Annotated in this window: 53 protein-coding genes and 1 pseudogene (2 of these 54 cut by a window edge); 19 read left to right on the top strand and 35 right to left on the bottom strand. The window is 71.7% G+C overall.

Annotated elements, in window-relative coordinates; all coding sequences use genetic code 11:
* The 10 genes from EV567_RS05445 to EV567_RS05400 all read right to left on the bottom strand — a co-directional run.
* A protein-coding gene (locus EV567_RS05445; protein WP_130437415.1) for a Gfo/Idh/MocA family protein crosses the window boundary here: on the bottom strand, positions 1-654 show its 5' portion. 519 nt of this gene lie to the left of the window's left edge; only the first 654 of its 1,173 coding nucleotides appear in the window; its start codon is at positions 652-654; its stop codon lies beyond the left edge, outside the window.
* Positions 655-763: 109 nt separating this feature from the next.
* Positions 764-1,663, bottom strand: a complete 900-nt coding sequence (locus EV567_RS05440; RefSeq protein WP_130437414.1) for a carbohydrate ABC transporter permease — start codon at positions 1,661-1,663, stop codon at positions 764-766.
* Complete coding sequence (locus EV567_RS05435; protein ID WP_130437413.1) at positions 1,660-2,595, bottom strand: carbohydrate ABC transporter permease; 936 nt, start codon at positions 2,593-2,595, stop codon at positions 1,660-1,662. The genes EV567_RS05440 and EV567_RS05435 overlap by 4 nt, the downstream gene beginning before the upstream one ends.
* 135 nt (positions 2,596-2,730) lie before the next feature.
* Entirely contained in the window at positions 2,731-4,467 is a 1,737-nt protein-coding gene (araD, locus tag EV567_RS05430; RefSeq protein WP_130437412.1) for an L-arabinonate dehydratase, read from the bottom strand.
* Entirely contained in the window at positions 4,464-5,375 is a 912-nt protein-coding gene (locus EV567_RS05425; RefSeq protein WP_130437411.1) for a dihydrodipicolinate synthase family protein, read from the bottom strand. The genes araD and EV567_RS05425 overlap by 4 nt, the downstream gene beginning before the upstream one ends.
* Positions 5,372-6,037: a GntR family transcriptional regulator gene (locus tag EV567_RS05420; RefSeq protein ID WP_130437410.1), complete on the bottom strand. Its 666-nt coding sequence runs from the start codon at positions 6,035-6,037 to the stop codon at positions 5,372-5,374. Before EV567_RS05420 ends, EV567_RS05425 begins: the two co-directional genes overlap by 4 nt.
* A gap of 202 nt (positions 6,038-6,239) precedes the next feature.
* Positions 6,240-6,992, bottom strand: coding sequence for an MBL fold metallo-hydrolase (locus EV567_RS05415; RefSeq protein WP_130437409.1), 753 nt, complete (start codon positions 6,990-6,992; stop codon positions 6,240-6,242).
* Between the two features lie 110 nt (positions 6,993-7,102).
* Positions 7,103-7,699 carry a TIGR03086 family metal-binding protein gene (locus tag EV567_RS05410; protein WP_130437408.1) on the bottom strand — a complete coding sequence of 199 codons (597 nt, stop codon included), beginning with the start codon at positions 7,697-7,699 and terminating at the stop codon, positions 7,103-7,105.
* 77 nt (positions 7,700-7,776) lie between these two features.
* Entirely contained in the window at positions 7,777-8,949 is a 1,173-nt protein-coding gene (locus EV567_RS05405; protein ID WP_130437407.1) for a hypothetical protein, read from the bottom strand.
* Positions 8,946-9,920 (bottom strand): 5-dehydro-4-deoxyglucarate dehydratase, encoded by a 975-nt coding sequence (locus EV567_RS05400; RefSeq protein ID WP_130437589.1) that lies wholly within the window; start codon positions 9,918-9,920, stop codon positions 8,946-8,948. The genes EV567_RS05405 and EV567_RS05400 overlap by 4 nt, the downstream gene beginning before the upstream one ends.
* Positions 9,921-10,121: 201 nt before the next feature.
* Between EV567_RS05400 and EV567_RS05395 the strand changes: the two genes are divergently transcribed.
* The 3 genes from EV567_RS05395 to EV567_RS05385 are packed head-to-tail and all read left to right on the top strand — an operon-like array spanning position 10,122 to position 12,761.
* Entirely contained in the window at positions 10,122-10,946 is an 825-nt protein-coding gene (locus EV567_RS05395; RefSeq protein WP_130437406.1) for an NAD(P)-dependent oxidoreductase, read from the top strand.
* 31 nt (positions 10,947-10,977) lie between these two features.
* The gene (locus EV567_RS05390) at positions 10,978-11,523 is read left to right on the top strand and encodes a GNAT family N-acetyltransferase (protein WP_130437405.1); all 546 of its coding nucleotides are present in this window, start codon (positions 10,978-10,980) and stop codon (positions 11,521-11,523) included.
* 44 nt (positions 11,524-11,567) lie between these two features.
* Positions 11,568-12,761: a TerD family protein gene (locus EV567_RS05385; protein WP_130437588.1), complete on the top strand. Its 1,194-nt coding sequence runs from the start codon at positions 11,568-11,570 to the stop codon at positions 12,759-12,761.
* A 74-nt stretch (positions 12,762-12,835) separates the two neighbouring features.
* Here EV567_RS05385 and EV567_RS05380 read toward each other — a convergent pair whose 3' ends face one another.
* Positions 12,836-13,408, bottom strand: coding sequence for a TetR/AcrR family transcriptional regulator (locus EV567_RS05380; protein WP_130437404.1), 573 nt, complete (start codon positions 13,406-13,408; stop codon positions 12,836-12,838).
* A gap of 26 nt (positions 13,409-13,434) precedes the next feature.
* Entirely contained in the window at positions 13,435-14,919 is a 1,485-nt protein-coding gene (locus EV567_RS05375) for a hypothetical protein (protein ID WP_130437403.1), read from the bottom strand.
* A 255-nt stretch (positions 14,920-15,174) separates the two neighbouring features.
* Here EV567_RS05375 and EV567_RS05370 point away from each other — a divergent pair, with 255 nt between their 5' ends.
* Together EV567_RS05370 and EV567_RS05365 are read left to right on the top strand one after the other, a co-directional pair.
* Positions 15,175-16,998 (top strand): endonuclease/exonuclease/phosphatase family protein, encoded by a 1,824-nt coding sequence (locus EV567_RS05370; protein ID WP_130437402.1) that lies wholly within the window; start codon positions 15,175-15,177, stop codon positions 16,996-16,998.
* 122 nt (positions 16,999-17,120) lie between these two features.
* On the top strand, positions 17,121-18,155 hold the full coding sequence (locus tag EV567_RS05365; RefSeq protein ID WP_130437401.1) for a YihY/virulence factor BrkB family protein: 1,035 nt from the start codon (positions 17,121-17,123) through the stop codon (positions 18,153-18,155).
* 98 nt (positions 18,156-18,253) lie between these two features.
* On the opposite strand, the gene EV567_RS05360 is transcribed toward EV567_RS05365, so the two are convergent.
* The gene (locus EV567_RS05360) at positions 18,254-18,817 is read right to left on the bottom strand and encodes a DUF3618 domain-containing protein (RefSeq protein WP_130437400.1); all 564 of its coding nucleotides are present in this window, start codon (positions 18,815-18,817) and stop codon (positions 18,254-18,256) included.
* A complete protein-coding gene (locus EV567_RS05355; protein WP_130437399.1) occupies positions 18,814-19,233 on the bottom strand; it encodes a phage holin family protein in 420 nt (139 codons plus the stop codon). Before EV567_RS05355 ends, EV567_RS05360 begins: the two co-directional genes overlap by 4 nt.
* A gap of 158 nt (positions 19,234-19,391) precedes the next feature.
* Between EV567_RS05355 and dapA the strand changes: the two genes are divergently transcribed.
* Complete coding sequence (gene dapA, locus EV567_RS05350) at positions 19,392-20,306, top strand: 4-hydroxy-tetrahydrodipicolinate synthase (RefSeq protein WP_130437398.1); 915 nt, start codon at positions 19,392-19,394, stop codon at positions 20,304-20,306.
* A gap of 56 nt (positions 20,307-20,362) precedes the next feature.
* Positions 20,363-20,881: pseudogene (locus tag EV567_RS05345) on the top strand (zinc-binding dehydrogenase); the annotation flags it as partial.
* A gap of 149 nt (positions 20,882-21,030) precedes the next feature.
* Here the strand turns inward: EV567_RS05345 and dapD are convergent.
* A complete protein-coding gene (gene dapD, locus EV567_RS05340) occupies positions 21,031-22,020 on the bottom strand; it encodes a 2,3,4,5-tetrahydropyridine-2,6-dicarboxylate N-succinyltransferase (protein WP_130437397.1) in 990 nt (329 codons plus the stop codon).
* A gap of 471 nt (positions 22,021-22,491) precedes the next feature.
* Positions 22,492-22,716 carry a hypothetical protein gene (locus tag EV567_RS28460; RefSeq protein ID WP_347400484.1) on the bottom strand — a complete coding sequence of 75 codons (225 nt, stop codon included), beginning with the start codon at positions 22,714-22,716 and terminating at the stop codon, positions 22,492-22,494.
* A 4-nt stretch (positions 22,717-22,720) separates the two neighbouring features.
* On the opposite strand from EV567_RS28460, the gene EV567_RS28455 reads away from it, so the two are divergent.
* Positions 22,721-23,161, top strand: a complete 441-nt coding sequence (locus EV567_RS28455; protein WP_347400483.1) for an AbfB domain-containing protein — start codon at positions 22,721-22,723, stop codon at positions 23,159-23,161.
* A gap of 72 nt (positions 23,162-23,233) precedes the next feature.
* Here EV567_RS28455 and EV567_RS05330 read toward each other — a convergent pair whose 3' ends face one another.
* Genes EV567_RS05330 through EV567_RS05295 form a run of 8 tightly spaced genes read right to left on the bottom strand, consistent with a single transcriptional unit; the run spans position 23,234 to position 29,821 of the window.
* Positions 23,234-23,566: a metal-sulfur cluster assembly factor gene (locus EV567_RS05330; RefSeq protein ID WP_020130530.1), complete on the bottom strand. Its 333-nt coding sequence runs from the start codon at positions 23,564-23,566 to the stop codon at positions 23,234-23,236.
* Positions 23,563-24,027, bottom strand: a complete 465-nt coding sequence (sufU, locus tag EV567_RS05325; RefSeq protein WP_130437395.1) for a Fe-S cluster assembly sulfur transfer protein SufU — start codon at positions 24,025-24,027, stop codon at positions 23,563-23,565. Before sufU ends, EV567_RS05330 begins: the two co-directional genes overlap by 4 nt.
* Before the next feature lie 19 nt (positions 24,028-24,046).
* Positions 24,047-25,303 (bottom strand): cysteine desulfurase, encoded by a 1,257-nt coding sequence (locus tag EV567_RS05320; protein ID WP_130437394.1) that lies wholly within the window; start codon positions 25,301-25,303, stop codon positions 24,047-24,049.
* The gene (gene sufC / locus EV567_RS05315; protein ID WP_130437393.1) at positions 25,300-26,064 is read right to left on the bottom strand and encodes a Fe-S cluster assembly ATPase SufC; all 765 of its coding nucleotides are present in this window, start codon (positions 26,062-26,064) and stop codon (positions 25,300-25,302) included. Before sufC ends, EV567_RS05320 begins: the two co-directional genes overlap by 4 nt.
* Before the next feature lie 7 nt (positions 26,065-26,071).
* Positions 26,072-26,404: a non-heme iron oxygenase ferredoxin subunit gene (locus EV567_RS05310; RefSeq protein WP_130437392.1), complete on the bottom strand. Its 333-nt coding sequence runs from the start codon at positions 26,402-26,404 to the stop codon at positions 26,072-26,074.
* Entirely contained in the window at positions 26,401-27,585 is a 1,185-nt protein-coding gene (gene sufD / locus EV567_RS05305) for a Fe-S cluster assembly protein SufD (protein WP_130437391.1), read from the bottom strand. Before sufD ends, EV567_RS05310 begins: the two co-directional genes overlap by 4 nt.
* A 56-nt stretch (positions 27,586-27,641) precedes the next feature.
* The gene (sufB, locus tag EV567_RS05300; protein ID WP_130437390.1) at positions 27,642-29,063 is read right to left on the bottom strand and encodes a Fe-S cluster assembly protein SufB; all 1,422 of its coding nucleotides are present in this window, start codon (positions 29,061-29,063) and stop codon (positions 27,642-27,644) included.
* Positions 29,060-29,821: a metalloregulator ArsR/SmtB family transcription factor gene (locus tag EV567_RS05295; RefSeq protein WP_130437389.1), complete on the bottom strand. Its 762-nt coding sequence runs from the start codon at positions 29,819-29,821 to the stop codon at positions 29,060-29,062. The genes sufB and EV567_RS05295 overlap by 4 nt, the downstream gene beginning before the upstream one ends.
* 228 nt (positions 29,822-30,049) lie before the next feature.
* Between EV567_RS05295 and EV567_RS05290 the strand changes: the two genes are divergently transcribed.
* From EV567_RS05290 to EV567_RS05280, 3 genes are read left to right on the top strand one after another with little or no spacing between them, the layout of a single operon-like run.
* Positions 30,050-30,973: an ABC transporter ATP-binding protein gene (locus EV567_RS05290; protein WP_130437388.1), complete on the top strand. Its 924-nt coding sequence runs from the start codon at positions 30,050-30,052 to the stop codon at positions 30,971-30,973.
* A complete protein-coding gene (locus EV567_RS05285; RefSeq protein ID WP_130437387.1) occupies positions 30,970-31,740 on the top strand; it encodes an ABC transporter permease in 771 nt (256 codons plus the stop codon). Before EV567_RS05290 ends, EV567_RS05285 begins: the two co-directional genes overlap by 4 nt.
* 55 nt (positions 31,741-31,795) lie before the next feature.
* A complete protein-coding gene (locus EV567_RS05280; protein WP_130437386.1) occupies positions 31,796-32,824 on the top strand; it encodes a heme A synthase in 1,029 nt (342 codons plus the stop codon).
* On the opposite strand, the gene EV567_RS05275 is transcribed toward EV567_RS05280, so the two are convergent.
* From EV567_RS05275 to EV567_RS05260, 4 genes are all read right to left on the bottom strand, one after another.
* Positions 32,779-33,546: a nucleotidyltransferase gene (locus tag EV567_RS05275; RefSeq protein WP_130437385.1), complete on the bottom strand. Its 768-nt coding sequence runs from the start codon at positions 33,544-33,546 to the stop codon at positions 32,779-32,781. The genes EV567_RS05280 and EV567_RS05275 overlap by 46 nt on opposite strands.
* A gap of 19 nt (positions 33,547-33,565) precedes the next feature.
* Complete coding sequence (locus EV567_RS05270; protein WP_130437384.1) at positions 33,566-34,675, bottom strand: amidohydrolase; 1,110 nt, start codon at positions 34,673-34,675, stop codon at positions 33,566-33,568.
* Positions 34,676-34,783: 108 nt separating this feature from the next.
* Positions 34,784-35,116 (bottom strand): hypothetical protein, encoded by a 333-nt coding sequence (locus EV567_RS05265; protein ID WP_165430304.1) that lies wholly within the window; start codon positions 35,114-35,116, stop codon positions 34,784-34,786.
* Positions 35,117-35,212: 96 nt separating this feature from the next.
* The gene (locus EV567_RS05260) at positions 35,213-36,130 is read right to left on the bottom strand and encodes a heme o synthase (RefSeq protein WP_207228674.1); all 918 of its coding nucleotides are present in this window, start codon (positions 36,128-36,130) and stop codon (positions 35,213-35,215) included.
* A 448-nt stretch (positions 36,131-36,578) separates the two neighbouring features.
* On the opposite strand from EV567_RS05260, the gene tkt reads away from it, so the two are divergent.
* The 5 genes from tkt to pgl are packed head-to-tail and all read left to right on the top strand — an operon-like array spanning position 36,579 to position 43,288.
* Positions 36,579-38,666 (top strand): transketolase, encoded by a 2,088-nt coding sequence (tkt, locus tag EV567_RS05255; protein WP_130437381.1) that lies wholly within the window; start codon positions 36,579-36,581, stop codon positions 38,664-38,666.
* Between the two features lie 33 nt (positions 38,667-38,699).
* Entirely contained in the window at positions 38,700-39,818 is a 1,119-nt protein-coding gene (tal, locus tag EV567_RS05250; RefSeq protein ID WP_130437380.1) for a transaldolase, read from the top strand.
* 13 nt (positions 39,819-39,831) lie between these two features.
* The gene (gene zwf, locus EV567_RS05245) at positions 39,832-41,361 is read left to right on the top strand and encodes a glucose-6-phosphate dehydrogenase (protein WP_130437587.1); all 1,530 of its coding nucleotides are present in this window, start codon (positions 39,832-39,834) and stop codon (positions 41,359-41,361) included.
* A complete protein-coding gene (gene opcA, locus EV567_RS05240; protein ID WP_130437379.1) occupies positions 41,358-42,509 on the top strand; it encodes a glucose-6-phosphate dehydrogenase assembly protein OpcA in 1,152 nt (383 codons plus the stop codon). Before zwf ends, opcA begins: the two co-directional genes overlap by 4 nt.
* The gene (gene pgl, locus EV567_RS05235) at positions 42,506-43,288 is read left to right on the top strand and encodes a 6-phosphogluconolactonase (RefSeq protein WP_130437378.1); all 783 of its coding nucleotides are present in this window, start codon (positions 42,506-42,508) and stop codon (positions 43,286-43,288) included. The genes opcA and pgl overlap by 4 nt, the downstream gene beginning before the upstream one ends.
* Positions 43,289-43,375: 87 nt before the next feature.
* Here pgl and EV567_RS05230 read toward each other — a convergent pair whose 3' ends face one another.
* From EV567_RS05230 to EV567_RS05210, 5 genes are all read right to left on the bottom strand, one after another.
* Entirely contained in the window at positions 43,376-44,215 is an 840-nt protein-coding gene (locus EV567_RS05230) for a carbohydrate ABC transporter permease (protein ID WP_130437377.1), read from the bottom strand.
* Positions 44,212-45,570, bottom strand: coding sequence for a carbohydrate ABC transporter permease (locus tag EV567_RS05225; RefSeq protein WP_130437376.1), 1,359 nt, complete (start codon positions 45,568-45,570; stop codon positions 44,212-44,214). The genes EV567_RS05230 and EV567_RS05225 overlap by 4 nt, the downstream gene beginning before the upstream one ends.
* 6 nt (positions 45,571-45,576) lie before the next feature.
* A complete protein-coding gene (locus EV567_RS05220) occupies positions 45,577-46,905 on the bottom strand; it encodes an ABC transporter substrate-binding protein (protein ID WP_130437375.1) in 1,329 nt (442 codons plus the stop codon).
* A 37-nt stretch (positions 46,906-46,942) separates the two neighbouring features.
* Positions 46,943-48,568, bottom strand: coding sequence for an alpha-amylase family glycosyl hydrolase (locus EV567_RS05215; protein ID WP_207228673.1), 1,626 nt, complete (start codon positions 48,566-48,568; stop codon positions 46,943-46,945).
* A gap of 138 nt (positions 48,569-48,706) precedes the next feature.
* Positions 48,707-49,975, bottom strand: a complete 1,269-nt coding sequence (locus EV567_RS05210; RefSeq protein ID WP_130437374.1) for an ABC transporter substrate-binding protein — start codon at positions 49,973-49,975, stop codon at positions 48,707-48,709.
* Between the two features lie 132 nt (positions 49,976-50,107).
* On the opposite strand from EV567_RS05210, the gene EV567_RS05205 reads away from it, so the two are divergent.
* From EV567_RS05205 to EV567_RS05195, 3 genes are read left to right on the top strand one after another with little or no spacing between them, the layout of a single operon-like run.
* Positions 50,108-50,650, top strand: a complete 543-nt coding sequence (locus EV567_RS05205) for a PadR family transcriptional regulator (RefSeq protein ID WP_130437373.1) — start codon at positions 50,108-50,110, stop codon at positions 50,648-50,650.
* The gene (locus EV567_RS05200) at positions 50,647-51,396 is read left to right on the top strand and encodes an ABC transporter ATP-binding protein (RefSeq protein WP_130437372.1); all 750 of its coding nucleotides are present in this window, start codon (positions 50,647-50,649) and stop codon (positions 51,394-51,396) included. Before EV567_RS05205 ends, EV567_RS05200 begins: the two co-directional genes overlap by 4 nt.
* Before the next feature lie 38 nt (positions 51,397-51,434).
* Positions 51,435-53,723 (top strand): FtsX-like permease family protein, encoded by a 2,289-nt coding sequence (locus tag EV567_RS05195; protein ID WP_130437371.1) that lies wholly within the window; start codon positions 51,435-51,437, stop codon positions 53,721-53,723.
* A 9-nt stretch (positions 53,724-53,732) separates the two neighbouring features.
* On the opposite strand, the gene pgi is transcribed toward EV567_RS05195, so the two are convergent.
* Complete coding sequence (pgi, locus tag EV567_RS05190) at positions 53,733-55,415, bottom strand: glucose-6-phosphate isomerase (RefSeq protein WP_130437370.1); 1,683 nt, start codon at positions 55,413-55,415, stop codon at positions 53,733-53,735.
* A gap of 240 nt (positions 55,416-55,655) precedes the next feature.
* On the bottom strand, positions 55,656-55,718 hold the 3' end of the coding sequence (locus EV567_RS05185; protein ID WP_078637775.1) for an RNA polymerase-binding protein RbpA. The gene runs 273 nt beyond the window's last position; 63 of the gene's 336 nt are visible here — the last part of the coding sequence; its start codon lies off the right edge, out of view; it ends in the stop codon at positions 55,656-55,658.

Below are 55,718 nucleotides of genomic sequence, written 5' to 3'. Positions count from 1 at the left end.
CGCCAGCTCGGTCTCGATGCGGGCGACGTCCTCGGCACGGGTGGCGCCGGCCAGGGCGAGGGCGGTGGCGACGGCGTGCGCGAGCGGGTTGGTGAGGGCGCCGTCGATGACGTCGACGCCGTTCAGCCGCCGCTTGCCGGCCCAGGGCGCGCGCCGGAAGTAGGCCTCCGCGCGGGCCCAGGCGCCGGCCCCGCCGACCCCGACGACCTCGCCGATCGCCCCCTCGCCGAGGAGCCGCCGGATCGCGGGCACGGCGTGCGAGCCGAGCGACTGGAAGCCGATCTGGCAGGCGACGCCCGCCGCGGCGACCCCGTCCGCCATCCGGCGGAACTCGGCGTACGACGGGGCCGGGGGCTTCTCCAGCAGCAGGTGCACGCCCTTGGCCGCCGCGGTCAGGGCCAGGTCGGTGTGGGTGGGGATCGGGGTGCAGATCACGGCGATCCGCGCGCCGGTGGAGTCGAGCAGCGCGCCGAAGTCGGCGGACTGCTCGGGCGTGCCGAGGCCTTCGGGGATCTCGTCGGGGGTGAGCGGGGTCAGCTCGCACACACCCGCGAGGCGGACGACGCCCTTGTCCTGGAGCCGGCGGATGTTGTCCAGGTGCCAGCGGCCGTGGCCGCGCGCGCCCGCGAGGACGATGGGGACTGCGGTGTTCATGGGATCCTCCCTGCGCCCGCGCCGGGCGCCGCCTCACGGGCGGCCGCCGCGGCGCCGTCGATCTTTCGGTGCAGGGTAGGCGTCCGGCCGGGGTGTGCCGTGGAAGCGCTCATCCCTTGACCGCCCCCGCGCTGAAGCCCGTGATCAGCCACTTCTGGATGAAGGCGAAGACGATCACCACGGGGACGGCGGCGATGATGCCGCCGGCGGCGAGCGCGCCCAGGTCGACGCTGTCCGCGCTCATCAAGGTGTTGAGGCCGACCGGGATGGTCTGCTTGTCCTGGTTGTTGAGGAACATCAGGGCGAACAGGAAGTGGTTCCAGGAGTGCACGAAGGCGAAGGAGCCGACGGCGATCAGACCGGGCCGCAGCAGCGGCAGCACGACGATCCGGAACGCCGTCAGACGGTTGCAGCCGTCGACCCAGGCCGCCTCCTCCAGCGAGTACGGCACGTTCTTGATGAAGTTGCTGATCAGGATGATCGACAGCGGCAGCTGGAAGACGGTCTCGGCGAGGATGACGCTGCCCAGCGAGTTGATCATCTTCAGTTCGGCGAAGATCTCGAACAGCGGGACCAGCAGCAGCGCGCCCGGCACGAACTGGGAGCAGAGCAGGGCCAGCATGAAGCCCTGCTTGATCTTGAAGTCGAAGCGGGCGAGGGCGTAGCCGCCGGCCAGCGCGACCACCGTCGTCATCACCAGGGTGGCGACGCCGACGAGCAGGCTGTTCTGGAAGTAGGTGCCGAAGCTGCGCTCCGTCCAGACCTTGTCGAAGTGGTCGAACGTCATCGGCCAGGGCACGAGCGAGGTCGAGCCGGCCGGGCGGAGCGCGAAGAGCAGGATCCAGTAGAAGGGGATCAGGGTGAAGACGAGGTAGACCGACAGGGGCAGGTAGATCTGCCAGCGCGGGACCTCGTCCCATGAGCGGTTGCTGCCGCGCGGCCGCTGCTCGGGCGCGGCGGGCGCGCTCACGGGCGTGGGCGCCGGCACGGTGGCCTCCTTGGTGATCACTTGGCCTCCCTTCCGAACTTGCTCAGCCGCAGGTAGACCATGGAGCAGAAGAGCAGGATGACGAACGCGACCGTCGTCAGCGCGGACGCGTAACCGAAGTTGTGGGCGTCGACGCTGGTGTCGGCGATGTAGAGCGGGAGGGTGGTGGTCTCGCCCGCGGGGCCGCCGCCGGTCAGGGTGTAGAGCAGGTCGACGTTGTTGAACTCCCACACCGCGCGCAGCAGCGTGGACAGGACGATGGCGTCCTTCAGGTGGGGCAGCGTGATGTGCCAGAACTGCTGGAGCCGGGACGCCCCGTCGACCTCGGCGGCCTCGTACAGGTCCTTGGAGACGGACTGGAGGTCGGCGAGGATGAGGATCGCGAAGAAGGGCACGCCGCGCCACAGGTCGGCGACGATCGCCGCCGGGAAGACGGTGGAGGTGTCCGACAGCCAGCTGGTCCCGTAGGAGCCGATGCCGACGTCGGCGAGGTAACGGGTGATGCCCGTCTGGGAGTTGTAGAGCAGCACCCAGATCGCGGAGGTCAGCACGCCGGAGACGGCCCAGGGGGAGAACACCAGTGCGCGGCCCAGGGCGCGGCCCACGAAGGTCTGGTTGACGATGAGGGCCAGGGCGAGGCCGAACATCAGCTGGAGTCCGACCTCGACGACGACCCACTTGGCGCTGAAGGTCAGCGTGTCCCAGAAGACGGGGTCCTCGGTGAAGGCGTGGACGAAGTTGTCGAAGCCCGCGTAGCCGTTGCGCCACGGTTTGGTGGGGTTGTAGTTCTGCAGGCTGTAGTAGAAGACGCTGATGACCGGGTAGGCGATGAAGCCCAGCATGAGCAGGGCCGCCGGTGCGATCAGCAGGTACGGCAGTCTGCGGGGCGTGGCGGAGGCCCGGCGCCGCCTCGGTGGCGCGGGCGGCTTCGCCACGGCTGCGGCTTGGGCCATGACTGTTCTCCGTTCTGGTACGTGGTGCGTGCGCGTGCGCGGTGCGTCCGCGTGTGGTGCGTGGGTCACGCGTGACGCGGGAAGCGCTTTCTTCCTGCACATGGGTGTGCCGAGTCGTGCGTGCGGTGCGGCGGTTCAGCCCGCGTACGGGTCCTGCACCTTGCCCGGGCGGGCCAGGAACTCGAAGTCGCAGCCGGTGTCGGCCTGGGTGATCTGCTCGTTGTAGAGCGCGCCGTAACCGCGCTCGTAGCGCACGGGCGGCGGCGTCCACCGCGCCCGGCGGCGCTCCAGTTCCTCGTCGTCGACGTCGAGTCGCAGTGAGCGCGCCTCGACGTCCAGGGTGATCGAGTCCCCGGTGCGCACGAGGGCGAGGGGCCCGCCGACGTACGACTCGGGCGCCACGTGCAGGACGCAGGCGCCGTAACTGGTGCCGCTCATACGGGCGTCGGAGATGCGGACCATGTCCCGCACGCCCTGCTTGAGCAGGTGGTCGGGGATGGGGAGCATGCCGTACTCGGGCATGCCCGGGCCGCCCTTGGGGCCGGCGTTGCGCAGGACGAGCACGCTGTCGGCGGTGATCTCCAGCGCGGGGTCGTTGATGGTGCGCTGCATCGTCCGGTAGTCGTCGAAGACGACCGCGGGGCCGGTGTGCTTGAGCAGGTGCGGCTCGGCGGCGATGTGCTTGATGACGGCGCCGTCCGGGCAGAGGTTGCCGCGCAGGACGGCGACCCCGCCCTCGCTCGCGACCGGGTTGTCCCGGGTGCGGATCACGTCGTCGTCGTGCACCAGGGCGCCGGCGATCTGCTCGCGCAGGGTGTCGTGGGCGACGGTCGGACGGTCCAGGTGGAGCAGGTCCGGGATCCGGGAGAGGAAGCCGGGCAGGCCGCCCGCGAAGTGGAAGTCCTCCATCAGGTACTTCCGGCCGCCGGGGCGCACGTCGGCGAGGACGGGCACCGTGCGGGCGATGCGGTCGAAGTCGTCGAGGGTGAGCGCGACGCCGGCCCGGCCCGCCATGGCGATGAGGTGGATCACCGCGTTGGTGGAGCCGCCGAGACCGAGGACGGTGGTGACGGCGTCGGTGAAGGCGTCCTGGGTGAGGATGTCGTTCAACGTCCGGCCCTTGTGGACCAGTTCGACGATGCGCAGGCCCGCCGCGGCGGCCATCCGGTCGTGTCCGGAGTCCACGGCGGGGATGCTCGACGCGCCCGGGACCGTCACCCCGAGCACCTCGGCGGCGGCGGTCAGCGTGGACGCCGTGCCCATCGTCATGCAGTGGCCGGGCGAGCGGGCGAGGCCGTTCTCCAGCTCGGCCATCTCGCAGTCGCCGATGAGGCCGGCCCGTTTGTCGTCCCAGTACTTCCACATGTCGGTCCCGGAGCCGAGGACCTCGCTGCGCCAGTGGCCCGGCAGCATCGGCCCGGCGGGCACGAACACGGTCGGCAGGTCGACGCTCGCCGCCCCCATCAGCAGGGCCGGGGTCGTCTTGTCGCAGCCGCCCATCAGCACCGCCCCGTCGACCGGGTAGGAGCGCAGCAGCTCCTCGGTCTCCATGGCGAGGAGGTTGCGGTAGAGCATGGGGGTCGGCTTCTGGAAGGTCTCGGACAGGGTCGAGACAGGGAACTCCAGCGGGAACCCGCCCGCCTGCCACACGCCCCGCTTGACCGCCTGCGCCCGGTCACGGAGGTGCACATGACAGGGGTTGATGTCCGACCAGGTGTTGAGGATCGCGATGACCGGCTTGCCGAGGTGCTCCTCGGGGAGGTAGCCGAGCTGGCGGGTGCGGGCGCGGTGGCTGAAGGAACGCAGTCCGTCGGTGCCGTACCACTGGTGGCTGCGCAGCTCCTCGGGGCGCTTCCTGACGTCGTCGCTCATATGGACCACCCGGCGGCGATGGCGGCGACCTCGGCGCGCTCGCCCTCGGGCAGCGGCCGGCTCGGTGGGCGGACCTCGCGGCGGCACAGCCCGAGGGAGGCGAGGGCCTCCTTGACGACGGTGACGTTGTTGGCGGAGCCGTCGGCGGCGCGCAGCTCCTCGAAACGGCGGATCTGCTCCCAGACCTTCATGGCGGCCGGGTAGTCGCCGGAGCGCAGCGCCTCGATCATGTTGAGCGAGACGGCCGGGGCCACGTTCACCAGGCCCGAGGTGAAACCGGTGGCGCCTGCGGAGAAGTAGGAGGGGGCGTAGGGCTCGGCCAGGCCGGCGACCCATACGAACCGCTCAAGACCGGCGTCCCGCGCGAAGGCGGCGAAGCGGGCGGCGTCCGGCACGGCGTACTTCACGCCGATCACGTTCGGGCAGGCGTCGGCGAGTTCGGCGAGCCGAAGGCCCGCGAGCTGCGCGTTGCGGATGTACGGCACGACGCCCAGCTCGGGCACCGCCTCGGCGATGGCGCGGTGGTAGTCGACCCAGCCGCTCTGCGACACATAGGGGTGGACGGGCTGGTGGACCATCACCATGCGCGCGCCCAGCTCGCGGGCGTGGCGGGCGGAGGCGACGGCGGTGGGCACGTCATGGCCGACGCCGGCCAGGACGACGGCCCGGTCGCCGGCCTCCTCGACGGTCAGCTCGGTGACCAGGCGGCGCTCCTCGGGGGTGAGGGCGTAGAACTCGCCGGTGTTGCCGTTGGGGGTGAGGGTGGTGATCCCGCCGTCGAGCAGCCTGCGCAGCAGGGCCCGGTGGGTGTCCCGGTCGACGGAGCCGTCCTCGGCGAAGGGTGTCACCGGGATCGCCACCACGTCGGCCAGGGCCGCCCGCTGGGTCTCGAACGCCACGCTGCTCATCGCTGACCTTCCTGTCCCTGGGCTTCCCCGGCCTCGGGGAACGCCCGCCGTACGAACGACGCGATGTGCGCGTGCAGAGCGCTCGCCGCGCCGTCGGCGTCGCCCGCCAGCGCGAGCCGCAGGATCTCGCGGTGCTCGCCGGCCTCCCGTTCCCAGGAGGGGGAGGCGGCCCAGGCGACGGCGGAGACCAGGGCGGCCTGGTCGCGGACCTCGTCGAGCATCCGGCCGAGCAGCGGGTTGCCGCAGGGCAGGTACAGGGCGCGGTGGAACTCCCGGTTGGCCAGGGAGCGTTCGGCGGTGTCGGCGGCCTCGTCGGCACGGGTCAGCGCCGAGCGGGCGGCGTCCAGGGACGCCCCGCGCCGCACGGACCGCTTCAGCGCCTCGGGTTCGAGGAGGAGCCGTACGTCGTAGACCTCGCGCGCCATGTCCGCGTCCACCATGCGCACCGTGACGCCCTTGTACTGGCTCATGACGACCAGTCCGGTGCCGGCGAGCGTCTTGAGCGCCTCCCGCACCGGGGTCTTGGAGACCCCGAACTGAGCGGCGAGCTCGGTCTCGACCAGCGCCTGACCAGGCGTCAACTGCCCGGTGAGGATGCGGCGTTTGATCTCCTCCAGCACGTACTGCGTGCGGGAGGGGATCGGCGTGGGCACAGAGGTCATGCGCGCCTCTCGGTGTCTGACGAGCTGTCTGACGTGCTGCGTGGCTGACGTGCGGTCCGGCTGACACGCCGCGTCGGATCTCGTGTATCGCGTCTCATATATGACGTACGAAGTACGACGCGTTGAAGGTAGGAGCGGGCCGGGGTTTCGTCAATGCCTCCGGCAAAGGAAGTTGCTGAAGGGGCTCCCGCGCCGGGTGGGGTCAGAGGGGGACGGTGTCGCCCTCGTGCGCGGAGCGGGTGGGGCCGCCGAACGCGGCGGCGGCCCGCGCGGCCGCTTTCTCACGGGTCAGCGTGGGCCCGACGTGGGTCACGACGAGTTCGCGCACACCGGCCTGCCGGGCGGTGTCCCCCGCGTCCTCCGGGGTCAGATGGACCTGTTCGCCCTCGCGATGCCGGTCGATGTCCGCCTCGCACAGGAACAGGTCGGCGCCGGAGGCGAGTTCGAAGAGCGCGGGGCACGGCCCGCTGTCCCCCGAGTACGCGAGGACGCTCCCCTGGCACTCGGCGCGCAGCCCGTACGCCTCGGTGTCGTGGGCCACCGCCCGGGAGGTGAGCTTGAGGTTCCAGTGCCGTACCGAGTGGCCGTCGTGCAGGGCCCTGAAGTCGAGGATGCCGGTCAGGAACCGGGCGTCCGGCTGCCCGAAGAAGGCGGCCAGCCGCCGCGCGCAGTCCCTCGGCGCGTACACCGGGACCGGCGCCGGCGGGGTGAGGCCGCCGAACGCGAACGCGTAGACGGCCGGGAGGAGGTCGGCGCAGTGGTCGGCGTGCAGATGGGAGATCCAGATCGCGGTGAGCCGCCGCGGGTCCGTGTGCCGCTGCAACTCGGCGAACGTTCCCGTGCCCGCGTCCACCCACACCTCGGCGCCCCCGCCGCGCAGGAGATAGCCGGAGCAGGGGTGGCCCGGTCCCGGATGCGGAGAGGCGGTGCCGAGGACGGTGAGGCTGAGGGGCATGGTGGGGAGCGTACGTTTCACCACGGCGCGAAGCGCCGCGATCACCTCCGTCTACGCCGTGCTCATGGGTGCGTCTACGCGATGCGTCTACGCGTACGCAGCCGGAACGCTCATGGCGTCCAGCCCGGGTCGCGGCCGCTCAGGCCGACGGCACGGGCGAGCAGCGGGGCGTCCGGCGGGACGGGGACGACGGGGCCGAAGATCCCGCTGCCGCCCTCGCCGGCCTCCTCGGCCGCGGCCCGCAGGAACGCGTGGGAGGCGCGCAGCGCCGCGGGGTCGGGCGCGTAGCGCTGTCCGGTGGCCCGGGCGAGGTCCCAGCCGTGGACGACGAGTTCGTCGGCGGCGACGGCGCCGGCGACCTCGCCGGGCAGGTCGACGCCGCCCGCGCGGGTCATGCCGGTCCAGGCGGCGGGGTCCCGCCAGGCCTCGGCGAGCGCGTCGAGCGCCGCCGGCAGCTCCTCACGCCAGCCGGGCGGGAGGTCCGGCAGGGTCGTACCGGGGTCCGTGTCGGTCGTGGCGCCCAGGTCCTTGCGCGCGGCGTCCCGGAAGGCGACGGCGAGGTGCCCGAGATGGCCGAGCAGGTTCCGCACGGCGTACCGCGGGCAGGGCGTGGGCCCGTCGAGCTGCTCGTCCCGGACGTCCGCGGCGAGCCGCGCGACGATGCGGGCCTGAGGTGCGAGGTCGAGTGTGGTGGCGATGTCGGTCATATGGGGTGGACCGCGCGGAGGGGGGAAACTCATCGCTCCGCGCGGACGTCCGTGCCCCCAGTCGTGCGGGGGGGGCTTCAGAGCGCGCCGAGGGCCTTCCGGGTCGCCTCCAGGTCGGCGTCGGACGCCAGGCCCGCGTGGTAGAGGCGGAGCTCGGTGGCTCCGAGATCGCGCGCGCGGGCCGCGCCGGCCGCGAGGCCGCCGGGGTCGCCGCCCATGCCGGAGACGATCGGGAAGTTGGCGGCGAGCACCGCCCCGTCGCGGCCCTGCTCGGCGAAGGGCGCGATCAGGCCGGGCCCGTCCGCGCAGGGGACGACCACGCCGTCCGCGACGGCCAGGATGTGCGCGGGGTCCACGCCCGGGTTGGCGCCGACGTGGTACGTCACCGGGTCGGCGTGCAGCAGCACCTGGAAGCCCTCTGGGGCCTCGGCGCGGACGGCGGCCACCGCCGCCTCCTGGAGCGTGCGGGCGGTCTCGTCGCGCCACGCGCGCGTGGCCCTCGCCGTCTCCTGCCCGAGGAGCTTCTCGACGCCCGCCCAGCCGGCGTCGTCGGGCGCACCCTGCCACAGCGGCTCCAGCGCGGTGCGCACGGAGTCCGCCAGCAAGTCGGGGTCCAGGCCCCGGCCGGCGTAGCCCTCCCGGCAGGACGGGCAGAAGCAGAGCGCCATCAGGTACATGCCGGCGTCCCCGAGGGCGACGCCGGACGTCTTGTCGTGGGCGTGCAGGTGCTGGAGGCCGTACCAGCCGAGGGACTCCAGCTCGGTGCCCGCCGCGCCGGGCCGTACGGCGGCCTCGGCGGCCAGGTCGACGAGGTACGCGCGTGTGGCGGGCTGCGCGATGCACGGGGCCCACGGGTAGCGGTCGCCGTAGGCGTTGACGACCGAGGTGCCGGGGTGCTCGGCGCCGAGGCGGGAGTTGTGCGCGAGGACCACCCAGGTGTGCACCTCCAGGCCGGCCCGCTCCAGCGCGGCGGCGGCCTCGCCGTAGGCGTCGCCCGGGGCCCAGTCGCCGGCCGGGTGGGGCCGCAGGGCGCTGTTCGCCCAGCGCGGGCCCGCCGGGTCCGTCGGGTACAGCACGGCGGCGTGCTCGGCGGTGACGATGCGGTGGCGGGGGTGGCGCGGGGTGAGGGCGCGGGTGGAGTGGTAGGCGGCGGCGAGCGTCGCCTGCCGTACGCCGAGCGCGGCGATCCGCTCGGGCGCCTCCGGGTCCCCGTTGACGTCCCAGGGGTAGACGAAAGTCGACGCCTTCACCGGTCCTCCTCCAGCAGCGCGTGTCCGCGCTCGATCACTGCGGCGAGCTGTTTCACATGGTCCTCGTTCGGTTCGTGCAGCGGCGGGCGCACCTCGCCGACGTCGAGGCCGCGCAACCGCACACCCGCCTTGACCAGGGAGACGGCGTAGCCGCGGCCGAGGGCGCGCAGCTCGACGAGGGGGCGGTAGAAGCCGTCCAGCAGGCGGTGGACGACGGCCAGGTCGCCCGCGGTGAGCGCCCGGTGGAAGGCGAGGGCGATCTCGGGGGCGAAGCAGAACACGGCCGAGGAGTAGAGGGTGACGCCGATGCCGTGGTAGGCGAGCTGCGTCTGTTCCGCGGTGGGCAGGCCGTTGAAGTAGAGGAAGTCGCCGGGGACCTCGCTGCGGACGGCGCTGACGACGCGCTGCATGAGGTCGAGGTCGCCGACGCCGTCCTTGAGGCCGATGATCCCCTCGGTGCGGGCGAGTTCGACGGCGGTCCCGGGAGTGAGGACGGCGTTGTCGCGCTGGTAGACGATGACGGGGAGTTCGGTGGCGGCGGCGAGTTCGCGGTAGTGGCGCAGCAGCCCTTCCTGCGCGGCGACGACGAGGTAGGGCGGCATCGCGAGCAGTCCGTCGGCGCCGGCGTCCCGCGCGAGCCGTGCGTAGCGGACGGCGAGCGCCGTCCCGTACCCGGCGCCCGCGACGACGGGCACCCGCCCGCCCGTCTCCTCCACGGCGGCCCTGACGCACGTCTGGAACTCCTCGGGGGTGAGCGCGTGGAACTCACCGGTGCCGCAACAGGCGAAGACGGCCGCCGCGCCGGCCTCCACGCCGCGGCGCACGTGCTTCCGGTAGGCGTCGAGGGCGACGGAGCCGTCGGGGCCGAAGGCGGTGACGGGGAAGAACAGCGGTCCGCTGGGGACGCGAAGGCGTGCGGCGAGCGGAGCTGACGCTGACGTCACGGACTCTCCCTGAGGCGACGCGTGCATTGTTATGACCGGCATCCACATTTCTGAACGCAGTTCACCCTAGGGAGCCGATCAGGCCCGGTCAAGCGCACAGACGGCGACGCGGGAGGCGATTTATCGACTCAGTGCGCCCCTTGACGGAGGGTGGGCGAGATCCCTAGCGTGTCCACGCATGTGAATGACGTCCACAGACTCGGCCGTGAGATCCAAGGAGACCCGAGGATGCCCGCTGCGCGCACCGTCCTGCTCACCGGCGCCGCCGGTGGCCTCGGCACCCTCATGCGGGAGCTGCTCCCCGCCTACGGCTACGAGCTGCGCCTTCTCGACGTGCGGCCCGTCGAGGGCGCGCCGGACGCGATCACCGCGGACCTCGCCGACCTGGACGCGCTGCGAGAGGCGGTGCGGGGCGTCGACGCGATCATCCACCTCGCGGGCATCTCCCTGGAAGCCCCCTTCGAGAAGATCCTCAAGGCGAACATCGAGGGGACGTACCACCTGTACGAGGCCGCCCGCCAGGAGGGCGTCGGGCGCGTGGTGTTCGCCTCCTCCAACCACGCGGTCGGCTTCACCCCCCGGCCCGAGGGCGACGCCCCCCTCCCGCCGGAGTCGCTGATCCCGGTCCACACCCCGCGCCGCCCGGACACCTTCTACGGCCTGTCCAAGTCCTTCGGCGAGGACCTCGCCCAGTTCTACTGGGACAAGCACGGGCTGGAGACGGTGTCGGTGCGGATCGGCTCCTGCTTCGCCGAGCCGACCAGCGTGCGCATGCTGTCGGTGTGGATGAGCCCGGCCGACGGCGCCCGCCTCTTCCACGCCGCGCTCACCGCCCAGGGCGTGGGCCACACGGTGGTCTACGGCTCCTCCGCCAACACGCGCCTGTGGTGGGACCTCACCAGCGCGCGGGCCCTCGGCTACGAGCCGCAGGACGACTCCGAGCCGTACGCCGAGAAGCTGATCGCCGAACAGGGCGAACTTGACCCGTCCGACCCCGCCCACAACCACCTGGGCGGCCCCTTCGTGACCGACCCCCCGATCTGGCCGTACTGACAGCGGATCCGGCCACGGGGAGGATGCGGCCATGGAGATCATCACGGGCGGGGCGGACGATGCCGGCGCCATAGCCGAGCTGCACACGACCAGCTGGCGAAGGGCCTACGCGAGCCTGTTCCCCGCGCAGTACCTGAACGGTCCGCTGCTCGCCGAACGCCGAGAGGTGTGGCGGGCCCGGCTGGACGATCCCGTCCCGGGCGCCGCACTGTTCCTGGCCGTGGAGGCCGGCCGGCTGCTCGGCTTCGTCTATCTGGAACCGAAGCCGGACGGCCGGATCCTGCTGGACAACCTGCACGTCCGGCCCGGCGACACCGGTCGCGGACTGGGTCGGCTGCTGCTCGGGCGTGCCCTGGCCTGGGCCGCCACCGCGCACCCCGGCCGGGACGTCTACCTGGAAGTCCTCCAGGACAACACCCGCGCCGTCGCCTTCTATGAACGCCACGGAGGCCGCCGCACCGCGTCCCGCGTCTGCCGGTTCGACCAGGGTTTCGCGCTCCCCGAGTTCGAGTACACCTGGCCCGCCGTCGCGACCGACCCCCTCGACGACGGCCTCCCCGCTGAACGGGGACAGTAAGGGAACGGTAAAACGGCCTCGCTCGTTCTCCTGGCATGACAGCTATGACCCCCGGCTCGAACATCCCCCTCACCGCCCCCCGCGTGGCGGTCGACGTCACCGCACCCGTGCGCCTCGACGTCTCGGGCCTGCTGCTCACCGCCGACGGCAAGGTGCGCTCCGACGACGACTTCATCTTCTACAACCAGCCGAGCGGCCCCGGCGTGAGCTACCGTTCCGGCGGCGGCGCGGCCCCCGACGCCATCACGGTCGACACCTCCGCGATCCCGCCGGGCATCGAGAAGATCGTCGTCACGGCGAGCCCCGACGCCGCCGGACAGACGTTCCGGGGCATCGAACCGACGGCCACCATCCGCAACGCCGACGACCACAGCGTCCTGGCGACGTTCACGCCGCCGCACCTGGGCGACGAGACGGCGCTGCTGGTCGTGGAGATCTACCTGCGCAACGGCGCGTGGAAGGCCCGCGCGGTGGGCCAGGGGTACGCCGACGGTCTGGCCGGCATCGCCACCGACTTCGGCGTCACGGTGGAGGAGCCGGCCACGCCGCCCCAGCCGGCGGCGCCCACCGTCCCCGCAGCGCCCGCAGCCCCCGCCGTCACCGCGCCGCCGATGCCGCAGGCGCCGCCTCCCGTACCCCCCGCGCCGGCCGCCGGCACCGGCAAGATCAACCTCGACAAGGGCCGCGTCAGCCTCCAGAAGAACCAGACCGTCTCCCTCATGAAGGGCGGCCTGCCCCTGCTGTCGCAGGTCAGGATGGGCCTCGGCTGGGAGCCGGCGTACCGGGGCCGGGACATCGACCTGGACGCCTCGGTCATCGCCTACGGCCCGCAGCGCAACCACATCGACAGCTGCTACTTCGGCAAGCTGAGCATCGTCAACGGCGCGATCAAGCACTCCGGCGACAACCTCACCGGCGAGGGCGGCGGGGACGACGAGGTGATCGCCGTCGACCTGGGCCGGCTCCCGCAGGAGGTGACGGGTCTGGTCTTCACCGTCAACTCGTTCTCCGGGCAGAAGTTCACCGAGGTGGCCAAGGCCTACTGCCGTCTGCTGGACGCCACGACCGGCGAGGAGCTGGTCCGCTTCGACCTCACCGGCGCGGAGCCGCAGACGGGCGTGATGATGGCGAAGCTGATCCGCCAGTTCTCCGGTGAGTGGGAGATGACCGCGATGGGCGAGTTCGTGAAGGCCCGGACGGTACGGAACATGGTGAAGCCGGCCGCCCAGGCACTCTGACCGCGGACCCCGTCCGATCACACCCCGCACGGCAGCCGCGGGCGCGCTCCCCGAAGGCGCGCCCGCCGCCCGCCTCAGCGCCCCGGCCGCAGTCCCTCGGTCAGCAGCGTGACGTACCGCCGGATGCTGTCACCGCCGCCGTCGGTCAGTTCCGCCGCCGTCGCCAGGCCGTGCGCCAGCCGCAGCAGTTCCATCGGGGTGACGTCGGTCCGCAGGGCCCCCTCCCGCTGCGCCGCTTCCACCAGCCGGGACGCCGCCTCCGTCACGCTCGTCGCGCACGCCGGGACCGCACGGCCGCCGCCGTCCATGACGGCCGAGCCCAGCAGCGCCTTCAAGCCGCGGACCTGGAGCGTGCCGGCGCACAGGTCGGTCAGCCACGCCACCAGCGCCTCCCCCGGCGGGAGCCGCGCGCCGAGTTCGTCCGCGCGGACCGCGAACGCCTCGATCCGATCGACGTAGGCAGCCTCCAGCAGCGCCTGACGCGTCGGGAAGTGCCGGTACAGCGTGCCCGAGCCGACGCCCGCCCGCTTGGCGATGTCGTCGAGCGACGCGCCCTCCCCGTGTTCGGCGAAGGCCTGGGCGGCCGCCTCCAGCAACCGCTCGTAGTTGCGGCGGGCGTCCGCGCGCATGGGTCTGGCCGGCGTCATACCGCGCCTCCTCCTCAGGACCGGCGTCAGCCGCCCTGCTGGGAGCGGGCCTTGAAAGCGGCCTTGCGGGCCTCCTTGGCGACGCGCTTGTCGGGGTGGAGGCGGCCCATCGCCTCCAGCACGTCCGCAGTGGCCGGGTGCTCGACCCGCCAGGCCGCGGCGAAGAACCCGCTGTGCTGCTGGGCCAGCCCCTCGACCAGCGCCTGGAGTTCCTCGGAGTTGCCCTCGGCGGCGAGCTGGGCGGCCAGGGTGTCGATGGTGAGCCAGAAGATCATCGCCTCCGACGGCGGCGGAACGTCGGTCGCGCCCAGCTCGGTCAGCCAGACCCGGGCCAGACCGCCGAGTTCGGCGTCGTCCAGGACCTCCCGCACGGCCGGTTCGGCCTGGTCCCCGACCAGGGACAGGGCCTGCTGGCAGCGCAGCCGGCGCAGCGGCGCGCCCGCGTCGGAGCCCCGGGCCGCGGCGAGCAACTCGCGCGCGGCGGCGACGGGTTCGCGGCGGGCGAGCCAGTGCTCGGTCTCGGCACGGGCGGCCTGCGGACCGTACCCGGCGCTGCCGTCGAGGAGGGCGTCGGCGCCCTTGTCGGCGAGGTCGCCGACGGCGGGCGCGGTGAAGCCGGCCTCCAGCAGCCGCGCCCGCAGCCCGTACAGGCCGAGCGGGGTGAGGCGGACCATGCCGTAGCGGGCGACCTCGGTGTCGTCGGCCGAGGCGGCGGCCCCCTCCCCCGAGCCACCGGCCCCGCCGGAAACCTCAGCCCCCGCGGTCCCGCCGCTCTCGTCGGCGTCCCGCATGAGGGCCTCGTCGACGGGCCGGTAGGAGACGAGGCCGATCGGCTCCAGCAGGCGGAACTGGTCGTCGAGGCGCATCATCGCGTCGGAGATCTGCTCCAGCATGTCGTTGCTGGGCTCGGCCGCGTCACCGGGGACGATCATGGAGGCGGCGAGTGCGGGCAGCGGGACGGCCGCGTCGCCGGGGCCGTCCTCGCCGACGGTCAGCAGGTAGAGGTTGCCGAGCACGCCGTCGAGGAAGGCGGCCTCCCGCTCGGGGTCGAAGTCCAGCTGGGAGAAGTCGACATGACCGCCGTCGGCGTCCATGGCGTCGATCAGGTCGTCGAGGTCGGGCACGCTCGCGTCGGCGAGGACCGTCTCCAGCGCGGCGAGCCAGACGGCGAGCACCTCGTGCGGGGAACCGCCGGTCAGCAGGGCGAGTTCCTCGCCGGGGGCGACTGCGCCGTTCTCCTCGTCGGTGATCTCGACAAGACCGGTGTCCACCGCGACCCGCCACGCCTCGCTCGCGCAGGCGGCGGCGTCGTCGCCGGTGAGGCCGAGGAGTTCGGCGGCGGCCGGCAGCTGTTCGTCGACGAGTCCGCCCCCGGCGTCGACGAGGGTGTCGGGCCCGGCCCAGCGGGCGAGGCGGGCGGCCCGGGCGAGCAACGGGGTCGACAGCGCGTCGCGTGCCAGCTCCGCTTCGGAGATCAGCCGTACGGGCGGCAGGGGCGAGCTGTCTGACATCGGCTGGTTCTCCTCGAAACGCGTGGTGCCACTCAGCGGCTCAGCCTAGACGGATATCCACCCATGCCGCCCGGTTCATCTGCCGGACGGCATCCGTACATGGCCGAAACCTTGACAACTGGCCGGAGCAGGCAGGAGATTGACGCGCGTAGAAGTTGGGGGGACAGGTGTTCACTGACCTTTCTCCGCGCGTCCGTCCGCGCCCACGCCTCACCCTCGTCCCGGCGCTCATGCACGTCCCCCGGAGGGAACCCGTTGCCTAGCAGGTCTTCCGCGCGTCTCGCCGCGCTCACCGTCGCCGCCGTCTGCTCCGCGGCGTCCGCCGTCGTCATCGCCTCGCCCGCGCACGCCGACGCCGTGCGCATCCACGACATCCAGGGAACCACCCGGATATCCCCGTACGCCGGTCAGCAGGTCACCGACGTCACCGGAATCGTCACCGGGGTGCGCTCCTACGGCTCCTCCAGGGGCTTCTGGATCCAGGACCCGTCACCGGACGCCGACCCCGCCACCAGCGAGGGCGTCTTCGTCTTCACCAGCTCCGCGCCCAAGGTCGCCGTGGGCGACGCCGTCACCGTGAACGGCACGGTCTCGGAGTTCGTCCCCGGCGGCGCCTCGACCGGCAACCAGTCGGTGACCGAGATCGTGCGGCCCACGGTCACCGTCGTCTCCAGCGGCAACCCGGTCCCGGCCGCCGTGGTCGTGGACGCCGGGTCGGTCCCGAACAAGTACGCCCCGGAGGGCGACCCGGCCGCGAACGGCTCGGTCAACGGCCTGACGCTGAAGCCGCGGAAGTACGCCCTGGACTACTACGAGTCCCTCGAGGGCCAGAACATCCGGGTCAAGGACACCCGCGTGGTCGGCGCGACCGACCCGTACACCGAGCTGTGGGTCACGGTGAAGCCGCAGGAGAACGCCAACCCCAGCGGCGGCACGGTCTACGGCTCGTACAAGCAGCAGAACACGGGCCGGCTCCAGATCCAGTCGCTCGGCGCGGTGGCCGCCTTCCCGAAGGCGAACGTCGGCGACGTGCTCGCGGGCGTGACCGAAGGCCCCCTGGACTACAACCAGTTCGGCGGGTACACCCTGGTCGGCAACCGGATCGGCACCCTGGAGAGCGCCGGCCTGGAGCGTGAGACCACGCGCAAGCAGGGCGAGCGCGAGCTGGCCGTGGCGACGTACAACGTCGAGAACCTCGACCCGGGCGACACGACCTTCGCCGCGCACGCCGCCGCGATCGTGCAGCACCTGCAGTCGCCCGACATCGTGTCCCTGGAGGAGATCCAGGACGACAACGGCGCGAAGAACGACGGTACGGTGACCGCAGGGCAGACGGTGCGCAAGCTGATCGACGCGATCGTCGCCGCGGGCGGTCCGCGCTACGACTGGCGCTCCGTCGACCCGGTGAACAACGCCGACGGCGGCGAGCCGGGCGGCAACATCCGCCAGGTGTTCCTGTTCAACACGGAGCGGGTCTCCTTCACCGACCGCGCGGGCGGCGACGCCACGACCGCGGCCGGCGTCACCGGGGTCCGCGGCAAGGCGGCCCTGACGGTCTCCCCCGGCCGCATCGACCCGGCGAACACCGCCTTCAACTCCAGCCGCAAGCCGCTGGTCGGCGAGTTCGTCTTCCAGGGCCGCACGGTCTTCGTGATCGCCAACCACTTCAACTCCAAGGGCGGCGACCAGGGTCTGACCTCGCAGTACCAGCCGGCGGCGCGCAGCTCGGAGGTGCAGCGCCACCAGCAGGCGGCCCTGGTCAACGGGTTCGTGAAGGACATCCTGGACACCGAGCGCAAGGCGAACGTCATCGCGCTCGGCGACATCAACGACTTCGAGTTCTCCGGCACCGCGGACGTCCTCGAAGGCGACGGCGAGCTGTGGTCCGCGATCAAGTCGCTGCCGAGGGAGGAGCGTTACTCCTACGTCTACCAGGGCAACAGCCAGGTCCTCGACCAGATCCTGGTCAGCCCGGCGATCCGGCGCGGGGTCTTCGAGTACGACAGCGTGCACGTGAACTCGGAGTTCCACGACCAGATCAGCGACCACGACCCGCAGGTGCTGCGCTTCCAGCCGTAGGCGGCGACCGGCACAGGCCGGCGGGGCCGGCCGGACACACGGTTCGGCCGGCCCCGGGTTCCCGGCCGGGCGAACCCGGCCTGCGCGCGGTTCGCGGCCCCGTTTCGGGAGACACGCAGGTCATGGACGAGGATTCGCAGGAGGCGGGGCGTGCTCCCGGCCGGTTGCCCGCCCGTTCGTGGTGGGCGGTGACACGGCGCACGGCGAAAGAACTGCTCGACGACGAACTCTCCGACCGGGCGGCCGCGTTGACGTACTACGGCGTGCTGTCACTGTTCCCGGCGCTGCTGGTGATGGTGTCCACGCTGGGCGTGGTCGGCCGGCGCGCCACCGACGCCATCCTCGACAACATAGGGGAACTGACCCCCGGCCCGGCCCGGGACATCCTGCGCGACTCGGTGGTCCAGCTCGGCGACAGCGGCGGCGCGAGCGGGGTGCTGGCGATCGCCGGTCTGTTCGCCGCGCTGTGGTCGGCGTCCGGCTACGTGGCCGCGTTCATCCGGGCGTCGAACGCGGTGTACGACCTCCCGGAGGGCCGGCCGGTGTGGAAGCTGACGCCGCTGCGCCTCGCGCTGACCGTGACGCTGATGCTGATGCTGGCGGCGAGCGCGCTGATCGTCGTCTTCACCGGGCCGCTGGCCGAGCGGGCGGGCAGGCTGGTGGGGGCCGGCGACGCGGCGATCGCGGTGTGGGGCGTGGCCAAGTGGCCGGTGCTGCTGCTCCTCGTCGTGCTGATGATCGCCCTGCTGTACTGGGCCGCCCCCAACGTCCGTGGCCGCGGCTTCCGTTGGGTCTCCCCCGGCAGTTTCGTCGCCACCCTCATCTGGCTCGTCGCCTCGGGCGGGTTCGCGCTCTACGCGGCCAACTTCTCGCTCTACAACCGGACCTACGGCACTCTCGCGGGGGCCGTCGTCTTCCTGGTGTGGCTGTGGCTGAGCAACCTGGCGATCCTGCTGGGGCTGGAGTTCGACGCGGAGCTGGCGCGGGAGCGGGCGATCGTGTGCGACGGGCGGGAACGGGAGGAGACCGAGGCCCCGTACACCGAGCCGTACGTGGAGCCGCGGGACACCCGGAAGTGGCCGGCATGGCTGCGCACGACGTGGGCGGCGGCCCGGCGCGGCCGCTCGGCCCCGCCGCCCTCGGCGCCGTCGGCCTGAGGGCGCGGGACGCGCGACCAGCCCGGCACACACGGAAGGGCCCGGCACCCACACGGGGGTGCCGGGCCCTTGCGTCCTGCCGCCGTCACAGGCCGCCGTCAGCGGCGGGCCGCCGCCCTGCGCCGCCCCATGACACCCGCCGCGAGGAGCACCGCGCCCGCCGCCGCTGCGACGATCATCGGACGCGGGTGCTGCCGGGCGAACCGCGCCGGGGCGCGCATCACCTCGGGCATGCCGCGGCCCGCGCGGGACGTCGTCTCCTGCAGGCCGTGCCGTGCGTGCACGGCCTTGTCCTGGGCGGTGAGGGCCGCTTCCCTGGCCTTGCTCTGGACGGCGTGGCCCGCCAGCCCCGCCTTCTCCTGGACCGTGTGACCGGCCCGCCCTGCGCCGTCCTGCACCGCGTGCGTCGCACGCCCGGCCCTGCTCTGCACGGTGTGGGTCGCGCGGCCGGCCTTCTCCTGCACGGTGTGACCCGCCTGGGCCGCCGTGCTGCGGAGCTGGACCGTCATCGCGCCCGCGCGGTCCCGAAGGTCCGCCGCCCGCGCGCGGGCCCGTCCGCGAAGGTCCGTCTTCGCCGCCAGCTCCTCGACCGTGTGGCCGAGTTGGCTGCGCGTCTCGGCGATCTGCCGGCGCAGCTCCGCCGCCGTGGTCCTGTCCGTCATCGATGCGCCCTTTCCCTGATCTCCTCGACGTCGGCCTTGACACTGCCGATGGTCACCTCGGGGGTGGGGGGCGTGGCCCGGCGCAGCTGGCTGCGGCCGGTCACGGCCAGCACGGCGGCGATCGCGAACAGCACCGCCGTGACGATGAGCGCCGCCGCCCAGAGAGGCAGCACCAGCGAGAGTGCGGCGACGCCCGTCCCGGCGAGCCCGAGCAGACCCGCGTAGGCGAACGCGCCCGCCCCGCCGAGCATTCCGCCGCCGCGCCCCGCACGACGGCCCTTCTCGGTCAGCTCCTCCTTGGCGAGGGCCAGTTCCTGCCGCACGAGCTGGGAGAGCTGTTCGCCGGCCTGGTTCACGAGTTCGCCGACCGTGTGGTGCCCGTCGTGGACGGGCCGGGTGTCCGTGGTCCCGGTCACGGTGTTCCGCCTCCTCTCGGTTCCGGACCACCCGGGTACCCGCACCCGCCGGGCGCTACCCCTGCCCACCGATGCGACTCATCATGCAGCACCGCTGATGTTTATCCCGTAGCAGATTTAAGTGGAGCTTCACCCCCGGCCTGGCCGAAGCTACCCGTATGACAACCGGACTCCCGCACACCCCCGCCCCTCCCTTCGGCCGCGCCCTCTGCGCGATGATCACGCCTTTCACGGAGTCGGGGGCGCTCGATCTCGACGGCGCGCAGCGGCTCGCCGACCGGCTGGTCACGCACGGCTGCGACGGGCTCGTGCTGTCGGGGACGACGGGCGAGTCCCCGACCACGTCGGACACGGAGAAGGCGGAGCTGGTCCGGGCGGTACGCGAGGCCGTCGGCGACGGGGTGCCGCTGCTGGCGGGCGTGACCACCGCCGACACCCGGCACACCGTCGATCTCGCCCTGTCCGCAGGGAAGGCCGGCGCGGACGGCGTCCTCGTCGCCGCCCCCTACTACAGCAGACCCCCGCAGGACGCCCTGGAGGCCCATTTCCGCGAGGTCGCGGACGCCTGCGAGCTGCCGGTGATGCTGTACGACGTGCCCGGCCGCACCGGCGTGCGCATCACGCCGGAGACGATGATCCGGCTCGCGGAGCACCCGGGGATCGTGGCGGTGAAGGACTGCTCCAACGACCTCCTGGGCGTCCAGAAGATCCTGGCCCGCACCCGACTGGCGTACTACGCGGGCTGCGACGAGCAGATCCTCGCCCTGTACGCGGTGGGCGCGGCCGGCTACGTCAGCACGGTCGCAGGCGTCGCCCCGCGCCGGCTCCGCTCGATCCTGGACGCGTTCGACCGGGGCGACACCCGCGAGGCCGCCCGGCTCCAGCTGCGCGCGCTGGACCTCATCGAGGCGATGATGGCCACGGACCTGCCCGGCACGGTCACCGCCAAGGCCCTCCTGACTTCCCTCGCCCTCCCCTCCGGCCCGCTCCGCCCCCCGCTGCTCCCCGCCACCCCGGAAACGACCGGCGCCCTCCGAGCGGCCTACGACCACCTCATGACGAGCCCGGAGTAGTCGGCACGACGTCGACCACGGCGAAGGCCGAGCTTGCGAAGCGTGCCGGGGCCGCTGAGGTGATCCTTTCCTCCGCAGTCGACGATCTCGCAGCCGAGGTGAGGCGGCTCAACGGCGGTCAGGGACTGCCGGTTGTCTTCGACGGCGTCGGCGCGCACACCTTCGATGCGAGCCTCGCCAGCCTGCGAACCCGCGGCCATCTCGTGCTCTTCGGCGCGGCAAGTGGTGCCGTGCCTCCGTTTGATCCGATTCGGCTCGCCCACGGCGGTTCGCTGACCCTGATCCGGCCCAGCCTCGGGGACTTCATCGCCGACCGGTCCGAACTGCTCCGACGGGCCGCCGATGTGTTCGAGTGGGTGCGCTCCAAGGCGCTTGAAGTCACCGTAACGGGCCGCTACGCATTGTCCGAGGCCGCCCAGGCCCACAGCGATCTGGAGGCTCGACGCACCACCGGCAAGCTGCTCGTCGTACCCGATACGGCCGCGGCAGCGGACGCCGGCGACAACGGGCAGCCGCGTGCGGCACCAGTGCCTGAGGCGGGCTCCCGCCGGACCGGGTGGAGAACGAACTTGTAGTGCGAGGCTCACGCACGAGCGCCCTCCCGGGCCGTCCTCGGGCCGTGGAAGGGCGCTCAATGGTGACCAACGTCGACAGGTGGCCGACAGCTCGGCAGCAGGTCAGAGCGGTGATCGATTAGGCGGCCGCAGGTCACGGCCGCCGGTGATCAGTTGTGGCTGTGCAGGATCTCGTTCAGGCCGCCCCAGACCGCGTTGTTCGGGCGGGCCTCGACCGCGCCGGTGACCGAGTTGCGGCGGAAGAGGATGTTCGAGGCGCCGGAGAGGTCGCGGGCCTTGACGATCTGGCCGTCGGGCATGGTCACCCGGGTGCCCGCCGTGACGTAGAGGCCCGCCTCGACGACGCACTCGTCGCCCAGCGCGATGCCGACGCCCGCCTCCGCGCCGACCAGGCAGCGCTCGCCGATGGAGATGATCACGTTGCCGCCGCCGGACAGCGTGCCCATCGTGGACGCGCCGCCGCCGATGTCGGAGCCGTCGCCCACGACCACGCCCGCGGAGATGCGGCCCTCGACCATGGACGTGCCGAGCGTGCCGGCGTTGAAGTTCACGAAGCCCTCGTGCATGACCGTGGTGCCCTCGGCGAGGTGCGCGCCCAGGCGGACGCGGTCCGCGTCGGCGATGCGGACGCCCTTGGGTGCCACGTAGTCCGTCATGCGCGGGAACTTGTCGATCGAGGTCACCTGGAGGTGCAGGCCCTCGGCGCGCGCGTTCAGACGGACCTTCTCGACGTCGTCCACGGCGACCGGGCCGAGGGACGTCCACGCGACGTTGGCCAGGTGGCCGAACATGCCGTCCAGGCTCTGGCCGTGCGGCTTGACCAGGCGGTGCGAGAGCAGGTGGAGCCGCAGGTAGACGTCGTGCGCGTCGAGCGGCTTGTCGTCGAGGGAGGCGATGACCGTGCGGACCGCGACGACCTCGACGCCCCGGCGGGCGTCCGGGCCGACGGCCTTGGCCGCGCCCTCGCCGAGCAGCTCCACGGCCTTCTCGGGAGAGAGGCGCTCGGTGCCGGCCGGACCGGGCTCGGCGGTGAGCTCGGGCGTGGGGAACCAGGTGTCGAGAACGGTGCCGTCGGCGGCGAGCGTGGCGAGCCCGGCGGCCGCGGCGCCGGTGGTGCGAGGAGCAGTCGTTTCGGTCATGAGCGCAACCTAACCGGCGAGCCCCACCCGAGGCCAACCTGCCGCCCGGCGTCTCAGGTGGCGGTCGGGGCGGGCGCGGGTCCGCTTCGGCGACGCCGTGCGCGTCCGTCCGCCGCCGGGCGGGCCGGCCCGCCCACAAGTGCCCCTGTATGAGAAACCGTTATGGAAACCGCTCGCTGAAACGGCTGCTCACCAGCCACACGTTCCACTACTGTTTCACCGTTCACATACCGGGCCTTCGCAGCCGCGGCCGCCGACACGAGCGCCGCTGGAGGAACAGCGCATGCCAGACAACAAGTCCCGGCCTTCCCCGGAGCAACCCTGGGGGAACGGTTGGGCCCCGGAAACCTCCCGGGCTCCCGGAACGCGACGGCTGTGGCTGGCCGGCGCTCTCGCCGTGGCCACCGTGGTGGCCTGCGTGACGGCGATATCCGTGACCGAAAAGGCCAATGACAAGCAGTCAGCCGCCCGTCAGGGCCGGACGACGTCCGACAAGGAGACGACCTCGGGGCTGATCTCTTTCGCCACACCCTCGGCGAGCGGATCCCCTTCGGCGTCCGCGTCGGCCGGGAGCCCCTCGCCGTCCGCGTCCGCTTCGGCGTCGGCCTCGCCGTCCGCCTCGGCTTCGCCCCGGCCGCAGGGGAGTTCGTCGCCCCGCCCGTCCACCGCCCCCGCCCCGCAGGCGCCGCCGGTCAAGGACGTGCCCGCGCCGCGGCCGGTGAGCAACCGCAAGTCGGTGCAGTCGGTCAACTACCCCGACCGCTACTGGCGCGCGAGCGGCGGCCTGGTGCGGCTCGAACGGAGCGGCGGCTCGGAGTTCCGCGAGGACGCCTCCTTCGACGTCGTGGCGGGCCTGGCCAAGAGCTCCTGTTACTCGTTCAGGACGGCCGACGGCACGTATCTGCGCCATCGCAACTTCGTGCTGCGCGCGGAACGCAACGACGGCTCGAACCTGTTCTCCCAGGACGCCACCTTCTGCCCCAACTGGTCGCCCTACTCGGGCTCCATGACGCTGCGTTCGGTGAACTACCCCGACCGCGCGCTGCGGCACCAGAACATGGAGATGCGTCTGGACCAGTACGGCTACAACACCCGGGGCGGCGAGGACTTCGCGTTCCGCCTCGTCGGCGGTCTCGCCTGAGCGGACCGCCACCCGCACACACGTGTGGCCCCCGGCGAGACTCGCCGGGGGCCACACGTGTCACCACAGTCCTCAGACGTTGAAGCCGAGCGCCCGAAGCTGCTCACGGCCGTCGTCGGTGATCTTGTCCGGGCCCCACGGCGGCATCCAGACCCAGTTGATGCGCAGCTCGTTGACGAGGCCGTCCGTGGCGGACTTCGCCTGGTCCTCGATGACGTCCGTCAGCGGACAGGCCGCGGAGGTCAGGGTCATGTCGATCGTCGCGATGTTCGCGTCGTCGATGTGAATGCCGTAGATCAGGCCGAGGTTGACGACGTCGATGCCCAACTCGGGGTCGACGACGTCGTACAGCGCCTCGCGGACCTCCTCCTCCGAGGCCGGCTTCATCTCCAGGGTCTCGCTCATGCCGTCTTCCTTTCGGCGTCGGCGCCCAGCGCCTGGGCCGTCGCGTCCTTCCACGCCATCCAGCTGAGGAGGGCGCACTTGACCCGGGCCGGGTACTTGGAGACGCCGGCGAACGCGACCGCGTCCTCCAGCACCTCCTCCATCGCGTCGTCCGGCTCGATCCTGCCCTTGGACTGCATCAGCTCCAGGAAGGTCTCCTGGATCCGGTGCGCCTCGGACAGCTCCTTGCCGACGAGCAGTTCGTTCAGCACGGACGCGCTCGCCTGGCTGATGGAGCAGCCCTGGCCCTCGTACGAGACGTCCTCGATCTTCGTGCCGGCGTACTTCACCCGCAGGGTGATCTCGTCGCCGCAGGTCGGGTTCACGTGGTGCACCTCGGCGTCGCCGTCGCGCAGACCACGCCCGTGCGGGTGCTTGTAGTGGTCCAGGATGACTTCCTGGTACATGGAGTCCAGCTTCATGCGCTCGCTCGCCAACCCCTCAGCCGAAGAAGTTCCGTACGTGCTCCAGGCCGTCCACCAGAGCGTCGATCTCGGCGGGCGTGGAGTACAGATAGAACGACGCTCGCGTCGTCGCGGGAATTCCGTAGCGCAGGCAGACGGGTCGCGCGCAGTGGTGGCCGACGCGGACCGCGATGCCCTGCTCGTCGAGGACCTGGCCCACGTCGTGCGGGTGGATGTCGCCGAGCGTGAAGGAGATCGCCGCGCCGCGGTCCTCGGCCGTGGTCGGGCCGATGATCCGCAGGTCGGGGACCTCGGCGAGCCGCTTCACCGCGTACTCGGTGAGCGCGTGCTCGTGGGCGAGGATCTTGTCCATGCCGATCGAGGACAGGTAGTCGATGGCCGCGCCGAGACCGACCGCCTGGGCGACCGGGGGCGTGCCCGCCTCGAACTTGTGCGGGGCGGGGGCGTAGGTCGAGGAGTGCATGGACACCGTCTCGATCATCTCGCCGCCGCCGAGGAACGGAGGCAGGTCCTCCAGCAGCTCCTGGCGGCCCCACAGCACGCCGATGCCGGTCGGGCCGCACATCTTGTGGCCGGTGAAGGCCACGAAGTCGGCCTGGAGGGCCTGCACGTCCAGCGGCATGTGGGGAGCGGCCTGCGAGGCGTCGATGCAGACCAGCGCACCGACCTCCTGCGCCCGGCGGACTATCGCCTCGACCGGGTTGACCGTGCCGAGGATGTTCGACACCAGCACGAAGGAGACGATCTTCGTCTTCTCCGTGATGATCTCGTCGATGTTCGACAGGTCGAGGCGGCCGTCGTCGGTGAGGCCGAACCACTTCAGCTTCGCGCCCGTGCGCTGCGAGAGCAGCTGCCACGGCACGATGTTGGAATGGTGCTCCATCTCCGTGATGACGATCTCGGTCTCGGAGTCCACGCGGTAGGGCTCGTCGGCCCAGCCCAGCATGTTCGCCACGAGGTTGAGCGACTCCGAGGCGTTCTTGGTGAAGATCACCTCGTCGCGCGAGGGCGCGTTGATGAAGGACGCGACCTTGTCACGCGCTCCCTCGTACAGCGCCGTGGCCTCCTCGGCGAGCACATGCACACCGCGGTGGACGTTGGCGTTGTAGCGCTCGTAGTACTCGCTCAGGGCGTCCAGCACCTGGCGCGGCTTCTGCGAGGTCGCCGCGTTGTCCAGGTAGACGAGCTTCCGGTCGTCGTGGACCAGACGGTCCAGGATCGGGAAGTCCTTGCGGATCGCCTCTGTGTCGAGGAGGCCCGGCAGCTGTGTCACGCGGATACGCCACCCTTCGTGTATGCCTCGTACCCTTCGTTCTCCAGCTTGTCGGCGAGCTCGGCGCCGCCGGACTCGACGATGCGGCCGCCGGAGAAGACGTGGACGAAGTCGGGCTTGATGTAGCGCAGGATGCGCGTGTAGTGCGTGATCAGCAGGGTGCCGACCTCGCCGGTCTCGCGGACGCGGTTGACGCCCTCGGAGACGATGCGGAGCGCGTCGACGTCCAGACCGGAGTCGGTCTCGTCGAGGATCGCGACCTTCGGCTTGAGCAGTTCGAGCTGGAGGATCTCGTGGCGCTTCTTCTCACCGCCGGAGAAGCCCTCGTTGACGTTGCGCTCGGCGAAGGAGGGGTCCATGTTGAGGCGCTGCATGGCCTCCTTGACCTCCTTCACCCAGGTGCGCAGCTTGGGGGCCTCGCCGCGGACGGCGGTGGCGGAGGTGCGCAGGAAGTTCGACACGGACACACCGGGGACCTCGACCGGGTACTGCATGGCGAGGAACAGGCCGGCGCGGGCGCGCTCGTCGACGGACATCTCCAGGACGTCCTCGCCGTCGAGGGTGACGGTGCCGCCGGTGATCGTGTACTTCGGGTGACCCGCGAGGGAGTAGGCGAGCGTCGACTTGCCGGAGCCGTTGGGGCCCATGATGGCGTGCGTCTCGCCCTGCTTCACGGTGAGGTCGACGCCCTTGAGGATCTCCTTCGTGGCGTTGTCGGCCTCGACGGTGACGTGCAGGTCTCGGATTTCAAGCGTTGCCATGGATGCCTCAGGACTCCTGGGTGAGGGGGGCGCGTACGTCGACGAAGACGCTGCCCCCTTCGATCTTTACGGGGTATACGGGGACGGGGCGCGTCGCGGGAAGGCCGGACGGCTTGCCGGTGCGCAGGTCGAAGGCGGAGCCGTGCAGCCAGCACTCGATCTGGCAGTCCTCCACCTCGCCCTCGGAGAGCGAGACGTTCGCGTGCGAGCAGATGTCGTGGATCGCGAACACCTCCCCCTCGGTCCGCACCACGGAGACCGGCGTGCCGTCGAGTTCCACCCGCTTCGGAGTGTCCTCCTCCAGCTCGCCCAGTCCGCAGGCGCGTACGTAGGTCGTCATGCGACCGAGGCCTCCAGCTCCTCTTCGATCTTCGCGAGCAGACGCTCCTCGATGTCGTCGACACCGATGTGCTGGACCAGCTCGGCGAAGAAGCCGCGGACGACGAGGCGGCGGGCCTCGTGCTCGGGGATGCCGCGGGCCATCAGGTAGAAGAGCTGCTCGTCGTCGAAGCGGCCGGTGGCGGAGGCGTGGCCGGCGCCGACGATCTCGCCGGTCTCGATCTCCAGGTTCGGCACCGAGTCGACGCGCGCGCCGTCCGTGAGGACGAGGTTGCGGTTCATCTCGTAGGTGTCGGTGCCCTCGGCCTTGGCCTCGATGAGGACGTCGCCGATCCACACGGCGTGCGCGTCCTCGCCCTGGAGCGCGCCCTTGTAGGCGACGTTCGACTTGCAGTGCGGGGTGTTGTGGTCGACCAGCAGGCGGTGCTCCTGGTGCTGGCCGGCGTCCGTGAAGTACAGGCCGTACAGCTCGGCCTCGCCGCCGGTGCCCGCGTAGCTCACGCGCGGGTGCAGGCGGACGACGTCGCCGCCGAAGGTGACGACCACCGACTTGAAGGTGGCGTCGCGGCCGACGAGGGCGTTGTGCTGGGCGACGTGGACAGCCTTGTCGTCCCAGTCCTGGACGGAGACGACGGTCAGCTTGGCGCCGTCGCCGAGGACGTACTCGACGTTGGCGGCGACCACGGCGTCACCGGTGTGGTCGATGACGACGACGGCCTCGGCGAAGGCTCCCAGCTCGATGATCTGGTGGCCGTAGGAGACGCCGCCCTCGCCGTGCACGGAGATCCGGATCGGCTCGGTGAGGACCGTCTCCTTGGGGACGGAGACGACGCCGGCCTGCTCGAAGGCGGAGTACGCCTGGGCGGCGACGCGGTCCACGGGCGTGCCGGCCCTGCCGAGCCGCGCGTCGTCGCGGCCGACGGCCTCGACGACGACGCCTTCGGGGGCCTCCACCGTGACCTTGACGCCGTTGCCGCCCGCGACGGCGGTGCCGTCGTGCAGGCCGCGCAGGCGCTCCAGCGGGGTGAACCGCCACTCCTCCTCGCGGCCGTGCGGGACCGGGAAGTCCGCGACGTCGAAGGACGGCGGCGCGCTCATGCGCGTGGCGACGGTCGACTCGGCGGCCACCGCGATGGAGCCTGTGGTGGTGGACCCCACAGGAAGATTCTGAGCCTCAGCCATGGCTGTCGTAGTGCTCGCTTTCGTTGACGTAAGGGGCGTGACGGACGGGCCGGGGGTCAGCCGACGGCGCCTTCCATCTGCAGCTCGATCAGCCGGTTGAGCTCCAGCGCGTACTCCATCGGGAGCTCCTTGGCGATGGGCTCGACGAAGCCGCGCACGATCATGGCCATCGCCTCGTCCTCGGAGAGACCACGGCTCATCAGGTAGAAGAGCTGGTCCTCGGAGACCTTGGAGACGGTCGCCTCGTGGCCCATGGACACGTCGTCCTCACGCACGTCGACGTAGGGGTACGTGTCGGAGCGGGAGATGGTGTCGACGAGCAGCGCGTCGCACAGGACGTTGGACTTGGAGCCGGGGGCGCCCTCGCCGATCTCGATGAGACCGCGGTAGGAGGTGCGGCCGCCGCCTCGCGCCACCGACTTGGAGACGATGTTGGAGGAGGTGTTCGGCGCCATGTGGACCATCTTGGCGCCGGCGTCCTGGTGCTGGCCCTCGCCGGCGAAGGCGATGGAGAGGGTCTCGCCCTTGGCGTGCTCGCCCATCAGGTAGACGGCCGGGTACTTCATCGTCACCTTGGAGCCGATGTTGCCGTCGATCCACTCCATGGTCGCGCCCTCGTAGGCGACAGCGCGCTTGGTGACCAGGTTGTAGACGTTGTTCGACCAGTTCTGGATGGTCGTGTAGCGGCAGCGGGCGTTCTTCTTGACGATGATCTCGACGACGGCGCTGTGCAGGGAGTCGGACTTGTAGATCGGGGCCGTACAACCCTCGACGTAGTGCACGTAGGCGCCCTCGTCGACGATGATCAGGGTCCGCTCGAACTGGCCCATGTTCTCCGTGTTGATACGGAAGTAGGCCTGGAGCGGGATCTCGACGTGCACGCCCTTCGGCACGTAGATGAAGGAGCCGCCGGACCACACCGCGGTGTTCAGCGCGGCGAACTTGTTGTCGCCGGCGGGGATGACGGTGCCGAAGTACTCCTTGAAGAGCTCCGGGTGCTCCTTCAGCGCGGTGTCGGTGTCGAGGAAGATGACGCCCTGCTCCTCCAGGTCCTCGCGGATCTGGTGGTAGACGACCTCCGACTCGTACTGGGCGGCGACACCGGCGACGAGGCGCTGCTTCTCCGCCTCGGGGATGCCCAGCTTGTCGTAGGTGTTCTTGATGTCCTCGGGCAGGTCCTCCCAGGACGCCGCCTGCTTCTCCGTGGAGCGCACGAAGTACTTGATGTTGTCGAAGTCGATGCCCGACAGGTCCGAGCCCCAGTTCGGCATGGGCTTCTTCTGGAAGAGCTTCAGGCCCTTGAGGCGGAGCTTGGTCATCCACTCCGGCTCGGACTTCTTCGAGGAGATGTCATTGACGACGTCCTCGTTGATGCCGCGACGCGCGGACGCGCCGGCCGTGTCGGAGTCGGCCCAGCCGTATTCGTACTTGCCCAGGCCCTCGAGTTCGGGGTGAGCAGTCTCCGTGGGGAGAGTCATGCGGGGTTCCTCCCGGCCGTGCTTGCAGATGCGTTGTGGCTGCGGTGATCAGTGTGGGAAATCTTGGGGATGAACGTCGTGCAGACGCCGTCTCCGTGCGCGATGGTCGCCAGTCGCTGGACGTGCGTTCCGAGCAGCTGGGAGAAGATCTCCGTCTCGGCCTCGCACAACTGCGGGAACTTCTCCGCGACGTGGGCCACCGGGCAGTGGTGCTGACAGAGCTGCTCGCCTTTTTGAGGGAGGGGTGCGCTGCGCGCCGTAGCAGCGTACCCGTCCGCGCTCAGGGCCTTGGCCAGTGCTTCGGTGCGGTGCTCGGGGGCGGCGGCCTCGACGGCCTCGCGGTAGGCGGCGGCCTGTTCGGCGATCCTCGCGCGCGCGAAGGCGACGACGGCCTCGTCCCCGCCGAAGCGCTCCTGGATCCAGCGCAGGGCGTCGGCGGCGAGCTTGTCGTAGGACTGGTCGAAGGCGTCGCGGCCGCAGTCGGTGAGGGCGAAGACCTTGGCGGGGCGTCCGCGCGTCCGCGTGCCGTACACGCGCTGCTCGCGGGCCTCCACGACGTCGTCGGCGACCAGCGCGTCGAGGTGCCTGCGTACGGCCGCCGGGGTGAGCCCGAGGCGTCCGGCCAGCTCGGTGACGGTCGACGGCCCGTGGTCCAGGATGGAGCGCGCGACCCGGTTGCGCGTCGAGCGCTCACCGGTCGCCAGCTCCTCCTGAGGGGCCCCCGCGGGGGTCTCCCGAGCCTGTCCGACGTTTTTCACAACGCCATTGTTGCGTAATTCGCCGGAGGCAGGCAAGCGGCGCCCGGCCGACCGGGTGGTGCACTGCATCACTTAGGTAAAGCTAACCTGACCTGGGGAAACGATCTTTGATCGATCAGGGAGCCGGGCCCTGCCGGGGCCGCCCCGAGCTCTCCCGGGGACCTCCCGGCGCCCCCTGGACGGCCCCGCGCGTCCGGGCGCACGAGCGCGAACCTAGACTTTGCGTCCATGCGAACTGAGCCTGTCGTCCAGGTCCAGGCCCTGGTGCAGCGGTACGGGACGAAGACCGCGGTGAACGGCCTCGATCTGGAGGCCCGGGCAGGCGTCACCGCCGTCCTCGGCCCCAACGGCGCCGGCAAGACGACGACCATCGAGACCTGCGAGGGCTACCGCAAGCCGGACTCCGGCACCGTGCGCGTCCTCGGCCTCGACCCGGTGAGACAGGCCCGCGAACTGCGCCCCCGGATCGGCGTGATGCTCCAGTCCGGCGGCGTCTACTCGGGCGCGCGGGCGGACGAGATGCTCCGCCATGTCGCGAAGCTGCACGCGAACCCGCTGGACGTGGACGCCCTCGTGGAGCGGCTCGGGCTCGGCGGCTGCGGCAGAACCACCTACCGCCGCCTCTCCGGCGGGCAGCAGCAGCGGCTCGCGCTGGCGATGGCCGTCGTCGGACGCCCTGAACTGGTGTTCCTGGACGAGCCGACCGCCGGCCTCGACCCGCAGGCCCGCCGCGCCACCTGGGACCTCGTCCGCGACCTGCGCGCCGACGGCGTCAGCGTGATCCTCACCACCCACTACATGGACGAGGCCGAGCAGCTCAGCGACGACGTCGCGATCATCGACGCGGGCCGGGTCATCGCCCAGGGCTCCCCGGAGGAGCTGTGCCGCGGCGGCGCCGAGAACACGCTCCGCTTCACCGGCCGCCCCGGACTGGACGTGACCTCGCTGCTCAAGGCGCTGCCCGCGGACAGCACCGCGGAGGAGCTGACGCCGGGCTCGTACCGGGTCACCGGGAAGATCGACCCCCAGCTCCTGGCGACCGTCACCTCCTGGTGCGCGCAGCACGGGGTGATGCCCGACCGGATCTCGGTCGAACGGCACACCCTGGAGGACGTCTTCCTGGAGCTGACGGGAAAGGAACTGCGCTCATGACCGCCACCGGCATCCACACCCCGGCGCCGGGCGCCGCGCCGCTGCCCCGGATGATCGGCGCCCAGGCGGCGCTGGAGACCCGGATGCTCCTGCGCAACGGCGAGCAACTGCTGCTCACCGTGGTGATCCCCACCCTGCTGCTGGTGTTGTTCAGCACCGTGGACATCGTGGACACCGGCGCCGGCAAGGCGGTGGACTTCCTCGCCCCGGGCGTCCTGGCGCTCGCCGTGATGTCGACGGCGTTCACCGGACAGGCCATCGCCACCGGCTTCGAGCGCCGCTACGGCGTGCTGAAGCGGCTGGCCGTCTCACCGCTGCCCCGCTGGGGCCTGATGACCGCGAAGACGCTGTCCGTGCTGGTCACCGAGGTCCTCCAGGTCGTCCTGCTGACGGTGATCGCCTTCGCGCTGGGCTGGTCGCCGCACGGGAACCCGTTCGCCGTGCTGCTCCTGCTGGTACTCGGCACGGCCGCGTTCTCAGGGCTCGGGCTGCTGATGGCGGGCACCCTGAAGGCCGAGGCGACGCTCGCCGCGGCGAACCTGGTGTTCCTGCTGCTGCTGGTGGGCGGCGGTGTGATCGTCCCGCTGGACAAGTTCCCGCCGGCGGCGCAGGACGTCCTCGCACTGCTGCCGATCTCGGCCCTGTCCGGCGGCCTGCGGGACGTGCTCCAGAACGGGGCGGGCATGCCGTGGGGCGAGCTCGCGATCCTGGCGGTGTGGGCCGTGGCCGGCCTGGCGGCGGCGGGGAGGTTCTTCCGGTGGGAGTGACGGCGGCGAAGCCACGGGGCACCCTCGTGAAAGCGTGCACAAGCGGCCCCCTACGATGGAAGGCGTGCCAAACGTGACCCGCGCCGACGCCCTGGCGGCCGTGCGCAACCCGCTCGCCTTCATCGCCGACCGCTGGACCCCCGCCCCCCGGACGGTTCAGCGGGCAGCCCTGTCCGCACTCGTGATGTCGGTGCTCATCGTGGTCACCGGCGGCGCGGTACGGCTCACCGGGTCCGGCCTCGGCTGCCCGACCTGGCCCAAGTGCACCGAGGACTCCCTCACCGCGACCAGCGAGATGGGCTTCCACGGCGTCATCGAGTTCGGCAACCGCATGCTGACGTACGTGCTGTGCGCCGCGGTCGGCTGGGCGATCATCGCCGCCCGCTCGCAGAAGCCCTGCCGGCGCGGCCTCACCCGGCTGGGCTGGGCCCAGTTCTGGGTGGTCATGAGCAACGCCGTGCTCGGCGGCATCGTCGTCCTCGTCGGCCTCAACCCGTACACCGTCGCCGCCCACTTCGTGGCCACGTCGGCGCTGATCGCGGTCGCCACGGTGATGTGGCAGCGCACCCGGGAGGGGGACGCGGCGCCCGAGCCGCTGGTCGGCGGCGCGGTGCGGCAGCTGGTGTGGTGCCTGGTCGGCGCGTCGGTCCTGCTGATCCTCGTCGGCACGGTCGTGACCGGCGCGGGCCCGCACGCCGGCGACTCCAGCGAGGTGGAGCGCATGCCGCTCGACTGGGAGACGGTCAGCAAGGCCCACGCCGTCCTCGCCTGGATCGTGGTGTCCCTGACGTTCGCGCTGTGGTTCGTGCTGAAGGCGGTCGACGCGCCGAAGGCCCCGCTGCACCGGACGCGGGAGCTGTTCGTCGTCCTGCTGTGCCAGGGCGTGGTGGGCTACGTCCAGTACTTCACGGATCTCCCGGAGATCCTGGTCGGCCTGCACATGCTGGGCTCCGCGCTGATGTGGATCTGGGTCCTGCGCGTGGTCCTGTCCCTGCGCGAGCGGCCCGCCGCCGGCGAGGCCGACGCCGTGCCGCCGGCTCAGGAGTACTTGTCCACCAGCCCGTCGATCGCCGGCCCCAGGTAGTCCCGCGTCAGCCCGCTCCTGCGGGCGAGCCACTCCTCCCCGGCGAACAGCGGCCGCATCCCGTACCGTCGCCGCCGGACGTCCTCGACGACGTCGGCGGGCGCCCCGAGCCCGGGCAGCTCCCCCAGCGCCTCCCGCTTGGAGACCAGCCGTCCCTCCCGCAGGGTGACGGCGGCACGGGCGAAGGTCGTCAGGCCCAGGTCCACCCAGACGTCCCGGGTCCACAGCCGCGCCTCGTCCACGGCCGGCCGCCAGAAGTCCCGCTGGTCGCGCACGACGAACGCCTCCAGTTCGAGGTCCGTCACCGGCGGCAGCAGCTCGGCCGGGGCGCCCCCGTGCAGGACCCGGCCGAAGGTGTGCAGCTCACGCCGGGTGACCGGGGTGACCGTCCGCCGGAACAGCCGTCCGTGGGCCCAGGTGAGGTGCCGCCGGTCCGAGCCCGAGAGCGTCGCGGGCGTCAGATAGGTGCAGTGCAGCAGGCCCGCGAGCGGCTCGGTCCGCAGCCGGGCGTGGGCCACGGCCACCTCCCAGACGGTCCGCGCGGTGATCGGTTCCGGAAGTACGGCGATCAGGTCCAGGTCGCTGCGCCCCTCCTGGTAGTCGCCTCCCGCGAGCGAGCCGTGCGCCCAGACGGCGAGCGGCCGCCGGCTCGTGGGACCAAAGCGGGGCGAGGAGGAGAGGGCTGCCAGGAAGCGGTCGAGTAACGCGTCGGTCCGGTTCATACGGTCAGTCTTGACCGGCTCAGCCCAGTCCGTACACCCTCCGCGCGTTCTCCGACGCGATCATCGACGCCACCCGCTGCGCGTCCGTGAGGGACCAGGCGCCCTCCGCGACCCAGGCGCCCAGGACCCGGCCCAGGGCCTCACGGAACAGCCGGGCGCCCACCACGTGCAGTTCGGGGAGCGCCTGCGCGCCGCTGGAGAAGAGGATCTTGCCGAAGGGGGCCAGTTCCAGGGTCTCCGCCAGGATCGCCGCCGCACGGCCGCCGCTGTGGACGAGCGCGGTGCCGGAGTCGGCGTAGACGTGCGGGAAGACGCCGGCGAGGCGGGCGGCGTGCCGGTGGTGGGGGTGGCCGGGCAGCAGGACCACAGCGGCGCCGAGGCCCGCCGTAGCGCGGGCGAACTCCGTCAGGAGGGCGGGGTGGCTGGCGCGGCCGGCGCGCGGCGCGGGCTCCACGGGTCCGGCGTGCAGTTGCAGCGGCAGTCCGGTGGCGAGCGCGCTCCACAGCAGGTGGCGCAGCAGCACCGGGTCGCCCATCTCCCCGCCGGCCCGGCGGACGGCCAGCCAGCGGCCCGCCGCGCCCCGCACCTGTCCCGGTCCGGGCGGCTCGGGCGCGAGCGCGAGGCCGTGCCGGAGGCCGGCCACCGAGGTGAAGGCGACGGCGTGCCCGGCCGCTCCGTGCAGCGCCTCGGCGAGGTTGGCGAGGAAGGACTCGACGGTCCCGGAGGTGTCGGCGACCTGCTCGGCGAGCGGCTCCAGCCGCACGATCTCGCGGGCCTCGGCCGCTCCCGCCGAGGCGATCTCCTCGGGCCCGGTGAGATCGCCGGGCAGGCCGGTGTCAACGAGGTAGGTGGTGACGCCGCTCCCCCGCAGCAGCCGACGGCCCGCCTCCAGCACGCCCAGTTCACGGCGGCGGGCGAGATAGCCGGCCGGCGGGCAGTGCGGCTCCAGGCCGAGCAGCGGCGGGCACCAGCGGCGTACGGCGAAGCCGGTCTGGGTGTCGAAGAGGGTGGTGCCGGGGGCGGGCGGGCCCTCGGTGCGGGACAGCCGGGCCTCGAAGGTGCCGAGGCCCAGCTCCGTTCTCAGCACGCCGTGGCAGTACTGGTCCACCAGGGACGGCGTTTCGATCATCGGGCTCTCCCGCGGGTCGACCACGTCGTTCCCCCGGCTAACGGGCGAACCGCGGTTCAGGTCGCGGGCGGCCGCGGGAGTGGGCGGCGGACGCTCCCGCCCCGGGGGTCAGCCGTTGGACGGGCCGCCCACCTGGATCCCCGCCATCCGGGTCCATTCGTACGGCCCGGTCCTGACCTTGGCCGCGAACTCGCCGTCGAAGGACTCGTGGGCGGTGATGCCCGACTTCTCGACGGCCTTCCGGGCGATCTCGACCGAGGGGGCCACCAGGTCGCCCCAGCCGCCGTCCTCGCCGACGAGGACGATCCGGGCGCCCCGCTCGCCGAGGTACGCGACCTGGCCCTCGGCCCCGCCGTGCTCCTTGGAGAAGGCGCCGATCCGCTTGGCCAGCCGGGCCGCCGTGCGCTCGGCCTTCGCCTCAACCTGCTTGCTGTCTGCCATGGTCAGGATGCTACCGACGGGTAGGCGGAACGGCGACGGCCGGGGTGCGTGGCCTTGACCACGCACCCCGGCCGTCATGATCCGCCGGACGGGCGCTCAGCGCAGGAAGGGGTCCACCGCGACCGCCACGAACAGCAGGGAGACATAGGTGATCGACCAGTGGAACAGCCGCATCTCCTTCAGCTTCCCGCCCGTCACCTCGGCCTTCGCCCGGTTCTGCAGGGCGTGCGCCTCCCACAGCCACCAGCCGCCGGCGGCCAGCGCGACCGCGGTGTAGAACCAGCCGGTGTAGCCGAGCGGCGTCAGCAGCAGCGAGACGGCGACCATCACCCAGCTGTAGATCACGATCTGCTTGGCGACGGTCTTGTTGGAGGCGATCACCGGGAGCATCGGCACGCCCACGCGCGCGTAGTCGTCCTTCACCTTCATGGACAGCGGCCAGTAGTGCGGCGGCGTCCAGAAGAAGATGACGGCGAAGAGGATCACCGGCGCCCAGGACAGCGAGTTCGTCACGGCCGACCAGCCGATCAGCACCGGCATGCAGCCCGCGATGCCGCCCCACACGATGTTCTGCGACGTGCGCCGCTTGAGGATCATCGTGTAGACGACGACGTAGAAGAGGAGTGCCCCGAGGGAGAGCCAGGCGGACAGCCAGTTGACGGTGAGGCCGAACAGCAGGGTCGAGACGACGGCCAGCGTGACGCCGAAGGCGAGGCACTCCCGGGGACTGACCATGCCGGTGACCAGCGGGCGCTGCGAGGTGCGGTCCATCAGCGCGTCGATGTCGCGGTCGATGTACATGTTCAGCGCGTTGGCGCCGCCCGCGGACAGATAGCCGCCGACGGAGGTGAGCAGGACCAGCCCCAGGTCCGGGACACCCTGCTGCGCCAGGAACATCACCGGCACGGTGGTGATCAGCAGCAGTTCGATGATCCGCGGCTTGGTCAGCGCCACGAACGCCTTGACACGGGCCCCGAACGGCCGGTGGCTCGGGCTCTGGCTCGTCCCGATCATCCCTACTGGACGGGATTCAACGGCCGTCACGCACACCCCTGACAGAGACTCCCAGCGAGCCTGCCGGTGTGAAGTCCCGGTAAAGGCTCGCGCGTACCACGCCACTGTAGACGTTGCCCATACCTCGTCCTTCGCGGGGGTCGGTCGTGTTGACGGGGGCGGGCCCGAGGGGGCGCCGGGGGGCGTTCGAGGGGGTCGCTCATCAGTGCCCGCGTGGCTCGATTGAGCAGTCGGATGAGCGGGTCCGTATTCATGTGTCGACAGGGGAAACGGCCCGGTCGGGAGGCGGATGCCGACGCGGCCCGGCAGTCTGGAATGACGCGAAAAAGGCGCCTCCTCACAGGGGTAGGCTCGACAGCGGCCGGTGCGCGCACAGCGCATCGGCAGCCGGTGGGCGCGCGCCCGCAACAGCCGGTATTCGACATGTGGAGAGGAGCCCTGACTCAGGGTGAGCACCAAGCCGACCACCACAGACCTCGAGTGGACCGAGTGGGACCAGCGGGCCGTGGACACCGCCCGCGTCCTTGCCGCAGACGCCGTACAGAAGGTCGGCAACGGCCATCCCGGTACGGCGATGAGCCTGGCGCCCGCCGCCTACACCCTCTTCCAGAAGGTGATGCGGCATGACCCCGCCGACCCGGACTGGGTCGGCCGCGACCGCTTCGTGCTGTCCGCGGGCCACTCGTCCCTGACCCTCTACACCCAGCTCTACCTGGCCGGTTTCGGCCTGGAGCTGGACGACCTGAAGGCGTTCAGGACGTGGGGTTCGAAGACCCCCGGCCACCCGGAGTACGGCCACACCGTGGGCGTGGAGACGACGACCGGTCCGCTGGGCCAGGGCGTCGCCAACGCCGTCGGCATGGCGATGGCCGCCCGCTACGAGCGCGGCCTGTTCGACCCTGAGGCCGCCGAGGGCGAGTCCCCCTTCGACCACTTCGTCTACTGCATCGCCGGTGACGGCTGCCTCCAGGAGGGCATCTCCGCCGAGGCGTCCTCGCTGGCCGGTCACCAGAAGCTCGGCAACCTGGTGCTGCTGTGGGACGACAACCACATCTCGATCGAGGGCGACACCGAGACCGCCGTCTCCGAGGACACCGTCAAGCGGTACGAGGCGTACGGCTGGCACGTGCAGCGCGTCGCCCCGAAGCCGGACGGCGACCTCGACCCGCACGCCCTCTACGACGCGATCGAGGAAGCGAAGAAGGTGACGGACAGGCCGTCCTTCATCGCGATGCGCTCGATCATCGCCTGGCCCGCCCCGAACGCGCAGAACACCGAGGCCGCGCACGGCTCGGCGCTCGGCGACGACGAGGTCGCGGCCACCAAGCGGGTCCTCGGCTTCGACCCGGAGCAGACCTTCGAGGTCTCCGACGAGGTCATCGGCCACACCCGCGAGGCGCTGAAGCGCGGCGCCGAGGCGAAGGCCGAGTGGGAGAAGTCGTTCCAGCAGTGGCGCGACAACAACCCCGAGCGGGCCGCCGAGTTCGACCGGATCGCCGCGGGCGAGCTGCCGGCCGGCTGGGAGGAGAAGCTCCCGGTGTTCGAGCCCGGCAAGGGCGTCGCCACGCGCGCCGCGTCCGGCAAGGTGCTCCAGGCGCTCGGCGGTGTGATCCCCGAGCTGTGGGGCGGCTCCGCCGACCTGGCCGGCTCCAACAACACCACCATCGACAAGACGTCGTCGTTCCTGCCCGCCGGCAACCCGCTGCCCGAGGCGAGCCCGTACGGTCGCACGATCCACTTCGGCATCCGCGAGCACTCCATGGCCGCGGAGATGAACGGCATCGCGCTGCACGGCAACACGCGCATCTACGGCGGCACGTTCCTCGTGTTCTCCGACTACATGCGCAACGCGGTGCGCCTGTCGGCCCTGATGCACCTGCCGGTGACGTACGTGTGGACGCACGACTCCATCGGCCTCGGCGAGGACGGCCCCACCCACCAGCCGGTCGAGCACCTCGCCTCGCTGCGCGCCATCCCGGGCCTCAACGTCGTGCGCCCGGCGGACGCCAACGAGACCGCGATCGCCTGGCGCGAGATCCTCAAGCGCTGGACGAAGGAGTTCGGCAAGGGCGCCCCGCACGGTCTGGTGCTGACCCGTCAGGGCGTGCCGACGTACGAGCCCAACGAGGGCGCGGCGCGCGGCGGTTACGTCCTGCTGGAGGCCGAGGGCGGCGACGCCCAGGTCGTCCTGATCGCCACCGGTTCCGAGGTGCACGTGGCCGTCGAGGCGCGTGAGCGGCTTCAGGCCGACGGTGTCCCGACGCGTGTGGTGTCGATGCCGTCCGTGGAGTGGTTCGAGGAGCAGGACCAGGGGTACCGGGACAGCGTGCTGCCGCCGTCGGTGAGGGCCCGGGTCGCGGTCGAGGCGGGCATCGGACTGACCTGGCACAAGTACGTCGGGGACGCCGGTCGCATCGTTTCCCTGGAGCACTTCGGTGCTTCGGCCGACGGCAAGGTCCTCTTCCGCGAGTACGGCTTCACTGCCGAGAACGTCGCCGCGCAGGCGAGGGAATCCCTGGCCGCGGCCCAGCGCTGACGCCCATACACGACACGTAGGAGATGTAATTCCATGACAGACGCACTCAAGCGCCTCTCCGAGGAAGGCGTCGCGATCTGGCTGGACGACCTGTCGCGCAAGCGGATCACGTCCGGCAACCTCGCCGAGCTGATCGACCAGCAGCACGTCGTGGGCGTCACCACCAACCCGTCGATCTTCCAGAAGGCGATCTCGCAGGGCGACGGCTACGACCAGCAGCTGTCGGACCTCGCCTCCCGCAAGGTCACGGTCGAAGAGGCCATCCGCATGATCACGACGGCGGACGTCCGTGACGCGGCCGACATCCTGCGCCCGGTCTTCGACGCCACGGGCGGCCAGGACGGCCGGGTCTCCATCGAGGTCGACCCGCGGCTCGCCCACCACACCAAGCCGACGGTCGCCGAGGCCAAGCAGCTGGCGTGGCTGGTCGACCGGCCCAACACGCTGATCAAGATCCCGGCCACCATGGGCGGTCTGCCCGCGATCGGCGAGGTCATCGGCCACGGCATCAGCGTCAACGTCACGCTGATCTTCTCCCTGGAGCGCTACCGCCAGGTGATGGACGCCTACCTGAGCGGCCTGGAGAAGGCCAAGGAGCGCGGCCTGGACCTGTCGAAGATCCACTCCGTGGCGTCCTTCTTCGTGTCCCGTGTGGACACCGAGATCGACAAGCGGCTCGACGCGCTCGGCACCGACGAGGCCAAGGCCGCCCGCGGCAAGGCCGGCGTCGCCAACGCCCGGCTCGCCTACCAGGCGTACGAGGAGGTCTTCTCCTCGGAGCGCTGGCTGGCGCTGGAGAAGGCGGGCGCCAACAAGCAGCGTCCGCTGTGGGCCTCCACCGGTGTGAAGGACCCGGCGTACAAGGACACGCTGTACGTGGACGACCTGGTGGCGCCGAACACGGTGAACACCATGCCGGAGGCGACCCTGTTCGCCGCCGACGACCACGGCGAGATCACCGGCAACACCATCGCCGGCACGTACGAGCAGGCGCGCGCCGACCTCGACGCCGTCGAGAAGCTCGGGATCTCCTACGACGAGGTCGTGCAGCTGCTGGAGGACGAGGGCGTCGAGAAGTTCGAGGCGTCCTGGAACGACCTGCTCAAGTCGACCGAGGCGGAGCTCCAGCGCCTCGCCCCTTCGGAGGACTGAGGACTTGTCATCCATCCCCGGTTCCGGAGCCAATCCGCTTCGTGACCCCGCAGACCGACGGCTCCCGCGTATCGCGGGGCCGTCGGGCCTGGTCATCTTCGGCGTCACGGGCGATCTGTCGCGCAAGAAGCTGATGCCAGCGGTGTACGACCTCGCGAACCGGGGTCTGCTGCCGCCGGGCTTCTCGCTGGTCGGGTTCGCCCGCCGCGAATGGGCCAACGAGGACTTCGCGCAAGAGGTCCACGACGCGGTCAAGGAACATGCCCGCACCCCCTTCCGCGAGGAGGTCTGGCAGCAGCTCATCCAGGGGATGCGCTTCGTGCAGGGCACCTTCGACGACGACGACGCCTTCGAGCGGCTTCGTGCGACGATCGAGGAACTGGACAAGGCGCAGGGCACCGGCGGCAACTTCGCCTTCTACCTGTCGGTGCCCCCGGGCGCCTTCCCGGTGGTCATCCAGCAGCTGAAGAAGCACGGGCTGGCGGACCAGAAGGGCGGCCACTGGCGGCGCGCGGTCATCGAGAAGCCGTTCGGCCACGACCTGAAGTCGGCCGAGGAGCTCAACGGGATCGTCCACGAGGTCTTCGCCCCGGACCAGGTCTTCCGCATCGACCACTACCTGGGCAAGGAGACCGTCCAGAACATCCTGGCGCTGCGCTTCGCCAACACGATGTTCGAGCCGATCTGGAACCGGTCCTTCGTGGACCATGTGCAGATCACGATGGCCGAGGACATCGGCATCGGCGGCCGGGCCGGCTACTACGACGGCATCGGCGCGGCGCGGGACGTCATCCAGAACCACCTGCTCCAGCTGATGGCCCTCACGGCCATGGAGGAGCCGGCCTCCTTCGACGCGGACGCGCTCGCCGCGGAGAAGACCAAGGTGCTCGGCGCGGTCCGGCTGCCGAAGGACCTCGGTCGCGACACCGTGCACGGCCAGTACGCGGCCGGGTGGCAGGGCGGCGAGAAGGCCGTCGGCTATCTGGAAGAGGACGGCATCGACCCCAAGTCGAAGACCGACACCTACGCGGCCATCAAGCTCGAGGTCGACAACCGCCGCTGGGCGGGCGTCCCCTTCTACCTGCGCACCGGCAAGCGACTCGGCCGCCGGGTCACCGAGATCGCGGTGGTCTTCCAGCGGGCCCCGCACTCCCCCTTCGACCACACGGCGACGGAGGAGCTGGGCAAGAACGCGATCGTCATCCGCGTCCAGCCCGACGAGGGCGTGACGGTCCGCTTCGGCTCCAAGGTGCCGGGCACCTCGATGGAGATCCGGGACGTGTCCATGGACTTCGCCTACGGCGAGTCCTTCACGGAGTCCAGCCCCGAGGCGTACGAGCGCCTCATCCTGGACGTCCTCCTCGGCGACTCCAACCTCTTCCCGCGCACCGAGGAGGTCGAGCTGTCCTGGAAGATCCTCGACCCGATCGAGGAGTACTGGGACAAGAACGGCAAGCCCGCCCAGTACCAGGCCGGCACCTGGGGACCCGTCGAGGCGGACGAGATGCTCGAACGAGACGGACGGAGCTGGCGCCGGCCATGAAGACAGACCTCACGGACACCACGGCCAGCAAGATCAACAAGGCGCTGGTCCAGGGCCGCCGGGCGATCGGCACACCGGCCGTGGGCATGGTGCTCACACTGGTCATCGTCACCGACGAGGAGAACGCGTACGACGCGCTCAAGGCGGCCGGCGACGCCTCGCACGAGCACCCCTCGCGCACGCTCGTGGTGATCAGGCGCGTCTCCCGCTCCCCCCGCGACCGCACCCAGTCCCGGCTGGACGCGGAGGTGCGGGTCGGCGCGGACGCGGGCACCGGCGAGACGGTCGTGCTGCGGCTGTACGGGGAGGTGGCCGACCACGCTCAGTCGGTGGTGCTGCCCCTGCTGCTGCCGGACGCGCCCGTCGTCGTGTGGTGGCCGGTCAACGCGCCGCTCGACCCGGCCCAGGACCCGCTGGGCGCGCTGGCCCAGCGCCGGGTCACCGACACCTACGCCGCCGAGCAGCCCGTACGGGACCTGGCGGCCCGCTCCGAGGCCTACACCCCCGGCGACACCGACCTGTCGTGGACCCGGATCACGCCCTGGCGTTCGATGCTGGCGGCGGCCCTGGACCAGGTCACCTGCAAGGTGGAGTCGGTCGAGGTGGAGGGCGAGGAGTTCAACCCGAGCTGCGAGCTGCTGGCGATGTGGCTGGGTGACCGTCTTGACGTCCCCGTCAAGCGCTCGCTGTCCGCCGGGCCGGGACTCACGGCGGTGCGCATGTCGACCGACTGCGGCCCGATCGCGCTGGACAGGGCAGACGGCTCGCTGGCGACGCTCTCCATAGAGGGCCAGCCCGATCGCGCGGTGGCGCTCAAGCGCCGGGACACCGCCGAGCTGATCGCGGAGGAGCTGCGGCGGCTGGACCCGGACGACACGTACGCCTCGGCGCTGCGGTTCGGCGTGGAGCGGCTGGCGGCGGGGCAGGTCACGCCGGCGGCCCGGGCGGAGCGCGCGGAGGCTGACTCGGGCTCGGGTGAGCCTGCTTCAGGTGACGCGGCTTCTGGTGAGCCGGCTGCCGGCGGTTCGGCCGAAGGTGAGCCGGCCGCCGTCGACACTCCTGTGGAGGAGGCCGCGAAGGCGCCCGCCCAGCAGGCGGCCAAGAAGACCGCCCGCAAGGCCCCGGCGAGGAAGGCGGCGGCGAAGTGAGCGCCCCGCAGCTCGTCGTGCACCACGACAAGGAACTGATGGCGCAGGCCGCCGCCGCCCGCCTGATCACGAAGATCGTGGACGCGCAGGCCTCCCGGGGCCACGCCTCCGTGGTCCTCACCGGCGGGCGCAACGGCAACGGCCTGCTGGCCGCGCTGGCGACCGCGCCCGCCCGGGACGCCGTCGACTGGTCCCGGATCGACCTGTGGTGGGGCGACGAGCGCTTCCTGCCCGAGGGCGACCCGGAGCGCAACGTCACGCAGGCCCGTGAGGCCCTGCTGGACTCCGTGCCCGTGGACCCGAAGCGCGTGCACGCCATGCCCGCGTCGGACGGTCCCCACGGCGCCGACGTGGAGGCCGCCGCCGAGGCCTACGCCGAGGAGCTGGCCCGCGCGGCCGGCCCTGAGAACCACGGTGCCGTGCCCACCTTCGACGTCCTGATGCTGGGCGTCGGCCCGGACACCCATGTGGCCTCGCTCTTCCCGGAGCTGCCGGCCGTGCGGGAGACCGAGCGCACGGTGGTCGGCGTGCACGGAGCGCCCAAGCCGCCGCCGACCCGCGTCACCCTCACGCTCCCGGCGATCCGGGCGGCCCGTGAGGTGTGGCTGCTGGCGGCCGGCGAGGACAAGGCGCGGGCGGCGGCGATCGCCCTGTCGGGCGCGGGCGAGATCCAGGCCCCGGCGGCCGGCGCGCGCGGCCGTGCGCGCACGCTGTGGCTGCTGGACTCGGCGGCCGCCTCCGAGCTGCCCAGGGCGCTGTACCCGCCGGCCTCGCCGTGAGGTCCGGGGCCTGAGCACGGGTCGACGGGTGAGGGCGGCGGACCGACACGGTCCGCCGCCCTCACCCGTCTTCGCGTGCGCGCGGGCTCACTTCACCGAGCCCGCCATCACCCCCTGCACGAAGTGCTTCTGGAAGGCGAAGAACACCGCCACCGGCACCACCAGCGACAGGAACGCGCCCGGCGCGAGCACGTCGATGTTGCTGCCGAACTGCCGTATCTGGGACTGGAGGGCGACCGTCAGCGGCTGTGAGGAGCTGTCGGCGAAGAGCAGCGCCACCAGCATGTCGTTCCACACCCACAGGAACTGGAAGATGGCCAGGCTGGCGAGGGCGGGCCGCCCCACGGGGACGACCAGCCGGGTGAAGATGCGCCACTCGCTTCCGCCGTCCATGCGTGCCGCCTCCAGCATCTCCTTCGGGATCTCCACGAAGTAGTTGCGCAGCAGGAACACCGCGAACGGCAGCCCGTAGGCCACGTGGAACAGCACCACTCCGGGGATGGTCCCGAACAGGCCCAGCTGGCCGAAGAGTTTGGCGACCGGCAGCAGGCCGATCTGCACCGGCACCACCAACAGGGCGACCACGACCAGGAAGACGGCGTCCCGGCCGGGGAAGTCCAGCCAGGCGAAGGCGTATCCGGCGAGCGCCGCCAGCACGACGACGAGGACGGTCGTGGGCACCGAGATCAGCACGGTGTTCCAGAACGCCTGGGTGATGCCGGCATTCCCCAGCAGCGACGCGTAGTTGTCGAAGGACAGCTGCCCGGGACTGGCGAACACCGTCCACCAGCCGCCCTCGGCGGTGTCCTCCGCCGACCTGAGCGAGGACAGGAACAGTCCCGCCAGGGGCGTCATCCACACCAGCCCGACCAGCACCAGGAAGGCCTGCACGATCCCGCTGCCGAGGTGACGCCTGAGGGCGTTCATCGCTGACTCCTCTTGAATCGGCGGACGTTGAAGACCATCGCCGGGACCACCAGCAGCAGGAGCAGTACGCCGAGCGCGCTGCCGAGGCCCTGGTCGTTGCCGCCGCCGAAGGACACCAGCCACATCTGGGTGGCGAGCACGGTCGCGTCCTCCTGCACCGGTCCGGGCGCGATGATGTAGACGAGGTCGAAGACCTTCATCACGTTGATGACGAGGGTCACGAAGACCACGGTGAGGACGGGCGCGAGCAGCGGGACGGTGATCCGCCGGAAGATCTGCCACTCGTTCGCCCCGTCCATCCGCGCGGCCTCCAGCGCGTCCCGGGGCAGGGTGGAGAGCCCCGCGCCGATCAGCACCATCGCGAAGCCGGTCCAGATCCACAGGTAAGCCCCGATGATCGCCGGTGTGACCAGGGCGGGGCCGAGCCAGGAGACGCCGTCGTAGGGCTGCGCGAAGTTCGAGGCGGGCAGCCGCAGTGTGTAGGAGCCGGCGTCCAGCCGGGGGAAGTCGAAGGAGCCGTCCGGGGCGGTGGTGGCGGTCGCGGCGGTCCTGCCGTCGCGTAGCGCCTCGACGCGCATCCCGGGCAGCCCGCTCTCGCTGCGGTCGACCTTGCCCGGCGTCCCGCCCCCTCCGGGGGTGAAGTCGAGGTAGACCACCCCGCTCAGTCCGTCCCGCGCGGCGGGGCGGGAGGCGGCGGTGTACGCGGGCCCGGCGCCGGCGGGGAGGTCCTTGGGCGCCACGCCGACGAGGGGGAGGTTCACCGTGTCGCCCGGGGACACGGCCGCGCCGGTGCGGTAGGAGCCGTCCGGGTCGGCGGTGAGCCCCTGCCCGTCGCGGGCGCGGGCCGTCGGGTAGGCCGAGGTGTCCTGGAAGGCGTCGTGGAGGGAGACGGCGGCGGCGTTGAGCACGCCCTTGTCCGGGTCCTCGTCGTAGGCGAGGCGGAAGATGATGCCGGCGGCGAGGAAGGACACCGCCATCGGCATGAACAGCAGCAGCTTGAAGGCCGTCGCCCAGCGGATCTTCTCCACCAGCACGGCGAGTATCAGGCCCAGCCCGGTCAGCAGCGCCGGGGCCACGACCACCCAGATCGCCGTGTTGCGGACGGCCTTGAGGGTGGCGGGGTCACGGAACATCTCGGCGTAGTTGTCGCCGCCGACGAAGCGGGTGCCGGAGGCGTCGAACAGGCTGCGGCCGACGGAGAAGAGCACCGGGTAGACGACGAGGGCGCCGAGCAGGAGCAGTGCGGGCAGGGCGAAGAGAAGGGCGACGGCCCGCCCCCGCCGCCCCGGGCGCCGGGCGTGGCCGGCCGGGGCGGCGGGCGGTGTGGCCGCCTCTTTGGCGAGGGTGGCGGTCATGTCCGGTCAGCCCTTGTAGGCCTTGGCCGCGGCGGCTTCCAGCTGGGCCGCGGTCGCCTTGGGGTCGGACGGGTCGCGCAGGAAGTCCTGGAGCAGCTTCCACTCCCCCGCGCCCTTGGTGCCGCCGAACGCGGCGGGCGCCTGGTCGGACATGTCGAAGCGGACCGAGTCACCGGCGTCGACGAGGGACTTCGCGGTGGCGCGGGTGACGTCGTCGCCGTAGGAGGCGAGGTCGAGCTTCTTGTTCGGGGACAGGAAGCCGCCCGCCTCGGCCCAGACTGCGGCGGCCTCGGGGGTCGCGAGGTACTCCAGGAGGGCCATGCCCGCCTTGGCGTTCTTGCCGTCCTTGAGGACGACGGCCGCGTCGCCGCCGCTGACGACGGGGGCGTCGCCGCCGTCGACCGCCGGGAAGGGGAAGAAGTTCGCGTCCTGGCCGATCTTCCGGCCGAACTGGTCCTTGGCGACACCGGCGACGAAGTCGCCCTCGTAGACCATGCCCGCCTCGGGCTTCGGCCCGAACACCTTCTCCACCGAGCCGGGGAAGTCGGTGTTCAGCGCGCCCTTCTGGCCGCCGGCGATGAGCTGCTTGTCCTTGAAGAGTTCGCCGAGCGTGGTGAGCGCCTTGACGACGGAGGCGTCGGTCCACTTCAGCTTGTGGGCGGCGAGGGCGTCGTACTTCTCGGGTCCGGCCTGGGAGAGGTAGACGTTCTCGAACCAGTCGGTGAGGGTCCAGCCGTCCTGCCCGGCGACGGAGAACGCGGCGAGGCCGGAGTCGGAGACGGTGCGTCCGGCCTTCAGCAGGTCGGCGTAGGTGGCCGGGGGCTTGACGCCGGCCTGGGTGAGGGCGTCGGGGCTGTACCAGACGGTCGACTTGTGGGCGGCCTTGAAGTACAGGCCGTAGAGGGCGCCGCCGACGCTGCCGTAGGTCTTCCACACCGGGGCGTAGTTGGCCTCGACGGACTTGCGGGTGGTGTCGGAGAGCGGTGTGAGCCAGCCCTTGGCGGCGAACTGCTGGAGCACCCCGACCTGCGGGACCATCACGACGTCGGGGGCGTTGCCGCCCTCGATCTTGCTGCCGACGACGGTGGAGACGTTGTCCCCGGTGGACGTGAACTGGGTCTTCGCGCCGGTCTTCTCGGTGAACGCGTCCAGGACCTTCTGGAAGTTCTTCTGCTCGCTGCCGGACCAGACGCCGGCCACGGTGACGGTCTGGCCGTTCAGCGCCTTGTCGCCGCCGCCCGCCGCGACCGGTCCCGAGCCGCCGCAGGCGGTGGCGCCGAGCGCGAGGGCGAGGGCAGTGCAGCCGGAGAGCAGGGTCGTACGTCGTCGCATCATCGTTGATGTCCCTTCGAGAGGTGGGGAGTTGACGGGTTCAGAGGTCGCTGAGCCACCAGGCCGAGGTCGAGCCGGGCAGGACGCCGGCCGGGCAGGGGTCGCTGGACAGCAGCGGGACGCCGGTGACCGGCGCGGGGGTGGGCGCCGTACCGAAGTTGACGGCGCAGACCAGGCCGTCGCCGCGTTCGAAGGCGAGGACGCCGGGCGGGGTGTCCAGCCAGCGCATGGCTCCCTCGCCCAACTGGGGCAGGGCGGAACGCAGTTGGAGTCCGTCGCGGTACAGGTGCCAGAAGGAGCGGGTGTCGGCGAGGGCCCGGTCGGTGGCGTGCTCGGCGAAGTAGTCGGGCTGCGGCAGCCAGGGTTTGGCCCCCTCCGCGCCGGAGGTGAAGCCGAACGGCGAGGCCTGTCCCGACCACGGCAGCGGGACGCGGCAGCCGTCGCGGATGCGGGAGCGGCTTCCGGTGCGCCGGAAGATGGGGTCGGTGAGCACGTCGTCGGGCAGGTCGACGACCTCGGGCAGGCCGAGTTCCTCACCCTGGTAGATGTAGGCGGCGCCGGGCAGCGCGAGCATCAGCAGGGCCGCGGCGCGGGCGCGGGCGGTGCCCAGTCCGCTGCCTGCGGGGGCCGGTTCGCCGTAGCGGGTGACGGTGCGGACCTGGTCGTGGTTGTTGAGGACCCAGGTGACCGTGGAGCCGGTGCCGGCGATGTCGGCCATGGCCTCGGAGATGACCTTGCGGAAGGCGTCGGCGTTCCAGGGGGCGCTCAGCAGGTCGAAGAAGAAGGCCTGGTGGAGTTCGTCCGGGCGGACGTACTTCGCGTGTTCGCGGGCGGTGGGGACGGAGACCTCGCCGACCAGGAGCCGTTCGCGGCCGTCGCGTGCCGTGTACTCCTCGCAGACCGCCCGCCAGTGCCGCCACACGTCGTGCACCTCTGGCTGGTTCCAGGCGAGCGGGTTGACCGAGTCGCGGGTGCGGGCGTCGGCCTCGGGGTCGTCGGAGTCGGGCAGTGAGGGGTGCTTGTAGAGGCCGGCGGCGACGTCGATCCGGAAGCCGTCGACGCCCCGGTCCAGCCAGAAGCGCAGGACCCGGTCGAACTCGGCGGCGACCTCGGGGGTGCGCCAGTTCCAGTCCGGCTGCTCGGGGGTGAACATGTGCAGGTACCACTGACCGGGCCGGCCGTCGGGTTCGGTGATCCGGGTCCAGGCGGGGCCGCCGAACATGGCGTGCCAGTTGTTGGGCGGTTCGGCGCCGTCGGGGCCGCGGCCGTCGGCGAAGTGGAAGCGGGCGCGGGCCGCACTGCCGGGCGCGGAGGCGAGCGCCTCACGGAACCAGGGGTGCTCGCTGGAGCAGTGGTTGGGGACGATGTCCAGGAGCACCTTGACGCCGAGCCGGCGGGCCGCCGCCACCAGCAGGTCGAACTCGGCGAGGTCGCCGAAGAGCGGGTCGACGTCGCAGTAGTCGGCGACGTCGTAGCCGTGGTCGGCTTGCGGGGACGGGTAGAACGGGCTCAGCCAGATGCCGTCCACACCGAGCTTCTTCAGATAGGGCAGTCCGGCCCTGACCCCGGCGAGGTCGCCGACGCCGTCGCCGGTGCTGTCCAGAAAGCTGCGGACGTAGACCTGGTAGATCACCGCGTCCCGCCACCAGCAGTACTTACTCAACATGTATGCATGTTAGGTAAGCATGTCTGGAAGATGTCAACGAAAAGAACCCGCACCAGGGCGAGATGAGACCTACGCGTTACCTAACAAGTAACTAGGGAGGGGAGGCGTGAAGGGAGTGAAGCGCGCGGCCGGCTCTCGTCAGCGGGAGATCGCGGCGAGTTCCCGCGCCAGCCGGCGCACCGCCGCCTCGGGCGTCTCGTGCCCGGCCATGGCGTCGTGCACGACCGACTGCACGACCAGGCTGACCTGGTCGTAGCGCGGGCTCTTGGGGCGCGGCGCGGCCGCGAGCACGCTCTCGCGCAGGGTCGGCAGATACGGGAACGCCCGGATCAGTCCGGGGTCCTCGTAGAGCGCGGCGCGCACCGGCGGCAGCGCGCCGCGGGTGAGGACCTGGCGCTGGACGGGCTCGCTGGTGAGGTAGGCGATCAGCCGCGCGGCGGAGTCGGGGTGCCGTGCGTGCGTGTTCACCGCGAGGTTGGAGCCGCCCAGGACGCTGGTTCCGGGACCGTCCGGTCCGGGCAGCGGCACGGCGCCGACCTGTCCGGCGACCTTCGAGGAGGGGGCGGAGGCGGCGACGTAGGCGTAGGGCCAGTTGCGCAGGAAGAGCAGCCGGCCGTCCTGGAAGGCCTGCTTGGACTCCTCCTCCTTGTAGGTGAGGGCCCGTTTCGGTATCCAGCCCTCGCGCACGCCCCGGGCGAGGAAGCCGATGCCCTCGCGGGCGGCGGCCGAGTCCACGGTGACCCGCGCCCCCTCGTCGCCGAGGACGCTGCCGCCCGCCGAGTAGACGGCCTCTGCGGCGTTCACGGTGAGCCCCTCGTAGGGCAGGAACTGTCCGGCGTAACCGTCGAGCCCGTGCTTCGGGGCGATGGTCCGGGCGTACCGTTCCAGTTCGGCCCAGGTGCGCGGCGGCGGGACGCCCTCCTCGGCGAGCACGTCCGCGCGGTAGAGGAGGAGGCCGGCGTTGGTGACGTACGGGACGGCGTACAGCCGCCCGTCGTAGGTGGCCGTGTCCACGACCGGCGCGAGGAAGTCCCGCAGGGGGAAACGGTCGGCGGGCAGCGGGCGTATCCAGCCCGCGGCGGCGAACTCGGAGGTCCAGCTGACGTCGATGTTGAGGACGTCGAAGCGGCTGCGGTCGCCGTCGCGCAGGTCGGTGGCCATCTGCGCGTGGGTCTCGTCGGCGGAGTCCGGAAGCTCGACGAGGGTGACCCGCTCGCCGGGGTGGGTGCGGTTCCAGCCCTGGAGCAGGGGGCCCAGGTAGCCGGTGAGGTCTCCGGCGGTGGCGAGCGTCAGCGGCCCCCGGCCGTCGCCGCCCCCCTCGTCGGCGCGGGCTCCCGAGGCGACGTATCCGGTCATGACCACGATCAGAACGAGGAGTCCCCTACCGGCGGCACGTATCCACCGCATAGGTTCCTCCCAGCGCACCCGGCCCCGGGCGCCTTCACCCGGAGTCAGAGGCCATGTATACCTGTTAGGTATGGGCGATACTAGGGCCTGGAGCACAATAAACCCCAGGGCGAGGACAGGAGGACAGCACGAGTGCGCCTGCCCCTCCTGGCACTTCTCGCGCGCGGACCGGCCCACGGGTACGAGCTGAAGCAGGACCTTGAGCAACTGCTGGGCTCCGCGTACCCTCAGCCGAACGTCGGCCAGGTCTACGTGACCCTCGGCCGCCTGGAGAAGCAGGGGCTGATCGAGGGCGAGGCCGTCGAGCAGTCCAGCCGGCCCAACAAGAAGGTCTACCACCTCACCGACGACGGGCGGGCGGCGCTGCGCACCTGGTTCTCGGAGCCCGAGGACGAGCCGCGGGTGCGGGACGAGTTCTTCATGAAACTGGCCCTCGCCCCGCGTACCGGCCTCGCCGACCAGGTCGCCCTCATCAACCAGCAGCGTCGCCAGTACCTGAACACCATGCGTTCCCTGTCGAAGCTGGCGGCCGCCGAGGACCGGAACAACCGCATCGCCCATCTGCTGATCGAGGGCGCGATGCTGCACCTGCAGGCCGACCTGGACTGGCTGGAGCGGTGTCAGGAAGAACTGGAAGAGCTGAACGAGCTGAGCGAGCTGGAGGAGCTGGAGTGAGCGAGCGCCCCGCTCCGGTGCTGCGCGCCGAGGGCCTGGTCAAGACGCATCACGGCGAGGGCGCACCGGCCCGTGCTGTGCGCGGGGTGGACCTGTGCGTGGAGCGCGGCGAGTTCGTGGCGATCACGGGTCCGTCCGGCGCCGGGAAGTCGACGCTGCTGCATCTGCTCGGCGGGCTGCAACGGCCGGACGGCGGCAGCCTCTGGCTGGACGGCGAGTGCACGGACGCCTACAGCGAGGCGCGCTGGGCCATCGAGCGCAGGAAGCGCATCGGGATCGTCTTCCAGTTCTTCAACCTGGTGTCGAACCTGTCCGTCGCCGACAACGTGGAACTGCCCGCGCTGCTCGCCGGCGTCTCCCCCCGGCAGGCGCGTGCCGAGCGGGAGGGGCTGCTGGCCGAGCTGGGGCTCGCGGGCAAGGAGCGGAGCATGCCGGGCGAGCTGTCCGGCGGCGAGCAGCAGCGGGTGGCGCTGGCCCGCGCCCTCGTCAACCGTCCGCCGCTGCTGCTGGCCGACGAGCCCGCGGGCAGCCTCGACAGCAAGGGCACCCGTGAGGTGATGCGGCTGCTGTCCCGCTTCCACCGGCGTGGGCAGAGCATCGTGCTCGTCACCCATGACGCCCGGCTGGCGAGCGCCGCGGACCGGGTGATCAGCTTCTTCGACGGGCGGATCGCCGACGACGCGACCCTCGACGGCACTCCCGCGCGCGGCGCCGGCATCTCGGGTGTGCTGGAGCTGAGGGACTGACGTGCGGGCGTACGACGAATCCCGGAAGGGCTGAGACGGTGCGGGCCACCTTGCGCTGGGCGCACTCCGATCTGCGCACGCACCGCGGCGAGGCGCTGTTCCTGGTGCTGGCCACGGCGGGCGTCGTCGCCTCGCTGCTGCTGGCGGCGGCGCTGTTCGGGTACGCCACCAACCCCTGGCAGCGGGTGTTCACCCAGGCGCGCGGCGCGCACGTGTGGATCCACACCGGCCCGTCCGCCGCGACGGACGGGCTGCGCTCGCTGGACGGCGTCGACTCCGTCGCCGGGCCCTGGCCGACCGCCTCCACCACCGTGACCTCGCGCGGCGCCCGCGCCTCGGTCGAGCTGCGCGGGACGTCCGAGCAGCCGGCCGTGGGCCGCCCGCTGCTGCTCTCCGGCCGCTGGCTGGATCCCACGACACCCGACGGCGTGGTCCTGGAGAGCCGCCTCGCCCGCACTCTGGTCGCCGAGCCCGGCGACACCCTCGCCGTGCCCGGCGCCGCGCACGAACTGACCGTGCTCGGCATCGCCGACAGCGCCGAGCCCCGCTACAGCCCGGGCGACCGGCCCGGCGTGGTCTGGGCGCTGCCGTCCGCCGTGCCGGATCCGTCCGGCCAGGTGGTCGGGCTGCGCCTGGCCGATCCCGACGACACGGACTACGCCGTCCAGCGCGCGGTCACGGTGCTGGGCGCCGGCGCGGTCAGCGAGGTCTCCACCTGGCAGCAGGCGCGTGCCGAGGCCCAGGGCGACAACCGGCTGCTGGGTCAGGTGCTGGGCCTGTTCGGGCTGGGCGCCCTCGTCGCCGCCGGGTTCGCGGTGCACGGTGCGATCGCCACCCGGATCCGCGGTCATCTGCGGGACATCTCGATCCTGAAGGCGATCGGCTTCACCCCCGGCCAGGTCGTGCGGATCTTCCTGCTCCAGCACATCGCCTACGCGCTGCTGGGCGCGACGGCCGCGGCGGCCCTCACCCAGGCGCTGGGCAGCCTCGTCCCCGGCCGGCTCGGGGACGCGGTCGGCGTCTGGCAGGGGCTGCCGGGGCACACGGTGGCGTTGTTCGCGGTGCCGGCCGGGGCGGTGCTGTTCATCGCCGCGATCACCGGTCTCGCCGCGTGGCGGGCGGGGCGTGTGCCGCCGGTGCCGGTGCCGCGTCCGGTCTCGCCGTCGGGCGGACGGCTGTCCGGGGCGGCGCTGAGGGCTCTCGGGCTGCGGTTGCCGCCCGCACTGGTCCTCGGCTGGCACAAGGCCTTCCTCACCCGCCGGCTGAGGTCCCTGGCGACGGTGGCCCGGCTCGCGCTGCCGCTGCTGCTGATCGTGGTCGCGTTGAGCGCCTGGACCACGATCGACCGCTTCCACAGCGCACCCGAGCGGACGGGCCTTCCCACCGCGCTCACGGTCCACCCGGACGCCGCGCTCGCCGACGCCTCCACGCGCGCGCTCCTCACCCGCGATCCGCAGGTCGCCGCCGCCTACCCCGGTGTGGAGGTGGCGGCCCTGGTCCCCGGCCAGACGGCCACCATCGCCCTGCGCGGCTACGGCACCCGCCAGGACCCCTACCCGTACACCCTGGCCGAGGGCCGTCCGGCGCACGGCCCGGACGAGGCGGTGGCCGGGCAGGGTCTGCTCGACCTGCTGGACGTGGGCGTCGGCGACTGGGTGCGGATGACGGTGGGCGACCAGCCGCAGATCCTGCACATCGTGGGGCGCAGCATCGAACCGGAGAACGCGGGCCGGGTCATCTCCACCTCGCTCGACACGCTCCACGAGAACGCGCCCGAGCTGGGCGGCCCGACCCTCTACCAGCTCCGGCTGACCCCCGGCGCCGACCCGGCCGCGGTCGCCGCCCGCCTCACCTCGGCCGGTCAGGGCCGTCTGGACGTCCACACCGCCGTCAACCCGGCCGACGGGCTCTCCCCGCTGCGCGGGGTGGTGGTGGCGGTGATCGCCGTCCTGGCCCTGATCGGGCTGATCGAGCTGCTGACGGTGATCGGGGGCACGGTCCGTGAAAGCGAACGCGATCTGCTCGCCCTCAAGGCCGTCGGACTGTCCCCCCGCCAGATCACCGCGATCACGGTGACGGCCACCGCCTGCACGACGCTGACGGCGGCCGTGGTGGGCACGGCCCTGGGCACGCCTCTCGCGCACTGGCTGATCGACGCCCAGGGCCGGTCCAGCGGCATCGGGGCGGGGATCGCGCAGTCCCCGCCCCTGCCGCTCCTGCTGCTGCTCGGCGCGGCGGCCGTGCTGGGCGCGACCGCCCTGGCGGCGCTTCCGGCCGCCCGCGCCTCCCGCCGCAGACTCGCGGACACGCTCAGCGCCGTGACCTGAGCGGCGTGCTCAGCGGCCGCGCAGTGTGCGGTACCTGGCGACCAGCGCCCGTGTGGAGGCGTCCAGGCCCGGCACGTCCGCGCCGTCGGTCAGGGCCGGTTCGACGCGCTTGGCGAGGACCTTGCCCAGCTCCACGCCCCACTGGTCGAAGGAGTCGATGTTCCAGATCGCGCCCTGCACGAACACCTTGTGCTCGTAGAGGGCGATGAGCTGGCCGAGGACCGACGGCGTCAGCTCGCCCGCGAGGATCGTCGTCGTCGGGTGGTCGCCCTTGAACGTCTTGTGGGCGACCAGTTCCTCGGGCACGCCCTCCTCGCGCACCTCGTCCGGCGTCTTGCCGAAGGCCAGCGCCTGCGTCTGGGCGAAGAAGTTGGCCATCAGCAGGTCGTGCTGCGCCTTGAGCCGGTCGCTGAGCTCGGCGACCGGCTCGGCGAAGCCGATGAAGTCCGCCGGGATCAGCTTCGTCCCCTGGTGGATCAACTGGTAGTACGCGTGCTGGCCGTTGGTGCCCGGCGTGCCCCACACCACCGGGCCCGTCTGCCAGTCCACCTCCCGGCCGTCGCGGCCGACGTACTTGCCGTTGGACTCCATGTCCAACTGCTGGAGATACGCGGCGAACTTGGACAGGTAGTGGCTGTACGGCAGCACGGCGTGCGACTGCGCGTCGTGGAAGTTGCCGTACCAGACGCCCAGCAGCCCGAGCAGCAAAGGGGCGTTGGCCTCGGCGGGTGCGGTGCGGAAGTGCTCGTCGACGAGCCGGAAGCCGTCGAGCATCTCGCGGAAGCGGTCCGCGCCGATGGCGATCATCAGGGAGAGCCCGATCGCCGAGTCGAAGGAGTACCGCCCGCCGACCCAGTCCCAGAACTCGAACATGTTGGCCGTGTCGATGCCGAAGTCGGCGACCTTCTCGGCGTTGGTGGACAGCGCGACGAAGTGCTTCGCCACGGCGGCGTCTCCCCCACTCTCGGCTTCGCTCGAGCGGGAGGTGCCCCCATCGAGTGCGTCCAGCACCCACTGGCGGGCCGAACCGGCGTTGGTGATCGTCTCGATGGTGGTGAACGTCTTGGACGCGACGATGAACAGCGTCTCGGCCGGGTCGAGGTCCCGTGTCGCCTCGTGCAGGTCGGCGCCGTCGACGTTGGAGACGAAACGGACCGTGAGGTCGCGGTCGGTGAAGGCCCGCAGCACCTCGTACGCCATGGCCGGGCCCAGGTCGGAGCCGCCGATGCCGATGTTGACGACGTTGCGGATACGGCGGCCGGTGTGGCCGGTCCACTCGCCGGAGCGGACCCGGCCCGCGAAGTCGGCCATCCTGTCGAGGACGGCGTGCACCGCGGGGACCACGTTCTGCCCGTCGACCTCGATCACCGCGTCGCGCGGGGCTCGCAGCGCGGTGTGCAGGACGGCGCGGTCCTCGGTGGTGTTGATCCTCTCGCCGCGGAACATGGCGTCCCGCAGGCCGAAGACGTCGGTGGCGGCGGCCAGCTCGCGCAGCAGCCGCAGCGTCTCGTCGGTGACGAGGTGCTTGGAGTAGTCGATGTGCAGGTCGCCGACCTGCAGGGTGTACGTCTCGCCGCGCCCCGGGTCGTCGGCGAACAGCTCGCGCAGCCCCACCCCGCCGAGCTGTTCACGGTGCTTGGCCAGAGCGGTCCACTCGGGCATCTGATTGAGCCTGGTGCCGTCTGCGTTCATGTCGAGCCAGCCCTCTTCCTCGCCTGTCCGTGCTGCGCGTCTTGTCCCGCTCGGGTATCAACCTAATTGATCAGCCCAGGGGATGAGCTGACGCGTGCCCGTGCGGGGGTGCGACAACAGATACGGCCGAAAGGGGCGGTTCGCCTCACGCTCCACGCGAGCGGGCGGGACGGGCCGGCCGGCGCGCGGGGCGGAAAGCGACCGGCCAGGTACCCGAAGGCACCCGGCCGGTCTCAACTTCTAGATCTCGCCCCGCAGTTTGGCGAGCGCCTCGGCGAGGATCGCCTCGCCGTCCGCGTCGCT

Source organism: Streptomyces sp. BK239, assembly GCF_004217285.1.
Taxonomy (GTDB): Bacteria; Actinomycetota; Actinomycetes; order Streptomycetales; family Streptomycetaceae; genus Streptomyces.
Note: the sequence above shows the minus strand (reverse complement) of the source record. Positions and strands in the feature narration are given on the sequence as shown.

What these genes read in the sequence shown, in the direction of transcription:
- EV567_RS05435 (WP_130437413.1), bottom strand. Translation starts at nt 2,595, where the DNA reads ATGGCCCAAGCCGCAGCCGTGGCGAAGCCGCCCGCGCCACCGAGGCGG.
- araD (WP_130437412.1), bottom strand. Translation starts at nt 4,467, where the DNA reads ATGAGCGACGACGTCAGGAAGCGCCCCGAGGAGCTGCGCAGCCACCAG.
- EV567_RS05425 (WP_130437411.1), bottom strand. Translation starts at nt 5,375, where the DNA reads ATGAGCAGCGTGGCGTTCGAGACCCAGCGGGCGGCCCTGGCCGACGTG.
- EV567_RS05420 (WP_130437410.1), bottom strand. Translation starts at nt 6,037, where the DNA reads ATGACCTCTGTGCCCACGCCGATCCCCTCCCGCACGCAGTACGTGCTG.
- EV567_RS05415 (WP_130437409.1), bottom strand. Translation starts at nt 6,992, where the DNA reads ATGCCCCTCAGCCTCACCGTCCTCGGCACCGCCTCTCCGCATCCGGGA.
- EV567_RS05410 (WP_130437408.1), bottom strand. Translation starts at nt 7,699, where the DNA reads ATGACCGACATCGCCACCACACTCGACCTCGCACCTCAGGCCCGCATC.
- EV567_RS05400 (WP_130437589.1), bottom strand. Translation starts at nt 9,920, where the DNA reads ATGCACGCGTCGCCTCAGGGAGAGTCCGTGACGTCAGCGTCAGCTCCG.
- EV567_RS05395 (WP_130437406.1), top strand. Translation starts at nt 10,122, where the DNA reads ATGCCCGCTGCGCGCACCGTCCTGCTCACCGGCGCCGCCGGTGGCCTC.
- EV567_RS05390 (WP_130437405.1), top strand. Translation starts at nt 10,978, where the DNA reads ATGGAGATCATCACGGGCGGGGCGGACGATGCCGGCGCCATAGCCGAG.
- EV567_RS05385 (WP_130437588.1), top strand. Translation starts at nt 11,568, where the DNA reads ATGACCCCCGGCTCGAACATCCCCCTCACCGCCCCCCGCGTGGCGGTC.
- EV567_RS05380 (WP_130437404.1), bottom strand. Translation starts at nt 13,408, where the DNA reads ATGACGCCGGCCAGACCCATGCGCGCGGACGCCCGCCGCAACTACGAG.
- EV567_RS05375 (WP_130437403.1), bottom strand. Translation starts at nt 14,919, where the DNA reads ATGTCAGACAGCTCGCCCCTGCCGCCCGTACGGCTGATCTCCGAAGCG.
- EV567_RS05365 (WP_130437401.1), top strand. Translation starts at nt 17,121, where the DNA reads ATGGACGAGGATTCGCAGGAGGCGGGGCGTGCTCCCGGCCGGTTGCCC.
- EV567_RS05360 (WP_130437400.1), bottom strand. Translation starts at nt 18,817, where the DNA reads ATGACGGACAGGACCACGGCGGCGGAGCTGCGCCGGCAGATCGCCGAG.
- dapA (WP_130437398.1), top strand. Translation starts at nt 19,392, where the DNA reads ATGACAACCGGACTCCCGCACACCCCCGCCCCTCCCTTCGGCCGCGCC.
- dapD (WP_130437397.1), bottom strand. Translation starts at nt 22,020, where the DNA reads ATGACCGAAACGACTGCTCCTCGCACCACCGGCGCCGCGGCCGCCGGG.
- EV567_RS05330 (WP_020130530.1), bottom strand. Translation starts at nt 23,566, where the DNA reads ATGAGCGAGACCCTGGAGATGAAGCCGGCCTCGGAGGAGGAGGTCCGC.
- sufU (WP_130437395.1), bottom strand. Translation starts at nt 24,027, where the DNA reads ATGAAGCTGGACTCCATGTACCAGGAAGTCATCCTGGACCACTACAAG.
- sufC (WP_130437393.1), bottom strand. Translation starts at nt 26,064, where the DNA reads ATGGCAACGCTTGAAATCCGAGACCTGCACGTCACCGTCGAGGCCGAC.
- EV567_RS05310 (WP_130437392.1), bottom strand. Translation starts at nt 26,404, where the DNA reads ATGACGACCTACGTACGCGCCTGCGGACTGGGCGAGCTGGAGGAGGAC.
- sufD (WP_130437391.1), bottom strand. Translation starts at nt 27,585, where the DNA reads ATGGCTGAGGCTCAGAATCTTCCTGTGGGGTCCACCACCACAGGCTCC.
- sufB (WP_130437390.1), bottom strand. Translation starts at nt 29,063, where the DNA reads ATGACTCTCCCCACGGAGACTGCTCACCCCGAACTCGAGGGCCTGGGC.
- EV567_RS05290 (WP_130437388.1), top strand. Translation starts at nt 30,050, where the DNA reads ATGCGAACTGAGCCTGTCGTCCAGGTCCAGGCCCTGGTGCAGCGGTAC.
- EV567_RS05285 (WP_130437387.1), top strand. Translation starts at nt 30,970, where the DNA reads ATGACCGCCACCGGCATCCACACCCCGGCGCCGGGCGCCGCGCCGCTG.
- EV567_RS05280 (WP_130437386.1), top strand. Translation starts at nt 31,796, where the DNA reads ATGGAAGGCGTGCCAAACGTGACCCGCGCCGACGCCCTGGCGGCCGTG.
- EV567_RS05275 (WP_130437385.1), bottom strand. Translation starts at nt 33,546, where the DNA reads ATGAACCGGACCGACGCGTTACTCGACCGCTTCCTGGCAGCCCTCTCC.
- EV567_RS05270 (WP_130437384.1), bottom strand. Translation starts at nt 34,675, where the DNA reads ATGATCGAAACGCCGTCCCTGGTGGACCAGTACTGCCACGGCGTGCTG.
- EV567_RS05265 (WP_165430304.1), bottom strand. Translation starts at nt 35,116, where the DNA reads ATGGCAGACAGCAAGCAGGTTGAGGCGAAGGCCGAGCGCACGGCGGCC.
- EV567_RS05260 (WP_207228674.1), bottom strand. Translation starts at nt 36,130, where the DNA reads ATGATCGGGACGAGCCAGAGCCCGAGCCACCGGCCGTTCGGGGCCCGT.
- tal (WP_130437380.1), top strand. Translation starts at nt 38,700, where the DNA reads ATGACAGACGCACTCAAGCGCCTCTCCGAGGAAGGCGTCGCGATCTGG.
- opcA (WP_130437379.1), top strand. Translation starts at nt 41,358, where the DNA reads ATGAAGACAGACCTCACGGACACCACGGCCAGCAAGATCAACAAGGCG.
- EV567_RS05230 (WP_130437377.1), bottom strand. Translation starts at nt 44,215, where the DNA reads ATGAACGCCCTCAGGCGTCACCTCGGCAGCGGGATCGTGCAGGCCTTC.
- EV567_RS05225 (WP_130437376.1), bottom strand. Translation starts at nt 45,570, where the DNA reads ATGACCGCCACCCTCGCCAAAGAGGCGGCCACACCGCCCGCCGCCCCG.
- EV567_RS05220 (WP_130437375.1), bottom strand. Translation starts at nt 46,905, where the DNA reads ATGATGCGACGACGTACGACCCTGCTCTCCGGCTGCACTGCCCTCGCC.
- EV567_RS05215 (WP_207228673.1), bottom strand. Translation starts at nt 48,568, where the DNA reads ATGTTGAGTAAGTACTGCTGGTGGCGGGACGCGGTGATCTACCAGGTC.
- EV567_RS05210 (WP_130437374.1), bottom strand. Translation starts at nt 49,975, where the DNA reads ATGCGGTGGATACGTGCCGCCGGTAGGGGACTCCTCGTTCTGATCGTG.
- pgi (WP_130437370.1), bottom strand. Translation starts at nt 55,415, where the DNA reads ATGAACGCAGACGGCACCAGGCTCAATCAGATGCCCGAGTGGACCGCT.